Source organism: Nocardiopsis sp. KDC1DS13DA1 (genome assembly GCF_055632325.1).
Genome location: NZ_JBVMUY010000032.1, coordinates 1 through 57,671, shown reverse-complemented (window position 1 = coordinate 57,671; position 57,671 = coordinate 1). Strand labels below are relative to the sequence as shown.

At 72.4% G+C, this 57,671-nt stretch carries 47 protein-coding genes (1 of these 47 running past the window's edge); 41 read left to right on the top strand and 6 right to left on the bottom strand.

Annotated features, from left to right (window positions below):
* The 3 genes from coaBC to ACTVAJ_RS21290 form a co-directional block, all read left to right on the top strand.
* Positions 1–1,028, top strand: partial view of a bifunctional phosphopantothenoylcysteine decarboxylase/phosphopantothenate--cysteine ligase CoaBC gene (gene coaBC / locus ACTVAJ_RS21300; protein ID WP_470390027.1) — the 3' portion only. It extends 157 nt beyond the left edge of the window; 1,028 of the gene's 1,185 nt are visible here — the last part of the coding sequence; the start codon falls outside the window, past its left edge; the stop codon is at positions 1,026–1,028.
* A 189-nt stretch (positions 1,029–1,217) separates the two neighbouring features.
* Positions 1,218–2,411 (top strand): methionine adenosyltransferase, encoded by a 1,194-nt coding sequence (gene metK, locus ACTVAJ_RS21295; RefSeq protein WP_470390026.1) that lies wholly within the window; start codon positions 1,218–1,220, stop codon positions 2,409–2,411.
* A gap of 95 nt (positions 2,412–2,506) precedes the next feature.
* The gene (locus ACTVAJ_RS21290; protein ID WP_470389978.1) at positions 2,507–3,130 is read left to right on the top strand and encodes a hypothetical protein; all 624 of its coding nucleotides are present in this window, start codon (positions 2,507–2,509) and stop codon (positions 3,128–3,130) included.
* Positions 3,131–3,171: 41 nt separating this feature from the next.
* Here the strand turns inward: ACTVAJ_RS21290 and ACTVAJ_RS21285 are convergent, their stop codons facing one another.
* From ACTVAJ_RS21285 to ACTVAJ_RS21275, 3 genes are all read right to left on the bottom strand, one after another.
* Complete coding sequence (locus ACTVAJ_RS21285) at positions 3,172–4,689, bottom strand: sensor histidine kinase (RefSeq protein WP_470389977.1); 1,518 nt, start codon at positions 4,687–4,689, stop codon at positions 3,172–3,174.
* Positions 4,682–5,392: a response regulator transcription factor gene (locus ACTVAJ_RS21280; RefSeq protein ID WP_470389976.1), complete on the bottom strand. Its 711-nt coding sequence runs from the start codon at positions 5,390–5,392 to the stop codon at positions 4,682–4,684. The genes ACTVAJ_RS21285 and ACTVAJ_RS21280 overlap by 8 nt, the downstream gene beginning before the upstream one ends.
* A 130-nt stretch (positions 5,393–5,522) precedes the next feature.
* Entirely contained in the window at positions 5,523–6,755 is a 1,233-nt protein-coding gene (locus tag ACTVAJ_RS21275; RefSeq protein ID WP_470389975.1) for a DUF349 domain-containing protein, read from the bottom strand.
* A 505-nt stretch (positions 6,756–7,260) separates the two neighbouring features.
* Here ACTVAJ_RS21275 and ACTVAJ_RS21270 point away from each other — a divergent pair.
* Both ACTVAJ_RS21270 and aspS read left to right on the top strand, forming a co-directional pair.
* Entirely contained in the window at positions 7,261–7,941 is a 681-nt protein-coding gene (locus ACTVAJ_RS21270; RefSeq protein ID WP_470389974.1) for an MBL fold metallo-hydrolase, read from the top strand.
* A gap of 156 nt (positions 7,942–8,097) precedes the next feature.
* Positions 8,098–9,870, top strand: a complete 1,773-nt coding sequence (gene aspS / locus ACTVAJ_RS21265) for an aspartate--tRNA ligase (RefSeq protein ID WP_470389973.1) — start codon at positions 8,098–8,100, stop codon at positions 9,868–9,870.
* Between the two features lie 154 nt (positions 9,871–10,024).
* Here the strand turns inward: aspS and ACTVAJ_RS21260 are convergent, their stop codons facing one another.
* The gene (locus tag ACTVAJ_RS21260; RefSeq protein WP_470389972.1) at positions 10,025–10,165 is read right to left on the bottom strand and encodes a hypothetical protein; all 141 of its coding nucleotides are present in this window, start codon (positions 10,163–10,165) and stop codon (positions 10,025–10,027) included.
* Between the two features lie 601 nt (positions 10,166–10,766).
* On the opposite strand from ACTVAJ_RS21260, the gene ACTVAJ_RS21255 reads away from it, so the two are divergent.
* Complete coding sequence (locus tag ACTVAJ_RS21255; protein WP_470389971.1) at positions 10,767–12,794, top strand: SpoIIE family protein phosphatase; 2,028 nt, start codon at positions 10,767–10,769, stop codon at positions 12,792–12,794.
* Positions 12,795–12,817: 23 nt separating this feature from the next.
* On the top strand, positions 12,818–14,155 hold the full coding sequence (locus ACTVAJ_RS21250) for a replication-associated recombination protein A (RefSeq protein ID WP_470389970.1): 1,338 nt from the start codon (positions 12,818–12,820) through the stop codon (positions 14,153–14,155).
* On the opposite strand, the gene ACTVAJ_RS21245 is transcribed toward ACTVAJ_RS21250, so the two are convergent.
* On the bottom strand, positions 14,145–15,731 hold the full coding sequence (locus ACTVAJ_RS21245) for a serine/threonine-protein kinase (RefSeq protein ID WP_470389969.1): 1,587 nt from the start codon (positions 15,729–15,731) through the stop codon (positions 14,145–14,147). The two genes, ACTVAJ_RS21250 and ACTVAJ_RS21245, sit on opposite strands and share 11 nt — an antisense overlap.
* Positions 15,732–16,105: 374 nt before the next feature.
* Here ACTVAJ_RS21245 and ACTVAJ_RS21240 point away from each other — a divergent pair, with 374 nt between their 5' ends.
* The 33 genes from ACTVAJ_RS21240 to ACTVAJ_RS21080 all read left to right on the top strand — a co-directional run bounded on the left by ACTVAJ_RS21240 (position 16,106) and on the right by ACTVAJ_RS21080 (position 54,719).
* Entirely contained in the window at positions 16,106–16,498 is a 393-nt protein-coding gene (locus tag ACTVAJ_RS21240) for a DUF948 domain-containing protein (protein WP_470389968.1), read from the top strand.
* Entirely contained in the window at positions 16,495–16,776 is a 282-nt protein-coding gene (locus tag ACTVAJ_RS21235) for a hypothetical protein (RefSeq protein WP_470389967.1), read from the top strand. Before ACTVAJ_RS21240 ends, ACTVAJ_RS21235 begins: the two co-directional genes overlap by 4 nt.
* Positions 16,777–17,020: 244 nt before the next feature.
* Entirely contained in the window at positions 17,021–17,170 is a 150-nt protein-coding gene (locus tag ACTVAJ_RS21230) for a hypothetical protein (protein ID WP_470389966.1), read from the top strand.
* 257 nt (positions 17,171–17,427) lie between these two features.
* On the top strand, positions 17,428–20,100 hold the full coding sequence (alaS, locus tag ACTVAJ_RS21225) for an alanine--tRNA ligase (RefSeq protein WP_470389965.1): 2,673 nt from the start codon (positions 17,428–17,430) through the stop codon (positions 20,098–20,100).
* A 603-nt stretch (positions 20,101–20,703) separates the two neighbouring features.
* The gene (gene ruvX, locus ACTVAJ_RS21220) at positions 20,704–21,192 is read left to right on the top strand and encodes a Holliday junction resolvase RuvX (RefSeq protein WP_470389964.1); all 489 of its coding nucleotides are present in this window, start codon (positions 20,704–20,706) and stop codon (positions 21,190–21,192) included.
* Entirely contained in the window at positions 21,189–23,687 is a 2,499-nt protein-coding gene (mltG, locus tag ACTVAJ_RS21215; protein ID WP_470389963.1) for an endolytic transglycosylase MltG, read from the top strand. The genes ruvX and mltG overlap by 4 nt, the downstream gene beginning before the upstream one ends.
* Positions 23,688–23,702: 15 nt before the next feature.
* Positions 23,703–24,536, top strand: coding sequence for a shikimate dehydrogenase (locus tag ACTVAJ_RS21210; protein ID WP_470389962.1), 834 nt, complete (start codon positions 23,703–23,705; stop codon positions 24,534–24,536).
* 368 nt (positions 24,537–24,904) lie between these two features.
* Positions 24,905–25,489 carry a translation initiation factor IF-3 gene (gene infC / locus ACTVAJ_RS21205; protein WP_083924251.1) on the top strand — a complete coding sequence of 195 codons (585 nt, stop codon included), beginning with the start codon at positions 24,905–24,907 and terminating at the stop codon, positions 25,487–25,489.
* 189 nt (positions 25,490–25,678) lie between these two features.
* Positions 25,679–25,873 carry a 50S ribosomal protein L35 gene (gene rpmI, locus ACTVAJ_RS21200; protein ID WP_116244345.1) on the top strand — a complete coding sequence of 65 codons (195 nt, stop codon included), beginning with the start codon at positions 25,679–25,681 and terminating at the stop codon, positions 25,871–25,873.
* 158 nt (positions 25,874–26,031) lie between these two features.
* On the top strand, positions 26,032–26,403 hold the full coding sequence (gene rplT, locus ACTVAJ_RS21195; protein ID WP_470389961.1) for a 50S ribosomal protein L20: 372 nt from the start codon (positions 26,032–26,034) through the stop codon (positions 26,401–26,403).
* Between the two features lie 20 nt (positions 26,404–26,423).
* A complete protein-coding gene (locus ACTVAJ_RS21190; protein ID WP_470389960.1) occupies positions 26,424–27,281 on the top strand; it encodes a TrmH family RNA methyltransferase in 858 nt (285 codons plus the stop codon).
* A 494-nt stretch (positions 27,282–27,775) separates the two neighbouring features.
* Positions 27,776–29,017 carry a sensor histidine kinase gene (locus ACTVAJ_RS21185; RefSeq protein WP_470389959.1) on the top strand — a complete coding sequence of 414 codons (1,242 nt, stop codon included), beginning with the start codon at positions 27,776–27,778 and terminating at the stop codon, positions 29,015–29,017.
* A gap of 178 nt (positions 29,018–29,195) precedes the next feature.
* A complete protein-coding gene (gene pheS, locus ACTVAJ_RS21180) occupies positions 29,196–30,314 on the top strand; it encodes a phenylalanine--tRNA ligase subunit alpha (RefSeq protein ID WP_470389958.1) in 1,119 nt (372 codons plus the stop codon).
* Positions 30,314–32,803: a phenylalanine--tRNA ligase subunit beta gene (pheT, locus tag ACTVAJ_RS21175; protein WP_470389957.1), complete on the top strand. Its 2,490-nt coding sequence runs from the start codon at positions 30,314–30,316 to the stop codon at positions 32,801–32,803. Before pheS ends, pheT begins: the two co-directional genes overlap by 1 nt.
* A gap of 632 nt (positions 32,804–33,435) precedes the next feature.
* A complete protein-coding gene (locus ACTVAJ_RS21170; protein WP_470390025.1) occupies positions 33,436–34,662 on the top strand; it encodes an aminotransferase family protein in 1,227 nt (408 codons plus the stop codon).
* A gap of 250 nt (positions 34,663–34,912) precedes the next feature.
* The gene (locus ACTVAJ_RS21165; protein WP_470389956.1) at positions 34,913–35,404 is read left to right on the top strand and encodes a MarR family winged helix-turn-helix transcriptional regulator; all 492 of its coding nucleotides are present in this window, start codon (positions 34,913–34,915) and stop codon (positions 35,402–35,404) included.
* Between the two features lie 196 nt (positions 35,405–35,600).
* Positions 35,601–37,025, top strand: coding sequence for an NAD(P)/FAD-dependent oxidoreductase (locus ACTVAJ_RS21160; protein ID WP_470389955.1), 1,425 nt, complete (start codon positions 35,601–35,603; stop codon positions 37,023–37,025).
* A gap of 114 nt (positions 37,026–37,139) precedes the next feature.
* Entirely contained in the window at positions 37,140–38,168 is a 1,029-nt protein-coding gene (gene argC, locus ACTVAJ_RS21155; protein ID WP_470389954.1) for an N-acetyl-gamma-glutamyl-phosphate reductase, read from the top strand.
* A 15-nt stretch (positions 38,169–38,183) separates the two neighbouring features.
* Positions 38,184–38,984, top strand: a complete 801-nt coding sequence (locus ACTVAJ_RS21150; protein ID WP_470389953.1) for a bifunctional ornithine acetyltransferase/N-acetylglutamate synthase — start codon at positions 38,184–38,186, stop codon at positions 38,982–38,984.
* Positions 38,981–40,018, top strand: coding sequence for an acetylglutamate kinase (argB, locus tag ACTVAJ_RS21145; RefSeq protein WP_470389952.1), 1,038 nt, complete (start codon positions 38,981–38,983; stop codon positions 40,016–40,018). The genes ACTVAJ_RS21150 and argB overlap by 4 nt, the downstream gene beginning before the upstream one ends.
* Positions 40,015–41,226 (top strand): acetylornithine transaminase, encoded by a 1,212-nt coding sequence (locus ACTVAJ_RS21140; protein ID WP_470389951.1) that lies wholly within the window; start codon positions 40,015–40,017, stop codon positions 41,224–41,226. Before argB ends, ACTVAJ_RS21140 begins: the two co-directional genes overlap by 4 nt.
* Positions 41,223–42,170, top strand: coding sequence for an ornithine carbamoyltransferase (gene argF / locus ACTVAJ_RS21135; protein ID WP_470389950.1), 948 nt, complete (start codon positions 41,223–41,225; stop codon positions 42,168–42,170). The genes ACTVAJ_RS21140 and argF overlap by 4 nt, the downstream gene beginning before the upstream one ends.
* Entirely contained in the window at positions 42,167–42,697 is a 531-nt protein-coding gene (locus ACTVAJ_RS21130; RefSeq protein WP_470389949.1) for an arginine repressor, read from the top strand. The genes argF and ACTVAJ_RS21130 overlap by 4 nt, the downstream gene beginning before the upstream one ends.
* Positions 42,698–42,916: 219 nt before the next feature.
* Positions 42,917–44,389: an argininosuccinate lyase gene (gene argH, locus ACTVAJ_RS21125; RefSeq protein ID WP_470389948.1), complete on the top strand. Its 1,473-nt coding sequence runs from the start codon at positions 42,917–42,919 to the stop codon at positions 44,387–44,389.
* A gap of 297 nt (positions 44,390–44,686) precedes the next feature.
* Positions 44,687–47,185: a sensor histidine kinase gene (locus ACTVAJ_RS21120; protein ID WP_470389947.1), complete on the top strand. Its 2,499-nt coding sequence runs from the start codon at positions 44,687–44,689 to the stop codon at positions 47,183–47,185.
* A gap of 1 nt (position 47,186) precedes the next feature.
* Complete coding sequence (locus ACTVAJ_RS21115; protein ID WP_470389946.1) at positions 47,187–47,621, top strand: roadblock/LC7 domain-containing protein; 435 nt, start codon at positions 47,187–47,189, stop codon at positions 47,619–47,621.
* Positions 47,618–48,136, top strand: a complete 519-nt coding sequence (locus ACTVAJ_RS21110; protein WP_470389945.1) for a DUF742 domain-containing protein — start codon at positions 47,618–47,620, stop codon at positions 48,134–48,136. Before ACTVAJ_RS21115 ends, ACTVAJ_RS21110 begins: the two co-directional genes overlap by 4 nt.
* Complete coding sequence (locus ACTVAJ_RS21105) at positions 48,117–48,734, top strand: GTP-binding protein (protein WP_470389944.1); 618 nt, start codon at positions 48,117–48,119, stop codon at positions 48,732–48,734. Before ACTVAJ_RS21110 ends, ACTVAJ_RS21105 begins: the two co-directional genes overlap by 20 nt.
* 154 nt (positions 48,735–48,888) lie before the next feature.
* Entirely contained in the window at positions 48,889–49,806 is a 918-nt protein-coding gene (locus ACTVAJ_RS21100; RefSeq protein ID WP_470389943.1) for a sirohydrochlorin chelatase, read from the top strand.
* Positions 49,807–50,079: 273 nt separating this feature from the next.
* Positions 50,080–52,290, top strand: a complete 2,211-nt coding sequence (locus ACTVAJ_RS21095) for a sensor histidine kinase (protein ID WP_470389942.1) — start codon at positions 50,080–50,082, stop codon at positions 52,288–52,290.
* Positions 52,280–52,792: a DUF742 domain-containing protein gene (locus ACTVAJ_RS21090; protein ID WP_470389941.1), complete on the top strand. Its 513-nt coding sequence runs from the start codon at positions 52,280–52,282 to the stop codon at positions 52,790–52,792. Before ACTVAJ_RS21095 ends, ACTVAJ_RS21090 begins: the two co-directional genes overlap by 11 nt.
* 47 nt (positions 52,793–52,839) lie before the next feature.
* The gene (gene lhgO / locus ACTVAJ_RS21085; RefSeq protein WP_470389940.1) at positions 52,840–54,057 is read left to right on the top strand and encodes an L-2-hydroxyglutarate oxidase; all 1,218 of its coding nucleotides are present in this window, start codon (positions 52,840–52,842) and stop codon (positions 54,055–54,057) included.
* Between the two features lie 158 nt (positions 54,058–54,215).
* Complete coding sequence (locus tag ACTVAJ_RS21080) at positions 54,216–54,719, top strand: hypothetical protein (protein ID WP_470389939.1); 504 nt, start codon at positions 54,216–54,218, stop codon at positions 54,717–54,719.
* A gap of 82 nt (positions 54,720–54,801) precedes the next feature.
* Here the strand turns inward: ACTVAJ_RS21080 and ACTVAJ_RS21075 are convergent, their stop codons facing one another.
* Entirely contained in the window at positions 54,802–55,503 is a 702-nt protein-coding gene (locus tag ACTVAJ_RS21075; RefSeq protein ID WP_470389938.1) for an HNH endonuclease family protein, read from the bottom strand.
* Between the two features lie 311 nt (positions 55,504–55,814).
* On the opposite strand from ACTVAJ_RS21075, the gene tyrS reads away from it, so the two are divergent.
* On the top strand, positions 55,815–57,119 hold the full coding sequence (gene tyrS, locus ACTVAJ_RS21070) for a tyrosine--tRNA ligase (protein ID WP_470389937.1): 1,305 nt from the start codon (positions 55,815–55,817) through the stop codon (positions 57,117–57,119).
* Positions 57,120–57,671: the final 552 nt, after the last annotated feature.

Sequence of the window (57,671 nt, the reverse complement as noted above, 5' to 3'; positions counted from 1 at the left end):
TGGCGACCCACGTCTGGGACGGCGTGCACGAGGTGCCCCACGTGCGCATCGGCCAGTCCGCCGACCTCGTGTTCGTCGCCCCGGCCACCGCCAACATCCTGGCCAAGGCCGCCGCGGGGCTGGCCGACGACCTGTTGACCAACACGCTCCTGACCGCCCGGTGCCCGGTCGTGTTCGCCCCGGCGATGCACACGGAGATGTGGGAGCACCCCGCCACCCAGGCCAACGTGGCCACCCTCCGCGCGCGCGGCGCCATCGTGCTCGACCCGGCCGAGGGGCGCCTGACCGGGGCGGACACCGGCAGGGGGCGCCTGCCCGAACCCGCGGAACTGTTCGACGCGGCCCGGCGGGTCCTGCGTGGCGGTACCGCCGACCTCGCCGGCCGGCGCGTGGTGATCTCCGCCGGGGGCACCCGCGAGGCGATCGACCCGGTCCGCTTCATCGGCAACCACTCCTCGGGCAAGCAGGGGTACGCCCTGGCCCGGACCGCCGCCGCCCGGGGCGCGGAGGTGACGCTTGTCGCGGCCAACGTCGCGCTGCCCGACCCGGCCGGGGTCCGCGTCGTCCGGGTGGAGTCCGCGCGCGACCTGGCCGCGGCCATGGACGCCGAACGCGCCGAGGCCGACGTCCTGGTCATGGCCTCCGCGGTGGCCGACTTCCGCCCCGCCGCCAGCGTCGGGAGTAAGATCAAGAAGTCCGGTGCCGCACCCGCGCCCATCGAGCTCACCGAGAACCCCGACATCCTCGCCGGACTGGTCGCCTCCCGCACGGAGCACGGTACGGAGCAGACCATCGTGGGCTTCGCCGCCGAGACCGACGACGTGCTCGCCCACGGGCGCGCCAAGCTGGCGCGCAAGGGGTGCGACCTCCTCGTGGTCAACCAGGTCGGCGGCGGTCGCGCCTTCGGGACCGAGGACAACCAGGCGGTGATCCTCACCTCCGACGGCGCCGCGGTGGACGTGCCGTTCGGCCCCAAGGAGGACCTGGCCGACCGGGTCTGGGACCTCGTGGCCGGTCGCCTGCGGTAAATCACCATCGCCCGGGACTGGATTCCTACCTCCGAGTACGCCACACTTCCTTCGGGAACCCGTGATCTCCCGACCACGGGACTTCCGCCCTCGTCGGTCCCGTTACAGTGGAGCGACAACCAACCGCGCCGGTCGGCCCCGTGCCGTCGGCACATGTCAGCCAGCAGCCGCTGCAAGGAGTCAGGCAACGTGTCCCGCCGCCTTTTCACCTCCGAATCGGTCACCGAAGGCCATCCCGACAAGATGGCCGACCAGATCAGTGACTCGATCCTCGATGCGATGCTCGCCAACGACCCCACGAGCCGGGTCGCGGTCGAGACGCTGATCACCACCGGTCAGGTCCACATCGCGGGTGAGGTCACCACACAGACCTACGTCGACATCCCCGCCATCGTGCGCGAGCGGATCCTCCGGATCGGCTACGACTCGTCCGCCAAGGGGTTCGACGGCGACTCCTGCGGGGTCAACGTCTCCATCGACGCGCAGTCCCCGGACATCGCCCAGGGCGTCGACACCGCCTACGAGGCGCGCGTCGAGAACGAGGACGACGCCCTCAACCGGCAGGGCGCGGGTGACCAGGGCCTGATGTTCGGCTACGCGAACCGCGAGACCCCCGAACTCATGCCGCTGCCGATCAAGCTGGCGCACTCGCTCTCCGAGCGCCTGTCCGAGGTCCGCCGCAACGGCACGGTGCCCTACCTGCGCCCGGACGGCAAGACCCAGGTCACGGTCGAGTACGAGGGCCAGACCCCGGTCCGCCTGGACACCGTGGTCGTCTCCAGCCAGCACGCCGCCGACATCAACCTCGACGAGATGCTCGCCCCGGACGTGCGCGAGCACGTGATCGAGCCGGTCGTGTCCGCCTTCGGCCTGGACGCCGACGACTACCGCCTGCTGGTCAACCCCACCGGCCGCTTCGAGATCGGCGGCCCCATGGGTGACGCCGGTCTGACCGGCCGCAAGATCATCGTGGACACCTACGGCGGCTACGCCCGCCACGGCGGCGGCGCCTTCTCCGGCAAGGACCCGTCGAAGGTGGACCGCTCGGCCGCCTACGCCACGCGCTGGGTCGCCAAGAACATCGTCGCCGCCGAGCTCGCCGAGCGCGCCGAGGTCCAGGTCGCCTACGCCATCGGCAAGGCGCACCCGGTCGGTGTGTTCATCGAGACCTTCGGCACCGAGAAGGTCGCCCCGGAGCTGATCGAGAAGGCGGTCAAGGAGGTCTTCGACCTGCGGCCCGCCGCCATCGTGCGCGACCTCGACCTGCTGCGCCCGATCTACGCCAAGACCGCCGCCTACGGCCACTTCGGCCGCGAGCTGCCCGACTTCACGTGGGAGCGGACCGACCGCGCCGCCGCGCTGCGGTTGGCTGTCGGCGCCTAGGCACTGATCGGCGGATCCCCTCCCGACCTGGAAATATCACCCACTGCCACATACTATGTGCGCGTAGTGATGATGGTCGTCGGAGGGGGTCCGCCATGTCCGTGTTCACGGCGCTGTCAGCCGGAGGACTCTCCGCCCTGCTGATGGCGCCCGTTCCGGGAGCCGACACACTCCATGTCGTGGTGGAGGCCGCGGTCGGGAGGGAGTCCCTGCGCGAGGGCGACCGGGTCGACCTCACCATCCGGGTCCGCAACTCCGGCGGCGACCGCCTTCCCGAGGCCCAGGTGGTGCAGTTCGTGCCGCCGAGCATGACGATCACCTCCGCCTCGTCCGAGGCCGCGGTCGAGGACGGGCGGATCGTCTGGACCGGGACCCTGGAGCCCGGTGAGCGCGCGGTGCTGACCGCCGTCGGCGAGGTCACCGGGGTTCCGGACGGGAGTCGGTCGGTCACCACCGTGTGCGTGCGCCCCGCCCCCGACGCCACGCTGGCGTCGTGCTCCGCGGCGGACCACATCATCCGAGGTCCGGTCGTCACACCGTGGGTCATCGGCGGCTCCGCCCTGGCCGCGCTGCTGGCGGCGGGCGCGGTCGGACTCCGCCGACTCCTGCGGCGACCCGGGCCCGCCGGGACGCACGAGCCCGCGCAGACCGGTGCGGAGCCGGAGCGGCCCGCCGAGCCGGCTCCCACGAACGTCTACCACCTGGACTCACGCCGCTGACCGGGGGTGGGACGGCGCACGGCCGGTACGGGCCGCACCCGTCAGCCGAGCGGTAGCAACACACGGAACAGCGTGCCCTCCCCGGGCGCACCGAACACCTCCACGACCCCGTCGTGCGCCGTCACGACGGCCGCCGCGATCGACAGTCCCAGCCCCGTACCGCCGGTGTGGCGGGACCGGCCCTCGTCCGCTCGGAAGAACCGGTCGAACAACCGTTCCCGATCCTCCGCGCGGATCCCCGGCCCCTCGTCACGCACGCACACGGCGACCACGCCGTGTACCTGCGGCGGCAGCGTGCCCACACGGACCGCGTCCGCCGACGGCGCCCACCGGTCCGCGTCCTCCAGTACCTCCACCCACACCCGTACCGGAGTCCCGGGCGGCGTGTGCACCTGGGCGTTGCCGACCAGGTTGTCCAGCACCTGCCGCAGACGCGACCGGTCGCCGACCACCCGTACCCCGGGCAGCGGCCCCAGGGCCACCCGTTCCCGGGCGCCCCCCTCCCGGGCCCGGGCCGCGGCCACACTCTCACGCACGAGTGCGGCCAGGTCCACGTCCTCGGCGGCCACCTCCGGGTGCTCGTCGTGGCGGGCCAGCAGGACGAGGCCGTCCACCAACGTCCCCATGCGCTCCGCCTCGGACTCCACACGCCGCATCCAGTCGTCCACCACCGGGTCGGCCTCGATCCGGCCGCGCCGCCGCCCCAGCCTGAACAGCTCGGCGAACCCCCGGATCGACGCCAGGGGGGTGCGCAACTCGTGCGAGGCGTCGGCGACGAACCGCCGCATCCGCTCCGCCGTCGCCTCCCGCTCACGCAGCGCCTCCGACAGCCGCGCCAGCATCGTGTTCAGCGCGGCGCCCAGCCGCGCGGTCTCCGACGCCCGTCCGATCCGCCCCTCCCGGCCGTCCTCCGGGACGCGCGCCCCGAAGTCCCCGCCCGCGATGGCGTCGGCCGCCCGCTGCATCCGCGCCAGCGGACGCAACTGCACGCGGACGGTCGCCACCGTGCCCGCCGCCAGCGCGGCCAGCACCACGGCACCCGCGCCGACCTGCACCCAGGCCAGCAGCCTCAGCGTCGTGTCCACACCGGCCAGCGACTGCGCGACCACCACCGTCGAGCCGTCCGGAGTCCCGCGCGCCAGGGCCCGCCAGTCGGCCCCGCCCTCGGTGTCCGCCAGGACGAACGCGCCGTCCCGCAGCTCCCGCAGATCCCGCGCGTCCAGTCCCGAGACGTCGGGCCCCGAAGTGTCCCCGTCGGTCGCCCCCAGGTTCCACAGCAGTCCACCATCGGCATCGAACCGTAGTTCCCGCAGGTCGGAGGGGAGGACCGGCGGTTCGCCGCGGCGCACACCCGGCGGGGGCTCCCCGCGGTCGACCGACGGACCGGCCATCAGTGCCAGCCGCTCGTCCACCTCCACCAGCAGCGAATGACGCAACAGCAGCGAACCCGCCACCCCGAACACCGCCATCGCCACCGTGGTCAGCACGATCACCGACAACACCAACCGCCCCCACAGGCTCGCGGGCGGCAGCCGGAGCGCGCGTCGGGGCTCAGCCACGGTCCCTGCTCCTCCGCAGGCTGTACCCCACACCCCAGACGGTGTGGATCAGCGGTGGCCCGTCCACGTCCACCTTGCGCCGCAGGTAGCTGATGTAGGTCTCCACGACCCGGCTGTCGTCGCCGTCCTGGCCCCACACCCGCCGCAGGATCTGCGGCCTGGTCAGTACGCGCCCCGCGTTGGCCATGAGGTACCGCAGCAGCTCGAACTCGGTGGGGGACAGCCGGATCGCCCGCCCGGACCGGCGCGCCTCGTAGGCGTCCTCGTCCAGTTCCAGGTCCTCGTACCGCAGCACGGGCCCCTCGTCGGACCGTTCCACCGCCCCCACCCGCCGCAGGATCGCGCGGATCCGGAGGACGACCTCCTCCACGCTGAACGGTTTGGTCACGTAGTCGTCGGCCCCGGCGCGCAGACCCGCCACACGGTCGGTGACCGAGTCCCGCGCGGTCAGGAACAGCACGGGCAGGTCCGGGTGGTCCGTACGCAGGTCGGCGGCGAGTGCGAAGCCGTCCCGGTCCGGAAGCATGACGTCCACGACCGCCAACGCCGGCCCGTGCTCCCGTGCGCGCGCCCGCGCGCCCGCGGCGTCCCCGGCCCGGACCACCGTGAAGCCGTCCAGTTCCAGGGAGGCGGCGAGGAGTTCGCGGATGTTCGGTTCGTCGTCCACGACCAGGATGGCCGGCGGCGGTGTGGGGTCGGGCATGGGGACCTCGGAGCGAGTCGGCGGATACGGGCCCTGGGCGAGGACCCGTGCTCCCCCCATTCTCACCAACACGGGCGGGCCGCGTCCCCCCTGTGCGGGGGACACGGCCCGCCCGTGCCCGGGGAAGCGGTCAGCTCAGCTCACTGAGCGCCTTCTCCGCCTCGGCCAGCCAGGAGCGCCGCGCCTGCAGCGCGTCCTCGTGCTCCCGGATCCGCCGGGCGTCGCCGCGCTCGCGCGCCTTCTCCAGCTTCGTCTCCAGGTCGCTGATCGCGGTCGACAGCTGGTCGACCGTGGCGCGGGCGCGGGCGCGGGCCTCGGGGCTGGTCCGCTCCCACTCGGCCTCCTCGGCGCGGCGCACCCCGTCCTCGATCTGGCGGAAGGCTCCCTCCAGCTGGTCGCGCACGTCACGCGGCAGCTCTCCGGCCTCCTCCCACGCCTCCTGGAAGTCGCGCAGGCGGGCGCGGGCCCGGCGCGGGTCGGAGATCGCGGTGATCTCGTCCCTGGCCTCCGTCAGGATCCGCTCCTTGGCCTCGGCGTTGACGCGCAGCTCGGCGTCACGCTCGGCGAAGACCGCGTTGCGCGCGTCGAAGAACCTGTCCTGCGCCGCCTTGAACCGCGCCCACAGCCGGTCCTCGCTGGCCCGGTCGGCGCGCCCGCTGTTCTTCCACTGCTGCATCAGGTCGCGGTAGGCGCGGGCCGTGGGCCCCCAGTCCTGCGAGTCCGACAGGGACTCGGCCTCGGCGACGATCCGCTCCTTGACGGCGCGGACCTCCTCGCGCTGCTGGTCGAGGTTGGCGAAGTAGGCCTTGCGCCGCTTGGAGAAGGAGTTGCGCGCCGCCGACATGCGCTTCCACAGCGCCTGCTCGGTCGGGCGGTCGGCGCGGGGGGCCTTCTTCCACTCCTCGATGAGCTGGAGCATCCGCTCACCGCCGGACTTCCAGTGCGTCGTCTCCACCGCGACCCGCTCGGCCTCGGCGACGATCCGCTCCTTGGTCTCGCGGGCGTGACCGCGCGCCTGCTCCTGCGCGTGCTTCTGCTCGACCTTGCGCTCCTCGGCGCGCCCGGAGAGCGCGTCCAGACGCCGGGTGAGGGCGTCCAGGTCGCCGACCGCGTGCGCCTCACTGACCTGGGTGCGCAGCTTGTCGATGCTGGACATCGCCGACGACGCGGACAGGTCGGTGCTGCGGAGCCGCTTCTCCAACAGCTCCACCTGGGTGACCAGCGCGTCGTACTTCTGGCGGAAGAAGGCCAGGGCCTCCTCCGGGGCCCCCGCCTGCCACGATCCGACGACCCGCTCGCCTTCGCTCGTACGCACGTAGACCGTGCCGTCGTCGTCTACGCGGCCCCAAGGGTCCGTGGTCACCGTGTCCTCCTGCTGTCATGAGCCCGGCCGTAGGCGGGTTCGGGTCGTCGCGGCGTCCCGCGCCGGTTCGTGACGGGTACCACCGTGCTCAGCACGATATCCGTACGATTGGGCGGGCATCGACGCGCCGTGATTCACTCTTGCGCAGATCATCGTGTCTGCGGCGGCGCCCTCGTGCGTCTGGCCGGGCCGGGGACCCGCCGTGGAGAGGCGCTGGTCGGCGGACGCGGCGCACACGGCACCGGTGACCAATATGGCATTACCACGCGGTTTGGCAAAGAGGCCCGACGCGTGCGGTGATCGAATGGTGATCAAAGCCGCGCACCCCCTCACACCCCGGTTCGCCGCCCTCCGCGCGTCGGTAGGATCGGTCTGTACTCGTAGGGTACGTCCGCCCGGTCAGCAGGAACGGGCGGGACGCGTGGCCGGGGCGCTGCTTTCGCGGGCCCCGGACCAGCCACCCCCGAACCCGGCAACCGCAACCGACCGAGGACAGGACGACGCCGTGCTCATCGCCGCACTCGCCACCGGGCCCCTCGCCGCGAACTGCTACGTGCTCGCTCCGGCTCCGGGTGGTGACTGCGTCCTCGTCGATCCGGGGCAGAACGCCACCGAGCAGGTGGGCAAGGCCCTGGCCGAGCACGGCCTGACCCCGACCGCCGTCCTGCTCACCCACGGTCACTTCGACCACGTGTGGTCGGCCGCCGAACTCGCCGACCGGGCGGGTCTGCCGGTCCACCTGCACGCCGCCGACCGGCGTCTGCTCACCGAGCCCGCCGCGGGCGTCGACCCCGGCTTCGCCGCGCAGCTGTCCGCGCTGCTCGGCCCGGGCCCCTTCGCCGAACCCGAGAACCTCGCGGAGGTCGGCGGCGGTGACACCCTCACCCTCGCCGGGCTGGAGTTCACCGTCGAGCACACCCCGGGCCACACACCGGGGTCGGTCGTCTACCACCTGCCCGCCGACACCGGACACCCCCCGGTCATGCTCGCCGGGGACCTGGTCTTCGCCGGTTCCATCGGCCGGACCGACTTCCCGGGCGGCGATCCGGCGGCGATGAACGCCAGCCTGGCCTCGGCCGTCCTGTCGCGCGCCGACGACACCCAGATCCTGCCCGGCCACGGCCCGGCCACGACCGTCGGACGCGAGCGCGCCACCAACCCCTACCTGCGTGCCCTGACCGGCTGACCGCACCGGCCCCGGCCGCCTCCGAACGGGCGGCTCCGCCGGACCGTTGACGGTAGGATTCCAGATGTCAAGGGGCGTGCCGTGCCTCCAGCCGGGACCGCCTCAGGGAGACCCGGCGTCCTCGCCCAGCCGTGTAGTTAGTGGACTTGGTAGCTCATGCATCGTTACAGGACTCATTCGTGTGGTCAGCTCCGCAAGGAGCACGTCGGGCAGCAGGTGCGCCTTTCGGGCTGGGTGCACAACCGCCGTGACCTCGGCGGTCTGCTCTTCGTCGACCTGCGCGACCACTACGGTGTCACGCAGCTCATGGCGCGCCCCGAGTCCCCGGTGTTCGATCAGCTCAGCCGCATCTCCAAGGAGTCGGTGATCCGGGTCACCGGTCAGGTCGCGGCGCGCAGCGGCGAGAACGTCAACCCCGGCCTCCCCACGGGTGAGATCGAGATCGAGGCCACGGAGATGGAGGTGCTCGGCACGACCGAGGAACTCCCCCTCACCGTCTTCCCCGAGGACAACACCTCCGAGGAGCGCCGCCTCTCCTACCGTTTCCTCGACCTGCGCCGTGAGCGGATGCACCGCAACATCATGCTCCGCTCCCAGGTGATCGCGTCGATCCGGCAGAAGATGACGGACCTGGGCTTCAACGAGTTCCAGACCCCCATCCTGACCAGCTCCAGCCCCGAGGGCGCGCGCGACTTCCTGGTGCCGTCCCGGCTCCACCCCGGTCGGTTCTTCGCGCTGCCCCAGGCGCCGCAGCAGTTCAAGCAGCTCCTGATGGTCTCCGGGTTCGACCGGTACTTCCAGATCGCGCCCTGCTTCCGTGACGAGGACAGCCGCGCGGACCGCTCGCCCGGTGAGTTCTACCAGCTCGACGTCGAGATGAGCTTCGTGGAGCAGGAGGACGTCTTCGAGGTCATCGAGAAGGTGATGACCGACGTCTTCCGGGAGTTCTCCGACGGCTGGGAGATCACCTCCCCCTACCCCCGCATCGCCTACCGGGACGCCCTGGAGTGGTACGGGACGGACAAGCCCGACCTGCGCGTGCCGATGAAGATGCTCGACGTCACCGCGCTGTTCGACAAGACCGAATTCCGTGCCTTCGCGGGCAAGAAGGTGCGCGCCCTCGCCGTTCCGCAGGTCGGCGACAAGCCGAGGAAGTTCTTCGACGGCATCGGTGACTTCGCGGTCGAGCAGGGCGCCAAGGGCCTGGCCTGGCTCAAGGTCGGCGAGAACGGCGAACTCACCGGTCCCATCGCCAAGTTCGTCACGCAGATCAGCGACGAGCTCCTGTCGGTCCTGGGAGCCGGGCCCGGCTACGGCCTGTTCTTCTGCGCGAGCGAGGACGAGGCGGAGATCAACCGCATCATGGCCCCGGTCCGCGTCGAGGCGGGCAGGCGCGCGGACCTCTTCGAGGAGAGGGCCTACCGCTTCTGCTGGATCGTCGACTTCCCGATGTTCGAGATCAACGAGCAGGGCGACGTCGCGTTCAGCCACAACCCCTTCTCCATGCCGCAGGGCGGTATGGAGGCCCTGAACACCCAGGACCCGCTGGACATCCTCGCGTGGCAGTACGACATCGTCTGCAACGGTGTCGAGCTCTCCTCCGGGGCGATCCGGAACCACTCGCCCGAGATCATGTACAGGGCCTTCGACATCGCCGGATACGACAAGGACGCTGTCGAGGCCGAGTTCGGCGGCATGCTCAGGGCCCTGAAGTTCGGTGCCCCGCCGCACGGCGGCATCGCGCCCGGCGTCGACCGGATCGTCATGCTCCTCGCGGACGAGCCCAACATCCGCGAGACCATCGCCTTCCCGCTGAACCAGAACGCCCAGGACCTGATGATGGGCGCGCCCTCCGCGGTCTCCGGCCAGCAGCTGCACGACGTGCACATCCGCACGGTCCTGCCCCCGGACCACCAGAAGAAGCGGTGAGGGCCGGGCCCGGCCCGAGCCCGCGGCGGTGATCACCGGGAGGGGGCGGCGGTCGCCGGGGCGGCGATGACGGCAACCGGGGGCGGCGCGCGACGTGCGTGCCGCCCCCGCCGTGTTCGCGGGCGCCGGGCGTCGCGCCGCGGGTACCGGTGCCTCAGCGCTTCATCGCTCCGCAGTGCTGGCAGCAGATGTTCTCGTCGTCGGGGTTGCTGTGATTGCAGAGTCGACAGGTCCAGTTCCAGGTGGTGCCGTGGCCGGCCAGATCCACGACGGCGGCCTCGCGTACCAGGTACATGAATGCGTCCTTGGGGCTTCGGCGAGTTTTCGAACCTGACATGTTCGGTGCCCGGATTCGCACGGCTTTGAACCTGCCGTATTCGGTCACTCAGTGATATTCGGGGATTGTCGGGAGTGATCCGAGCGCGGGAATTCTGGCCGAACTCGGCCTCGCCCGCCCGCGGCAGGCCGTCCCGGATGCGCCGGAGCGCGTCATCCCCTACGGTTGTGGGCGAATCACCCTTTCCGAACCGCGGTTCGCACGTGTCCTGGAGTGAGCACGGTGAAACGGTGGGCGCGCCCGCTTTCGCGGTCGGATCGGTGGCCGAGTGCATTCTGCGCCAATGAGTCACACGAGCGTAACGATCTGAGTCCTGAGGTCGGTCAAAGTCCCACCTCAAGCGGGGTCGCCAGCTCGCCCCTGTTCCCAGCCAACCGTGGCGCGCCGTGCCTGCCCAGGTCACACGGGTGGTGCGGGGGCCGACCGGTGGTCACGGCCGTCGGTCCCCCAGCTGAGGAGCCCGGTCCCGGACACTAGAATGAGCCGAATCGGAACGTTCCGGGGGTACCGCGTCCGGGCGCGGGTGTGACGTCCGAGACGACATGAGGATGAGTCATACGTGAACGGAAAACGCGCCTCAGGCGATGGCTCCGAGTACGCGCTCGCGGGGGCGTTCTCCCACGCCCCCGAGCCCATGGTGCTCACCCGGGGAGACGGCGCGATCCTGCACGCCAACCGGGCCTTCGTCGACCTGGTCGGGCTCGACGCCGCGGAGCTCGCCGGGCGCGCCTGGTACGACCTCCTCGACGGTGCCGACGCCACCCGGGGCGCGCGGGTCCACGCACGGGCCCTCGACGGGCACTGGGTCGAGCGGATCCACATGCGACTGGCCCACGGTTCCTCGCACTCCCACCTGGTCGAGGCCGACCTGCGTCCGGTTCCCTCCGCCAACGGTGACGAACCCGAACCCCGGATGGTCGTGCTCCTGCACGTCCTCTCCGCCAACGACGCGGACCTGCGCGTGGTCGGCGAGCTGCGCACGGACAACTCCGACTCGGTGCTCTGGAGTCTGGACCTGGGCACCGGGCGCCTGCGCGAACTGTTCGGCCCCACTCCCCTCGGCGACCTCCTCGCGGGCGGGGAGCGCCAGCTCGAACACATCCTGGAGCGCGTGCACCCCGACGACGTCGCCCGGGTGCGCGACGCCATGTCGGCGGCCTTCGGCGGACGCGACTACGAGCAAAGGTTCCGTGTCTTCGACCGCCTCGGTGACGAGCGCTCCCTCCACGTGCGGGCACGGTACGTCCCCGGCCGCCCCGACCGCCTCGTCGGCATCGTGGACGACGTCACCGAACACGTCCAGTTGGTCCGCCGCCTGGCGGACCGCCGCCGCACCGAGGCCGAGCACGGCCGCCTGGTCACCGAGCTGTCGTCCAAGCTGGTGTCGGCCACCACCGTCGACAACGTCATGGACCTGCTCAGCGAGGAGTTCCTGCCGATCTTCGGCGGGATCAACGCCGCCGCCCTCTACGTCGAGGACGGCCTGCTGCGCACCTCGCCCGGGGCCCGCACGCGCGGTGGCAACATCGAACAACTCGACGGCCGCCGGGCCGACGACACCGACTTCCCCATGGGCGCCGTGATCCAGGACCGCCAGCCGCGTTTCTTCGAGAGCCGTGCCGAGATCATCAGCCGTTTCCCGGCCGCGGTCGAACTCATGCGCAACGTCAGCGGTCAGGCCTGGGCGACCGTGCCGATCTTCGGTGACGGCAAGGTCGCCCTGGGCGTGTGGCAGATGACCTGGGACCGGCCCCACCACGCCAGCCGCGACGAGCGCGCCCTCATGCTCACCTTCGCCGGCCTGGCCGGTCAGGCGTTGCAGCGGATCAAGGCCCAGCAGGCGGAGCTCGAACTCGCCGACGCCGTCCAGCGCCGCATGCTGCCGCGCCAGGTCGCGAGCTTCCCCGACATGGCCATCGCCACCAAGTACCTGCCCTCCCGCGCGGACTGGCGCATCTGCGGAGACTTCTACGACGTCATCGAGCTTCCCGACAACCGTGTCGGACTGCTCGTCGGCGACGTGCAGGGCCACGGTGTCGAGGCGGCCGCCGCCATGGGGCAGATCCGCGTGGCCTTTCGCGCCTACGCCACCAACCAGTCCGACCCCGGCGTGGTCCTGGGCGAGACCAACCGCCTGCTCACCGAGACCGGCGAGATCGTCTTCGCCACGTGCGGCTACCTGGTCCTGGACCGGGAGACGGGGGTCATGCAGGCCGCGTGGGCGGGGCAGCCGCCCGTCATCTTGGCCTCCAAGGGCGGCTACGAGCTCTGGGAGCCCGAGACCGGGCCGCCGTTGGGCGTCCTTCCCGACACCGAGTACGCCGTCACCACGCGCGCCCTCCCGCCCGGCGGCACACTCCTGCTCTGCTCGGACGGGCTCGTGGAGAGCTCGGAACTGCCCATGAACGAGGGGCTCGCCCTGGTCGGGGAGGCCCTGGCCGAACACGGTGAGGACCCTGAGACGGCCGCGCACATCCTGGCGGAGATGGCGCCGGCCGGCCGCGGCGACGACATCGCCCTGCTCGTCACCCGTATGACCGACGGGGCGGGCACCGGGACCGACGGGTCGGAGCGACCGGTGTCCTGATCCGGGTGCCCTACCCTGGGTGGGTGTCCGAAACACTGTTCGACGACGCCGGGGCCGAGGCCGCCCGGGGACAGGAACCACTCGCCGTGCGCATGCGGCCCCGCACCCTGGACGAGGTCGTGGGCCAACGCCACCTCCTGGGTGGGGGCAGCCCGCTGCGCCGACTGGTCGAGGACGACGCGCCCATGTCCGTGTTCCTGTGGGGACCGCCCGGGACCGGCAAGACCACCCTGGCCACCGTGGTCAGCCACGTCACCAAGCGCCGCTTCGTGGAGCTGTCGGCGGTCAGCGCCGGTGTGAGGGACGTGCGCACCGTCGTCGACGAGGCCCGGCGGCGGCTGGGTATGCACGGCACCCGCACGCTCCTGTTCGTCGACGAGGTGCACCGTTTCAACAAGACCCAGCAGGACGCCCTCCTGCCGGCCGTGGAGAACCGCTGGGTGAGCTTCATCGGCGCCACCACGGAGAACCCCTTCTTCTCCGTGGTCAGCCCTCTGCTGTCCCGTTCCCTGCTGCTGTCGCTGGAGTCACTGGACGACACCGACGTGCGCGTGCTGCTCGACCGGGCGCTGGCCGAGGAACGCGGGCTGGACGGCCGCTACGCGCTGGCCGAGGACGCCGTCGAGCACCTGGTCCGTCTGGCCGGGGGCGACGGCCGCAGATCCCTCACCTACCTGGAGGCCGCGGCGCTCGTCTCCGGTCCGCCCGGGGCCGAACCCAGGACCATCACCGCCGACCACGTGGAGCGCGCCGTCGACCGGCACGCGGTCCGCTACGACCGCTCCGGCGACCAGCACTACGACGTCGTCAGCGCGTTCATCAAGAGCATGCGCGGCAGCGACCCCGACGCGGCCCTGCACTACCTGGCGCGGATGATCGAGGCGGGGGAGGACCCCCGGTTCATCGCGCGGCGCCTCGTCGTGCACGCCAGCGAGGACGTGGGTATGGCCGACCCGACCGCCCTGCAGACCGCGGTGGCCGCGGCGCAGGCGGTCGAACTGGTCGGCCTGCCCGAGGCGCGGATCAACCTCGCCCAGGCGGTCATCCACATCAGTCTGGCGCCCAAGTCCAACGCGGTGATCACCGCCATCGGGGAGGCGATCGGCGACGTACGCGCGGGCCACGCGGGACCGGTCCCCGCCCACCTGCGCGACGGTCACTACAAGGGCGCCGCCGAGCTCGGCCACGGCGAGGGCTACCGCTACGCCCACGACTACCCGGGCGGCGTCGCGCCCCAGCGGTACGCCCCGGACGGCCTGGCCGACCGGGAGTACTACCGGCCCACCGGCCACGGCGCGGAACGCCGCTTCGGCGAGGTCCTGCGGCGGATCAAGGACGTGCTCCGCGGCGTCAGTCCGTGAACAGCTCCGTGACCGCGACGACCTCCCGCGGTCCGTCGTCCCCGCCGCCCTCGGCGAAGGTGATCTCGACGATCATCACGGGCCCCCACGACAGGTAGTCGATGAAGTCGGAGCCGGTCAGCTCCCAGGTGCCCCGTCCGTCCATGTCGATGAACAGGTGGTCGGGGGCGGCGCAGAACTTCGCGCACAGCACCGCGGCGTCCTCACGGATGACCGCCTCCCGGGGGTCGCCCGCCACGTCCCACTGCCCGGCCCACTCGTCGTGGGTCGGCACGCCCTGGCCGCGCACGGGTTCGTCCTCGCGGTCGACGGGGGTGAACACCCACGGCCCCTCCACCGGGTTCTCCTGCTCGGCGGGGTCGAACCGGGCCACCAGGGTCAGGGGCTCCTCCTCCTCGCTGGGTGAGGGCGAGGGTTCCCCGGCCACCTCCGCGACCAGTGCCTCCTCGGGCTCGTCGGCGGTGAGCAGGCCGGTGAGGATCCACCCGCCGCCGCCGATCATCCCGAGGGCCAGTGCCACGGTCCCGGACAGGAACAGGGCCCGGCGCGGCCGGTGGCGGGACAGGCGGCCCTCCAGGCGCACCACCTCGGGCACGCGTGCGGGCGGTTCGAGGGCCTCCCACTCGTGTTCCAGCCGCCGCAGGAGTTCGGCGCGGTCCGGAGTGGGGCGTTCCTCCGCCTCACCGCCCTCCTCCGCGTCCTCGACCGCCTCGGCCGCCGCGAGTTCGGCCGCCCACACGGCCAGGACCGCGTCGACCGCCTCCGCCACGGTGGGACGGCGGTCCGGATCCGGGGCCAGGGCCCGGGACACGATCGGCCGCAGGCCCGCGTGCAGGTCACCGAGGTCGAAACCCCCGGCCGCGGCGCGTTCGACGATCTCCTCCGGCTCGCGGGAGCCGAAGGGGAGCCGCCCGGTTCCCGCGAAGGCCACGAGGGCGCCCCAGGAGAACACGTCCGCGGCGGGGGTGGCGGGGCCGCCCCGGGCCCGCTCCGGGCTCGTCCAACTGGCCGCGGTGCCGCGCAGGCGCTCCGGCGAGGCCGTCACGGCGCACTCCATCACACGCGGTCCCTCCGGCCCCACCACGATGTCGCTGGGGCGCAGTGAACCGTGGGAGACACCGCGCGCGTGCAGCGCGGACAGGGCCTCGGCCAGACCGGTGGCCAGGGCGATCAGCTTGCCGCTGCCGAGTCCGCCGCGCCTGGTGACGTAGTGCGACAGGCGCTGTCCGCCGACGTAGGGCATGGCCAGCCACGGGGGGTTGGCGTCGGAGTCGAAGGCCAGGGGAGCGACCACGCGCGTCGGGTCGGCGCCCGAGAGCGCGCGCAGGCGCCGGTCGAGGGCGGGGTAGACCTCGGGCTCGTCCAGTTCGGGGCAGACCAGGGTCTTCACGGCGACCAGGCGGTCACCGGGGGACGGCGAGGTCGTGTCGACGGCGGCGTAGACGGTGCCGGTGGCTCCCTGGCCGAGTCGGCCCAGGACCAGATAGGGGCCGATCCGCTCGGGGTCGGCGGGGTACAGGGGGGACAGGTCCGCGGGTACCAGTACGGAGATCTCTCGGGGAGGACGAGCGCTCATGGTGGTCCTGTCGGTGCTTCCAACGCGAAGAAGGTGGAGTGTCCGGACTTCATGGGGAAGATCCCACTCCGTAGTCATTCTCCCGGACAAGCGGGCGACCGTCGATCCCTCCCGGCGCCCACCAGCGGATTGGTGATGCACCCGTGACCGTTTCGTCCCGGAGCTCGCCGCTGCGCCCTCCAGCGGACGGAGGCCGGACGCGATAGGGTCAGCCGAAACCGGCGAGCCCCCACCCACCGGGGGCCGCCCGGCCACGGTTCCGGCGGCCCGACCCGGCGCAGTCGACGCCCGCATCCGGGAGCCAACCCCGACGCCCCCGCGCGAGGGGCCGTTCACACCCTCGAAGTCATCCTCTATCTGCTCACGGAGCCCGCATGCTTACCGGAGGAGAGGTCGCCGCGCTCGTCGCCGCGGTGGTCTGGGCGGTGCTGGCCACGTTCATGTGCGTGGCGCTCGTCAAACTCATCAAGCTCATCAACGCGGCCACGGCGGTCGTCTCGGACCTGGGGGACCGGACCCCGCCCCTGCTGGAGGACGTCGCCTCCACGGTGGAGCGGACCAACACCTCGCTCGAACGCGTCGAGGAGATCACCGCCAACGTCCAGGCCACCTCCGAGGACGTGTCCACGATGACGGCGCTGACCCGCTCGGTGGTCACCGGGCCGCTGGTGCGCGTCGCGTCGTTCACCTACGCGGTGCGCAGGGTCATGGGCCAGCGCCGCGCCCTGGCCGTCGTGCGCTCCCGCAGGCGGAAGGAGAACCGGTGATCGGCAGGCTGTTCTACCTCGCGGCCGGGGCCGCCCTGGGCGGGTACGTCGTGCACCGGGTGAACCGCGCGCGTCGCGCGCTCAGCCCCGGTGGCCTCGTCGACCGGGTCGAGGGCCAGGTCACCGAGTACAAGGGGGCCCTGCGGGAACTCAACGAGGACCTGGCGGAGGAGGTCCGGGAACGGGAGGCCGAACTCCTGGAGCGCTACGCGCCCAGGAGGGGGCGTGCGGCGCTGCCCGCCCCGGAGGGCGCACCGGAGAGCCTGACCGGCCGGTGACGGGGTCGCGCGCGGTGTGCGCCGCGCGCGACCAGGACGTGTCGTGCTCCGGGGGGACCCTCTGTACGGTTTGCGCGGCACAAGCAGACGGACACCGCAGAGAGGACCTCCGTGCACCCCTCCCAGCAGCCCCCCGTCGGCTACGGTCAGCCCGCGCGGTTCCCCGCCCCCCGCCCCTCCTCCGGCCCCGACGCACCGGGACCCCGACGCGCTGCCCGGGGCGGGTGTCACCGTCCGCGTCCCCATGTTCATCGGCGGTGTGCCCGGCATCCTGATCGCCCTCCTGGTGGGGGTCGTCATGGGCGAATACCTGTCGGCCGTCCCCCTGGCCTTCGCCGGACTCATGATCGGACTGATGTTCACCCCCAGAGTGCGCGCGTTCTACCGGCTCTGACCCGACGGCCGGTGGACCCCGCCGGGGACCCGCGCGGTGGCCAGCAACGATAGCCTTGGAGCAACACCCGAAGCCTTGGAACAACGAGGCTGCCGCCGTTGTCGTCATCAGCACGGGCCCCGGCGGCCACCGAAAAGCACGCGCGGGTGCGGTGCGGTCCCCTCTACGATGGGCCGGTCACCGGATCACGCGTCACGACGGTCCCCAGGGACCCCCACGTCGCCACGGGCGGCGCAGGCGAGCACAGGAGGGCATCAATGGAGACGGCAGAGATCGCGCGCCGCTTCCTCAGTTTCTTCGAGAAGAACGGACACACCGTCGTGCCCTCGGCAAGCCTGATCGCCGAGGACCCGACCCTGCTGCTGGTGCCCGCAGGCATGGTCCCGTTCAAGCCCTACTTCCTGGGCCAGCGCACGCCCCGGTACTCCACCGCCACCAGCGTCCAGAAGTGCATCCGGACCAAGGACATCGAGGAGGTCGGCAAGACCTCCCGGCACGCGACCTTCTTCCAGATGCTCGGCAACTTCTCCTTCGGCGACTACTTCAAGGAGAGGGCCATCCCGCTCGCCTGGGAGCTGGTCACCACGCCCGTCGAGGACGGCGGCTTCGGGATCGACCCGGAGAAGCTGTGGGTGACCGTCTACCTGGACGACGACGAGGCCGCCGAGATCTGGCGGGACAAGGTCGGCGTCCGCCCCGAGCGCATCCAGCGCATGGGCATGGAGGAGAACTACTGGTCCATGGGTGTCCCCGGACCCTGCGGCCCCTGCTCGGAGATCTTCTACGACCGCGGCCCCGAGTACGGCGCCGAGGGCGGGCCCGCGGCGGACGAGAACCGCTACATCGAGATCTGGAACCTCGTCTTCATGCAGTACGAGCGGGGTGAGGGCGGTGACAAGACCGGCTTCCCGATCCTCGGCGAACTGCCCAAGAAGAACATCGACACCGGTCTGGGTCTCGAACGGCTCGCGGCGGTCCTCCAGGGCGTCGACAACATCTACGAGACCGACATCATCGGCCGCGTCCTGCACCGCGCCGCGGAGCTCACCGGTACCCGCTACGGCGCGGACCACGACAGCGACGTCATGCTCCGCGTGGTCGCCGACCACGTGCGCAGCGCCGTCATGCTCGTCGGCGACGGCGTCAAGCCCGGCAACGAGAAGGCCGGTTACGTCCTGCGCCGCATCCTGCGCCGCTCCATCCGCAACCTGCGCCTGCTCTCCGGCGAGAGCGACACCCTCTTCCTGCACGAGCTGACCGACGTCAGCATCGACGCGATGAAGGACATCTACCCCGACCTGCTGGACAAGGCGGAGGTCATCCACGGCGTCATCGACACCGAGGAGCGCAACTTCGCCGACACCCTGCGCGCGGGCACCGCCCTGTTCGGCCGGGCGGCCGAGCGCACCCGCGCGGCGGGTGGGACCGTCTTCTCCGGCTCCGACGCCTTCCAGCTGCACGACACCTACGGCTTCCCCATCGACCTCACCCTGGAGATGGCGGCCGAGCAGGGGCTGAGCGTCGACGAGGGCCAGTTCCGCGAGCTCATGCAGCGCCAGCGCGACACGGCCAAGGCCGACGCGCGCGCCAAGAAGCTCGGCAACGCCGACATCTCCCTCTACGCGCAGCTGCACGAGAACGCCGGTGACACCGACTTCCTCGGCTACACCGACGCCGAGAGCGAGTCACTGGTGCGCGGCATCGTGGTCGACGGCGAGGGCGTGCCCGTGGCGCGCGCCGGACAGAAGGTCGAGATCGTCCTCGACCGCACGCCGTTCTACGCCGAGAGCGGCGGTCAGCTCGCCGACACCGGCACGCTCACCGTCGACGGCCGCGGCGTGGTGGACGTCGAGGACGTCCAGAAGCCCCTGCCGGGCCTGTTCGTCCACCGCGGCACCGTGCGCTCGGGCGAGGTCGTTCTGGACGACTCCGTGCACGCGGCCATCGACACCGGCCGCCGCCACGCGATCGAGCGCTCCCACTCGGCGACCCACCTCATCCACTCCGCCCTGCGCAACGCCCTCGGCCCCTCGGCGGGCCAGGCCGGTTCGGAGAACCGCCCGGGTCACCTGCGCTTCGACTTCACCGCCGACAATCCGCTCGGCGGCGAGCGCCTGGCGAGCGTCGAGGAGGAGGTCAACCACGTCCTCTCCGGCGACATCGACGTCCAGACCCAGGAGAGGAGCCTGGACGAGGCGCTGAAGATGGGCGCCCTGGCCATGTTCGGCGAGAAGTACGGCGACCGCGTCCGCGTGGTCGAGATGAGCGACTACTCCGTCGAGCTGTGCGGCGGCACCCACGTGGGCTCCACCGGCAAGCTGGGCATCGTCAAGCTGCTCGGAGAGTCCTCCGTGGGCTCGGGCGTGCGCCGTGTCGAAGCCGCGGTCGGCGTCGACGCCTTCCGCCGCCTGACGAAGGAGTCGGCCCTGGTCGGCCAGCTCTCCGAGCAGCTCAAGACACCGCGCGAGGAGCTGCCCGAGCGGATCGAGGCCATGGTCTCCCGTCTGCGCGCTGCGGAGAAGGAGATCGAGCGGCTCCGCGCCTCCCAGGTGCTCCAGGCGGCGGGCTCCATCGCCGACGGCGCGCGCCGCCACGGTTCCGCGCTGGTGGTCGCCACCCCGGCGCCCGACGGTGCGAGCGCCGACGACCTGCGCAAGCTCGTCCTGGACGTGCGCGGCCGGCTCGGTGAGGACGAACCCGTCGTCGTCGCCATGACGTCGGTTCCCAAGGACCGCCCGGTCGTGGTGATCGCGGCGAACAAGGCGGCGCAGAAGGCCGGTATCAAGGCGGGCGAGCTGGTCGGCGTCGCGGCGCGTGCGCTCGGCGGCGGCGGTGGCGGCAAGCCGGACATCGCCCAGGGCGGCGGCAGCGACCCGGGCAGGGTCGACGAGGCGCTGCGTGCGGTCGAGGCGCGTGTGGCCGCCTCCTGAGGGCTGAGCCCCAGGCAGCCCCAGGGGGTTTCCGTTCGGGCGCCGGCAGGGTTGCGCACGACGAGGCGAGCCGCCTAGCGAGGAACGAGCGACAGGCGCCGCCGAGGAGGAAGAATCCCTGCCTTGTGGGCGCCTGAACACGGGCCAAAGCGAAGCGGAGGCCCAAAGAACACACGACACGCCAGGTGGGTGCGGAGCAGGTTCCGTGCCCACCTTCGCTTTCCCGCCCCACCAGGGCGTGTCGGAGCACCACGGTACGTAGCGTTACACCTCCGCAGAAAGCGCCCTGCCCGGACATCCCACGTGGGTGGCTTACACTCGGACGGGACGCGCGAGCCCCCGATCCGCCGCCCGCGTGGGCGGGACCGTGCTCCTCGATCCACGGGGAGCTGTCGATCAGTCACCACCTGCGAGGCTGCGCACTGTCACCGAATCGGGCATACTGTGGCGCGTCACAGCCGATCACGCGGCTGTCCACGCGGCGATTCCCGCGATCCAGCTGACGAACAGGACCACCGTGTTGAGGATTCCCCAGCCGCGGTGCCGCGCCGTCCACGGCACGGCCCGCCCGTACGCTGTCCCCGGTCCGGGGGAGACACGTCCTTGAGACACGGTGTACGCCTGGCGATCGACCCCGGTAACGCCCGTATCGGGGTCGCGGCGAGCGATCCGAGCGGCGTACTCGCCAGCCCGGTGGAGACCGTCCGACGCGGTAGGGGCGACATCCACCGCATCGTCCAGCTGGTCGTGGAGCGCGAGGCACGCGAGGTCGTCGTGGGCTATCCCGCGTCACTGTCCGGCGAGGAGGGGCCCGCGGCCCGGTCCGCGCGCGAGTTCGCGACCGCCCTCGCCCGGACGCTCCACCCCGTTCCCGTACGTCTGGTCGACGAGCGCCTCACCACGGTGACGGCCCAGGCGCAGCTGCTCTCGGGAGCCACCTTCGCCAAGAAGGGCGCCAAGGGTGGCAGGGCACGTCGGTCGGTGATCGACCAGGCGGCCGCCACCGTGCTCCTCCAGAGCACTTTGGACCAGGAACGGTCAACAGGCCACCCCCCGGGCGAGATCGTCCGCTCCAGCCAGGGAGAATCATGAACGACAGGGATGCCCACCCCGACGATCCCTCTCGTGGACGCGTCGACCGCGGTTACGACTACGATCCGCTGACCGACCCCATCCCCAGCCAGCCGAGGCCGCGCGGACGTCGCGCCCGCCCCGAACCGGACCCCCGGAGCGAGCAGTTCGACGCCGACGGCCGCCCGCAGCCGCGCCGCGCCGCGGGAGACCCCCGAACGCAGGGTGACCGCCGCGTTCCCGGAGATCCCCGTACGCCCGAGGACCCCCTGGGCCCCGGCGCCCCGCCCCCCGGCCGCCGCCGCAGGCCGGGTCCCCCCGCCGAACCGCCGCGCCGCGGCGGGGCCGCCGACGCCCTGCGCGGCGGACGTGCCGCGCGCTCCGCCACCGGTCGCCCCCAGGGGCCGGACGCGGGCCGTGCCCAGCCTCCCGCCGATCCCCATCCCCAGCAGCCCGGTGCCGCCGCGCCCCGTCGGGGAGCCGCCGACCCCACCCAGGACGCCCTCGCGGCCCTCGCCGACCTCGGTGGTCAGACCGCCCCGGCGACCCCCTCCTCCCCGGCCGAGGAGCCGCCCCGGCGCGGACGCCGCCGAGCGGCCGAGCCCCCCCAGGACGAGCCCGAGGCCCCGTCGCCGCTGTGGGGCGAGGACGACGGCCCCATGCCCTCCTTCCTCGCGGACGAGCCCGAGGAGGAGCGCCGCCCCCGGCGCGGCCGCCGCAAACGTGAGGCACCCGCCCAACCCCCGGCCGCGCGGCGCGGACGCCGCCGAGCGGCCGAGCCCCCCCAGGAGGAGCCCGAGGCCCCCGCCGAGTCCTTCGACGCGCCCGCCACGGGTCCCACTCCGGTGGTCGACGAACCCCGGGGCGGCCGTCGCAGGCGTGCCCGCCAGGAGGAACCGGACACGCCCCCGACGGCCGAGGAGCCCTCCGGCCGACGCCGCCGACGCCGTGCCTCCCGCGGCGCGGCCCCCGACCCCGCGGTCGAGGAGACCGGCTTCCTCGCCGACGTCCCGGCCGACACCGCGGCCCTGGCCGCGCTCGGCTCCCGGCCCGAGGCCCCGTCCGACCCCGGCCACGGGTACGACGAGGACCGCGCGGGGGGGTTCGCCGACGACTCCGCGCCCTACGAGGACTACGACGGGTACGACGACACCGTCGAGGCCGGGGAGGAACCGCCCGCCGACGAGGAGCCCGCGGGCCGGCGGGGGCGCCGCCGCCGCGGCCGTGGTGACGAGGAGCCCGCGGGCCGCCGGCGCCGCCGCGGCGGCAGGCGTGCCGCCGCGGCCGCCGATCCCGTCGAGGACCAGTTCGACGAACCGGTGGACGCGGGCGAGGACGACGGGTACGACGGGTACGAGGAACCCAACCTCAACGACATCGCCGAGGCCTACGGCGGCAGCCGACGCAAGCGCAAGCAGCTCAAGCAGGCGCAGAAGAACAAACGCGCGGGCGGCGCCAAGGCCCGCAAACGCCGGGGCAGGAGGATGACGGCCGCGGCCGCCGTCGTGCTCGTCATCGTCGTCGGCGCGGGGGGCTACGGTGCGTTCCGCTACCTCATGCCCGCCGACTACAGCGGTGAGGGTACGGGCGAGGTCGTTTTCGTCATCGAGAACGGCCAGTCCGGCGCCGCGGTCGGCGAGGCCCTGGTCGATGCCGGTGTGGTCGCCAGTGTCCGCGCCTTCACCGCCGCCCTCAGCGACGCCGAGGACGAGGGCGGGCTGGAGCCCGGAACCTACTCCCTGGCCGAGAACATGAGCGGCGAGAGCGCGGTGGCCGCTCTGCTCGACGACGCCAACCGCCTCGGCGGACGGGTGACCGTTCCGGAGGGGCTGCGGGCGCGGGCGGTCGAGGACGGTGACGGCGTCCTCCAGACCCTCTCGGAGCAGCTGGCCATCCCGGTGGCCGACCTTGAGGAGGCCTACGGCAACGCCGACCTGGGGCTCCCCGAGTACGCGACCCAGGGCCCCGAGGGGTACCTGTTCCCCGAGACCTACCGGTTCGACCCCGGCGCCGACCCGGGCGGGGTACTGCGCACCATGGTCACGGAGTTCCGTCGGGTCGCCCAGGAGATCGACCTGGAGCAGCGCGCCGAGGACCTGGGGTACGACGCCAACGAGGTCATGGCGATCGCCTCCATCGTCCAGGCGGAGAGCGGCCGTGAGGAGGACATGGCCAACATCTCGGCGGTCGTGCACAACCGCCTGAACCAGGGCATGCCGCTGCAGATGGACAGCACCTGCTTCTACGCGCTCGGCACGCACGGCCTCGCGCTCACCGAGGAGGAGCAGATCGCCTGCGAGAACGACCCCGGGGAATACGGCACCTACGGCAGGGCCGGTCTGCCCGCCGGCCCGTTCGTGGCTCCCGGGCAGTCCGCGATCGAGGCCGCGTTGGAACCGGCCGACGTGGACTACCTCTACTTCGCGCTCATCAACCCCGAGACCGGTGAGACCGGCTTCTCCCGGACCCTGGACGAGCACAACCAGATGGTGGCCGAGTACAGCGACAGCTGGTAGGGAAGGGAGGCGCCCGTGCGTGCCGCGGTCCTGGGCTCGCCGGTGGCCCACTCGCTCTCACCGGTCCTGCACACCGCCGCCTACGCGGCGATGGGCCTGGACGACTGGTCCTACGGCCTGTACGAGTGCGACGAGGAGGGGCTGGCGCCCTTCCTCAAGGAGCTCGACCGGACGTGGGCCGGTCTGTCGCTGACGATGCCGCTCAAACGCCGCGCCCTGGAGTTGGCCGACAGCGTCAGCGACCTGGCCCTCCGGGTGGGCGGGGCCAACACCCTCGTCCGGGGGGAGGGCGGGTGGCGGGCCGACAACACCGACGTCGAGGGCGTCTCCGCGGCCCTCACCGAGGCCGGGATCGAGGCGCCGCGCACGGCGGTCGTCCTCGGTGCGGGAGCCACGGCGGCCTCAGCGCTCGCCGCGCTGCGCGGACTGGGCCTCACCTCGGCCGTCACGGTCCTGGCCCGCGACACGTCCCGTACGGGCGAGGTCACCGCCGCGGCGGAGCGGCTCGGGCACCCCGTGCGGATCGCGCCGCTCTCCGAGATCGACGCCCACCTGGACGTGGACCTGGTCGTGTCGTCCCTGCCCTCGGGGGCCGCGGACCGCCACGCCGACCTCCTGGCCGCCTCGCGCGCCGACCTGTTCGACGTCGTCTACGCGCCGTGGCCCACCGCGGCCGGGCGCGCGGTGTCCGAGCGCGGCGGTCGCGTGGTCGGCGGGTTCCCGATGCTCCTGCACCAGGCGGTCGCCCAGGTCCGGTTGATGACCGGGGCCGCCGACGTGCCCGTCGCGGCCATGCGCGCCGCGGGGGAGGCGGAACTGGCCCGCCGCGCGGACGCCGACGCCACGTGACCGAGCACCCCGGGGCGGTGCTAGAGTGGTTCGGTATCGACTTGGTCCGGTGTGCACGCACACCGGAACCGCAAGCGGAGAGTGATCCTCCCACCTACCGGGCCCCGCCCGTGTGGGTTCCGGTTCGATGAACGGTCATCCGTGCCGTGCTCGCCAGGGACTCCTGATCCCTTGGCGCACGCGCGTGCCCGTCGTCGGGAACATCGGTCGGATCGCCCCGCTTGCACACGCTGGCGGGGTTTTCGCTTTTGGAGGACCCCGACGCGGCCGGGAGGCCCGACCGGTTCGGGTGCCTCGGTCGAACAGGCCGTCCTCCGCCTGGCGGACGGCCGGTCCCAGGTAATCCGAGAAAGCTAGGGAGGGGTCTCATCAGCGCCGAGCCCCGCATCAATGACCGCATCCGGGTGCCCGAGGTCCGTCTTGTCGGACCCAACGGTGAGCAGGTCGGTATCGTCTCCGTGCAGGACGCGCTGCGTCTGGCCCAGGAGTCCGACCTCGACCTCGTCGAGGTCGCACCGACCGCCCGCCCGCCGGTCGCCAAGCTGATGGACTACGGCAAGTTCAAGTACGAGTCCGCGGTGAAGGCGCGCGAGTCGCGCAAGAACCAGTCGAACACGATCATCAAGGAGATCAAGCTCCGCCCGAAGATCGATCCGCACGACTACGAGACCAAGAAGGGTCACGTCGTCCGGTTCCTCAAGAGCGGGGACAAGGTCAAGGTGACGATCATGTTCCGCGGGCGCGAGCAGTCCCGGCCCGAACTCGGCCGCCGGCTGCTGGCGCGGCTGGCCGAGGACGTCCAGGATCTTGGCACGGTCGAGTCCCAGCCCAAGCAGGACGGCCGCAACATGGTCATGGTGATCGGTCCGCACAAGCGGCGGTCCGAGCACAAGGCCGAGGCCCGTGCAGCGGCGGGGGACAGGACCCGCCGCCAGCAGCGCGAACAGGCGTAGCGGCGTCAGGGGAAGTCCCCCACCGCCCGGTCGCCGTGCGAACGGAAGCCGGGTGGTGGGGCGGGCTGTGCGCGAACGGCCCGGACGTGTCGGTCGAACGGCGCGCCGGGGGCCCGCCATAGCAGCGGAAGAACCGCGTCACCAGCCCACCGCTGGTGGTGCGCCGACGGAGTAGGAGACGACGGCGACATGCCGAAGAACAAGTCCCACAGCGGAGCCAAGGACCGTTTCAAGGTCACCGGTTCCGGCAAGATCATGCGCCGCCGTGCCAACAAGAACCACATCCTTGAGCACAAGACCTCCAAGCGCAAGCGCAAGCTGGGCAACGAGGCGGTGCTTGCTCCCGCCGACACCAAGAGCATCAAGAAGCTCCTCGGTAAGTAGGCCGGACCCTTCTCCTCCCGTTCGGGAGTGCCCACGCGCCCGGCGCGGTGACGGCACCCGGAGGAGAACAACCTGAAGCGATCACGGCCGCCGGGCTCGCCTGAGCCGGGCCGCCTCCGTGCGCCGTGCGCGCCGGAAGAGACAACGAGGGAGTCACAGTGGCACGCGTGAAGCGGGCTCTCAACGCCAAGAAGAAGCGCAAGGTCGTCCTCGACCGCGCCAGTGGTTACCGCGGTCAGCGCTCGCGCCTGTACCGCAAGGCCAAGGAGCAGATGCTCCACTCGATGACCTACTCCTACCGGGACCGCAAGGACCGCAAGGGGCAGTTCCGTCGTCTGTGGATCCAGCGCATCAACGCCGCCTCCCGCGCCAACGGCCTCACCTACAACCGCCTCATGCAGGGCCTGAAGCTGGCCGGCGTCGAGGTCGACCGCCGCATGCTGGCCGAGCTGGCCGTCAACGACGAGGCCGCGTTCGCCGCCCTGGTGGAGAAGGCCAAGCAGGCCCTTCCCGCCTCCGCCGCGGCCTGACGCCCTCGGGAGACGACGCGATGGCGAGCCACGAGTTCACGAGTATCCGTTCACCCAGGATCAAGGGGGTTCGGCGGCTCGCCAAGCGCACCTTCCGCCAGCGTGAGCGTCGCTTCCTGGCGGAGGGGCCGCAGGCGGTACGGGAGGCCCTGGCCGCCGCGGCCGACGGCGGTCGGTCCCCACAGGGGGCCGGCGCCGGGGTGGTCGAGGTCTTCGCCACGGCGGAGGCCATGCAACGCCACCTCACCCTGGTGGACGCCGCCCGAGCGGCGGGCGTCCCCACCCACCAGGTCAGTCTCGACGTGATGTCGGAGCTGGCCCAGACCGTGACCCCCCAGGGGATCATCGCGGTCTGCGAGTTCGTCGACGTGCCCCTCGACCGGGTCGGCGACGTCCGCCTGGCGGTCGTGCTCTCCCACGTGCGCGACCCCGGCAACGCGGGCACCGTCCTGCGGACCGCCGACGCGGCGGGGGCCGACGTCGTGATCTTCACCGACGCCTCCGTCGACCCCTACAACGGCAAGTGCGTACGCGCCTCCGCCGGGAGCCTGTTCCACCTGCCGGTGGTCGTCGGCGTCCCGGTCGCCCGGGCCGTGGAGTACCTGCGCGAACGCGGCGCCGCGGTGTGGGCCGCCGACGGCGGCGGCCCCCGGGACCTGCACGAGGTCGCCGACGGCGGCGACCTCGACGGCCGCGTCGGCTGGGTCTTCGGCAACGAGGCCTGGGGGTTGCCGGAGGAGACGGTGCGCCTCACCGACGGAGCCGTCAGCGTTCCGATCTACGGCGGGGCCGAAAGCCTGAATCTGGCCACAGCCGCCGCGGTGTGCCTCTACACCACCGCCCGCCAGCAGCGGCGCTCCCCTGACGGGCGCGCCTGACCCGGACCCGTCCCACCGGGCCGGAGGCGGTCTCACGCTCCGTGGCCCCGGCGCCGGGCCGGACGCCGGTCACCCTCCGTCGGCCGTGTGTTCCGCCCGAAACGCACATCCTCGGGCGGCTGGTACCGATAGGGTCGTCCTCGGGTCACGGAGGCGCATGCGGATTCCGCGTAGGCGGCCGCGTGCCCACCCGCGTCACGGGTGGGCGGTGGGATGGACCGTCGTCGCCGGGCAGGCTTGACGACACCGTGTGAGCACGCGTCGCGCCGTCCGGACGGAGGATCCCCCGTCCGGAGGGGAGGGGCGCTCGGGGAGTGCTTGTACGCTCGTCTACCGCCGGACGTCCCGATCCCGGTCCACAAGGCGTACCAGGTCGGAGTGCAGGGTAGACAACCTGCGGTGGTGCCCGTGGACGTGGGGCGGACGCCACCGGTCAGCGGTCCTCGGCCCGGCGCACGTACGGTCGTGGATCTTCAAGGGGAGCGGGGAGAGGCGTGGGCAGCGGCCGGCAGGCGGATCAACCGGCGGAGGACTCAGGCGGTGGGACCGGGCACGCCACGGAGGGCCCCGGCCGGGCAGTCGAACCAGCTACCGACATTCCCCATGAATCGGAGAATACGCGCGATTCGGACGTTCGTTTCGTGCGCGCCCCGGGTGCTGACGAGACCGCCCTCTGGGACGTCGACGGGGCCTTCGGCGGACCCGGTGGTGCCCCCCTGCACGCCGACGACCTCCCCGACGGAGTGGTGCTCGCCGACGCGCGCGGCCGCATCGTCCTGTTCAACGCCCAGGCGTCCCACCTGACCGGTATACCGGCCCGCGCCGCCCTCGGCCGCGACTTCCGCGAGGCCCTCGCACTCGTCGGTCCCGACGGACACGACTGGTGGGAGGCCAGCGACCCCTACGGCGGTGACCGCGAGCGTGTCCGGCAGGCCGAGCGCGCCCTCTACCTGCCCGACGACCGTGAGATCCTCGTCGCCGCCCGCTACGTGCGGGCCCGTCCCGGCGGCGACCTCGTCCGCCTGGTCGTCACCCTCAGGGACGCCGCCACCAGCGCCGACCGCAGCCGCGCCGACCTCGTCTCGGAGGTCGCCCACGAACTCCGGTCCCCCCTGACCAGCGTCAAGGGGTTCACCTCCACCCTGCTGACCAAGTGGGAACGGCTCACCGACAAGCAGAAGCTGTTCATGCTGGAGACGGTCAACGCCGACGCCGACCGCGTCACACGCCTCATCCACGACCTCCTCGACGTCTCCCGGATCGAGTCCGGACGCCTGGAGGTACGCCGCCAGGTCGTCGATCTCCCCGAGGCCGTGCGCCGCGTCGTCGCCGGGCGTGTGGCCGCGGGGGAGGCGGAGGACCGCTTCCGTGTCGAGACCCGCGGCGAACTCCCGCAGATGTGGCTCGACTCCGACAAGATCGGCCAGATCCTGTCGAACCTGGTGGAAAACGGGGTGCGGCACGGCGCTGGTACTGTCAGTATCGTGATCGAGCCGTGTGAGGGAGGAACAGCGGTGTCGGTGCGCGACGAGGGCCAGGGCATTGCGCCCGAGACCATTCCGCGCGTCTTCCGCCAGTTCTGGCGCAGCAAGCACCGGAGCGGGACCGGCCTCGGGCTGTTCATCGTCAAGGGCCTCGTCGAGGCCCACGGCGGCACGATCACCGTCGGGCGCGCCCCCAGCGGCGGCGCCGAGTTCCGATTTACCATGCCCGCCGGGACCCCCGAGTTCGTCTGAGTCCTCAGACCTTCGGCCCCGGTGGGCGTTCCAGCGTGCCCGGGCCGCGGCGGTGGACCCGTCACCCGGGCCGCCCGCAACCCGCCTGTGCTCGTCCTGTCGGCTTCGTCCGCCCCTGAGGGCGGACCGTGACTGCCGCCCGCCCCCGTCGCGGGGTCCGGCGGCGAGGCAACCAACCATGTCTGCACCGAACAATTCCTTCGACCCCGTCGAGGTGACCCCGCTGCACCCCGACGAGGTCGCCCGCATGCGTGAGGAGGCTCTGGCCGCCATCGAGGCCGCCGGAGACCTCGCCGAACTCAAGGAGGTCCGTCTCGCGCACGCCTCCGACCGTTCCCCGCTGGCACTGGCCAACCGGGAGATCGGCGCGCTGCCCCCGGCCGCCAAGGCCGACGCGGGCAAGCGCGTCGGCGGCGCCCGCCGCGACGTCGGCCAGGCGCTCAAGGCCCGCCAGACGGTCCTGGAGGCCGAGCGCGACGAGCGCGTCCTGGTCGAGGAGCGGGTCGACGTCACCCTGCCCTGGGACCGCGCGCCGCGCGGGGCCCGGCACCCGCTGACCACCGTCGCCGAGCGGATGGCCGACATCTTCGTCGGCATGGGCTTCGAGGTCGCCGAGGGGCCGGAGATCGAGGCGGAGTGGTTCAACTTCGACGCCCTCAACTTCCTGCCCGACCACCCGGCCCGCACCATGCAGGACACGTTCTTCGTCGAGAGCCCCGACGGAGGCGAGACCGGCCTGGTCATGCGCACCCACACCTCCCCGGTCCAGGTGCGCGCCCTGCTCTCGCGCGAGCTGCCGGTCTACGTGGTGGCGCCCGGCAAGACCTTCCGCACCGACGAGCTCGACGCCACGCACAGCCCGGTCTTCCACCAGCTGGAGGGCCTGGTCGTGGACAGGGGCATCACCCTGGCCCACCTGCGCGGTGCCATCGACGCCTTCGTGCACGGCATGTTCGGCGAGGGACTGCGGACCCGGTTCCGCGCCTCCTACTTCCCCTTCACCGAGCCGTCCGCCGAGGTGGACATGGAGTGCTTCGCGTGCCGCGGCGCGTCCGTGGGAGACCCCGAGGCCCCGTGCCGCACCTGCTCCAGCGAGGGCTGGATCGAGATCGGCGGCTGCGGTGTGGTCAACCCGCGCGTGCTCACCGCCGCCGGGGTGGACCCCGAGGTCTACAGCGGGTGGGCCTTCGGCCTGGGAATCGAACGGACACTGATGTTCGCGCACGGGGTGCGCGACATGCACGACATGGTCGAGGGCGACGTTCGCTTCACCTCGGCGTTCGGGAGTGAGAACTGATGCGCGTCCCCATGACCTGGCTGCGGGAGTACGTCGACCTGCCGTCCGACGTCACCGCCCGCGACCTCGCCGCCAAGCTGACCCTGGCCGGACTGGAGGTCGAGACCGTCGACGAACTCGGCTCCGACCTCAGCGGCCCGATCGTCTTCGGCCGCGTGCTGGAGATCGAGGAGCTCACCGGCTTCAAGAAGCCCATCCGCTTCTGCCGGGTGGACGTCGGACAGGCCAACGGCACCGGTGAACCGCAGGAGATCGTCTGCGGCGCCCGCAACTTCGTCCAGGGCGACCTCGTCGTGGTGTCCCTGCCCGGGGCGGAGCTGCCCGGCGGCTTCCGCATCGGCGCCCGCAAGACCTACGGCCGCATGTCGGCGGGCATGATCTGCTCCACCCCCGAACTCGGGCTGTGGGAGGACCCCGACGGCATCATCGTCCTGCCCGAGGGCTTCGGGGAGGTCGGCACGGACGCCATCGGTCCGCTCGGCCTGCGCGAGGACGTCCTCGACATCGCCGTCACCCCGGACCGCGGCTACGCCCTGTCCATGCGCGGTGTGGCCCGCGACGCCGCCGCCCTGTACGGGGTGGACTTTCGCGACCCCGCCGCCGTCGAGGTCACCGCTCCCACCGGGGAGGGCCACCCGGCCGAGGTCGACCCGAAGGTGTGCGACCGCTACGTCCTGCGCGGCGCCACCGGTTTCGACCCGCAGGCGCCCACCCCCGTGTGGATGCGCCGACGGCTGCACCAGAGCGGTGTGCGTCCGATCTCCCTCGCGGTCGACGTCACCAACTACGTGATGCTCGAACTCGGCCAGCCGCTGCACGCCTGGGACCGAGGCCGGATCAGGGGCGCGCTGGCCGTGCGCCCCGCGGCGCAGGGGGAGAAGCTGGAGACCCTGGACCACGTCCAGCGCGCCCTGGACCCCGACGACATCGTCATCGCCGACCCGACCGGGCCGGTCAACATCGCGGGCGTCATGGGCGGGCTGTCCACGGAGATCTCCCTGACCACCACCGAGGTCCTGGTGGAGGCCGCGCACTTCGAGGCGATGCACATCGCCCGTACCTCGCGCCGCCACCAGCTGTCCTCGGAGTCCTCGCGGCGCTTCGAGCGCGGCATCGACTCCGCCGTGCAGCCGGTCGCCGCCACCCGCGCGGTCGAACTCCTCGCCGAGCTGGGCGGCGCCACCGTCGAGGGCGCCTACACCCACGTCGACCAGGCCGCGCCCCGCGAGCCGATCCGGATCAGCGCCGCCCACGCGGGGGCCGTCGCCGGAGTCGACTACGCCGCGCACGCCACGGAGCGGTGGCTGAGCCTCGTGGGCTGCGCGGTCGAGGCCGACGGCGACACCCTGGCGGTCACCCCGCCCACCTGGCGGCCCGACCTGACCGACCCCAACGACCTGGCCGAGGAGGTCATCCGGTTCGAGGGCTACGAGAACATCCCCTCGATCCCGCCGCGGGCCCCCTCCGGGCGCGGGCTGACCACCAGCCAGCGGCTGCGCCGCGCGGTCGGGCGGACCCTGGCCGCCACCGGGTACAACGAGGTGCTCAGCTACCCCTTCGTGGGTGAGCGCGACCTCGCCGGGCTCCAGCTGGAGGACGACGACGCCCGCAGGCTGAGCCTGCGCCTGGCCAACCCCCTCAACGACGAGGAACCGCTGCTGCGCACCACGCTGCTCCCGGGCCTGTTCAAGGCCCTGGCCCGCAACGTGGGCCGCGGCTTCCCCGACGTCGCGCTCTTCGAGATGGGCCTGGTCTACCGCCCCCGGCCCGGATCGACCCGCGCGCCGCTGCTGCCCGTCGACCGGGGGCCCAGCGCCGAGGAGCTCCGCCAGATCGACGCCGCCCTGCCCGAGCAGCCGCGCCGGGTCGGTGCGGTCCTGTCGGGCGACGCCGAGCGCGCGGGCTGGTGGGGGCAGGGCCGGTCGGCCTCCTGGGCCGACGCGATCCAGGCGGCGCGGGACGTCGCCCGGGTCGCCGGGGTCGGCTTGGAGGTCGAGGCGGACCAGCACGCCCCCTGGCACCCCGGCCGCTGCGCCGCGCTCTACGTGCGGGTGGACGGTGGGCGCGTGCTCGTGGGCCACGCCGGTGAGCTGCACCCGCGTACGGTCAAGGCGTTCTCCCTGCCCGAGCGCACCGCCGCCGTCGAGGTCGACCTCGACCGCATCGAGCGGGCCCGTGCCGAGACCATCGCGCCCGAGGTGTCCACCTACCCGGTGGCCACGCAGGACGTCGCCCTCGTCGTGGACGAGGCGGTCCCGGCCGGAGCGGTCAGCGACGCCCTGGCCACGGGCGCGGGCGCCCTGTTGGAGAGCGTCCGCCTGTTCGACGTCTACACGGGTGAGCAGGTCGGGGAGGGACGCAAGTCGGTCGCCTTCACCCTGCGGTTCCGTGCCGACGACCGCACGCTGACCGCCGAGGAGACCACCGCCGCGCGCGACGCCGCGGTCGCCGAGGCGGCCGAGCGTACGGGGGCGACCCCGCGCGCGTAGGCAGTGTCCTCTGTGGTCCTCCGCTTCGCTGAGGACCGTGTCCGGACGCCGCCGGGGATTCCTCATCCTCGACGGCGCCTGACGCCCGTTCCTCGCTGGCGGCTTGTCTCGTCGTGCACAACCCTGGCGGCGTCCGAACGACACCCCTGGGGCCATCGCTCCAGGAGACAGGCGACGGGCCCGAAGCGGACACGGCGGGGCCGGTCTCCCGAGAGGGGAAGACCGGCCCCGCCGCCGTCATGTCACGGGGATGCCGCACACGTGAACCCGGCAACCCGGGCGTGGTGAAACCATCGTTGCCCAGAGGCCGTATCTGAACTGATTTTCGCCCCGTTTTTCCTGCGTAGAGCGGGTTTTGGTGATGGTTGCTCAGGGTAGCCCGCATGAAGTTTGGGTTTCGGGGCATGAAGGATCGTTTTGGCTCTTGCTCACCGGCGGGTGGAGAACTTAGCCTGCAAGCACCTGACACACTCTGGGCGCCCAAGTGTGGGTCGGTTCAACCTGAGTTTTCCGCTGCGCTCACGCGCATGACTCGGCTCGGAGGTCGCCATATGACCGAAACGGTTGTCTCGTCCGCGCTCATCCCCAAGGAACACAGGGAACCCAGCCGCCTCTGGCACACCTTCTGCGACATGAACACCGTGGCCGCTGGCCCGGAGTTCGTCGTGGAGCGCGCGGAGGGTGTGTGGCTCTGGGACGCGTCCGGCGACCGGTACCTGGACGGCACGTCCAGCCTCTGGTACTGCAACGTCGGGCACGGCCGCACCGAGATCGCGGACGCGGTCCACCGACAGATCAGCACCCTGGAGGCCTACACCGTCTACGGGGACTTCACCAACCGGCCCGCCCGGGACCTGAGCGAACGACTGGCAGCCCACGCGCCGGTCGACGACCCGAAGGTCATCCTGACCTGCGGGGGAGGCGAGTCGATCGACACCGCCGCCAAGCTGGCCCGCCGTTACTGGGGGGTTCTCGGGCAGCCGCAGCGCACCCACCTGATCAGCCGCACCGGCGGCTACCACGGGCTGCACGGCTTCGGGACCAGCATCATCGGGATGGAGCGCTTCCGCACCGGCTACGGGCCGCTCGTCGAGGACACCTCCGTGGTCACGCACGACTCCGCGGCCGCGCTGGAGGCCGAGATCCTGCGCGTGGGTCCGGACCGGGTGGCGGCCTTCTTCGCCGAGCCGGTCATCGGCGCCGGAGGCGTGTTCGCGCCGCCGGAGGGTTACTTCGCCGAGGTGGCGAGCGTCTGTCGCAGGTACGGCGTGCTGTTCGTCGTCGACAGCGTCATCTGCGGCTTCGGCCGGATGGGTAACTGGTTCGGCATCGAGCGCTTCGGCGTCAGCCCGGACATGATCGTGTTCGCCAAGGGCGTCTCCAGCGGGTACCTGCCCCTCGGCGGGGTGGTGGTCAGCGGACGGATCGCCGATCCCTTCTGGAACGAGCCGGGCAACCCGTTCATGCACGGCACCACCTACGCCGGGCACCCCGCCTGCTGTGCCGCCGCCATGGCCAACCTGGACATCCTGGAACGCGAGGACCTGTTCACGGTCTCACTGGAGGTCGAGCGCCACCTCGACAGCGCGTTGCGCGGCCTGGCCGACCACCCGCTGGTCGCCGAGGTCCGTTCGGGTGTGGGTGTCATGGGTGCCGTGGAACTCACGGAGGAGGCGCTCACCGGTCGGGGGATCACCACGGCGGAGGTGTTCGCCGAGGCGCGCTCCCGCGGTGTCATCCTGCGGCCGGTGCCCCGGGCGCTGCTCGTCTCACCGCCTCTCGTCATCACGTGGGAGCAGATCGACCACCTGGTCTCCACTCTCACGGCCGCGCTGGACGCGGTGGCCGCGAGGCACTGAACGATCGTGTCCCTGCCGTTCTCCGGGGCACGGCAGGGACACGATCGAGGACGACCCCTCCCGGCGTCCCCCTCCGCGCCCGGTGCGCCTCCTTCCGGAACGTCCGATCCGATCCGTATCGTCACGCCTCGGGTGAGGTGGCGATGGTGCGTTGGCCCGGATCTCAGCCATCGAGTAATATTTTCTGGGAAGATATTTCTTGAGGGTGAGAAGCGTGAGCCTCCACCCTCGGACGACGGGGGAGCGGGACATGGCGACACGGACGGCCGGCGGCCCGGCCGGTGCGAGCGCAGGAGCGCCCAGCGACGACGATCTCATCACCGCCTGGGGGCTGCTCCACGAGGCGATGAACGCCCTCCAGCCCAAACTGCTGGGCGGTGTGACGCCGGACGGCAGGGATATGGCGGGGCCCTGGTTCGAGGTCCTCATCCGCCTCCAGCGCACACCCGGACACCGGTTGCCGATGAGCCGGCTCGCGCGTGAGGTGAGTCTGAGCACCGGCGGTTTCACCAAGCTCGCCGACCGGCTGGAGCGCGAGGGGTACCTGGAACGGGCGGCCTGCGACTCCGACCGCAGGGTCGTGTACGCGACCCTCACCGACGCCGGTCTGGCCTTCATCGACCAGGTGCGCGTCAAGCACGTCGAACGCCTCCGCGAGCACGTCCTGGAACCGCTCGGCGCCGACGGAGTTCGACAACTGGCCTTCCTGGCGCGTACTCTCCGTGACAGCGCATGCCACTGACGGTCCTTCCGGTTCGGACGCTGCGTAGTCGTTTCCCTCTGGCGTTCCCGCTCTGATCCGCCCGAACGTGTCGAAAACATCCCACGGGCCGCCGTTCCCGTGTAGGTTGGCGGGAGTTCTGGGGTTCCACGCGGGGTGCGCCGTGGGCGATGAGGTTCCGGGGGGAATGATGAGACTTTTCACCACAGCCGCGCAGATGAGGCCGATTCCCCGATCCTCGCGCTTCTGTAACGGCGCCGTCTCGTTCTGGTTCCGCGAGTCCGGACTGCCCGAGCGCAGGGCGGCCCTGCCCGGCGACGCGGACTACGACGTCTGTGTCGTCGGCGCAGGTTACACCGGGCTGTGGACCGCCTACTACCTCAAGAAGGCCCAGCCGGACCTGCGTGTCGCGATCGTCGAGCGCGAGTTCGCCGGCTTCGGAGCCTCCGGGCGTAACGGAGGGTGGCTGTCGGCGGAGTTCGCCGGTTCCCGCGAACGTTACGCGCAGTCACACGGCAAGTCCGCCATGATCGCCCTGCAGCGCGCGATGATGGCCACCGTCGACGAGGTCGCCTCCGTCACCGAGGCCGAGGGGATCGAGGCCGACATCGTCAAGGGCGGTATGCGTCTGGTCGCCACCAACGCCGCCCAGCGCGAGCGCCTGGTCGAGGAGATCGAGTACCTCCAGGAGTGGGGTTACTGGCCCGACGACGTCCACCTGCTGGAGCCCGAGCACGAGCCCCGGCTGGCCGTCCAGGGCGCCGTCGCCTCCGCCTACTCCCCGCACGCCGCCCGCGTCCAGCCCGCCAAACTGGTCACCGGCCTGGCCCGCGTGGTCGAGTCCCTGGGCGTGGACATCTTCGAGGGCACCTCGGTGGAGGAGATCCGCCCCCGCCGCGACACCGGCCGTCCCGCCGCCGTCACCGACCACGGCACCGTGTACGCGGACCATGTCATCCGCGCCACCGAGGGGTTCACCTCGACCCTGCGCGGCCAGCGCCGCGAGTGGCTGCCGATGAACTCCTCGATGATCGCCACCGAGCCGATCGCCCCCGCCCTGTGGGAGAAGATCGGCTGGAACGGGCGCGAGGTCCTGGGCGACACCGCGCACTCCTACGTCTACGCCCAGCGCACCGCCGACGACCGCATCGCCATCGGCGGCCGGGGCGTGCCCTACCGGTTCGGCTCCGCCCAGGACCGCGAAGGGGCCACCCAACCGCAGGCGATCGCCGAGCTCTGGCGCGCCCTCACGCGCATGTTCCCCGACGTGGCCGACGTGCCGGTCGAGCACGCCTGGTCCGGGGTGCTGGGCGTGCCGCGCGACTGGTGCCCGACCGTGCACCTGGACCCCGAGAGCGGCCTCGGCTGGGCGGGCGGCTACGTGGGCAGCGGCGTGGCCACCAGCAACCTCGCCGGGCGGACCCTGCGCGACCTCGTCCTCGGCCGGAACACCGACCTGACCCGCCTGCCGTGGGTGGGCCACCAGGTTCGCGGTTGGGAGCCCGAACCCCTGCGCTGGGTGGGTACGCAGGTCATCTACGGTCTGTACCGCACGGCCGACCGCCGTGAGTCCCGCACCCCCGAGGAGCGCGCCCACACCTCCCGGTTCGCCGGACTGGCCACCCGTATCGCCGGTCGCTGAACCCCGGATCCAGGCAGGGCCCCGGCCGTTCCAGCCGGGGCCCTGCCGTGTATGGTTGCATAAACTTGCAGAGGCGTGCATGATAGTTCAGTCAGCTTCGAATGGGGGAGCACCATGGGATACACCGCCGCGATCGCCGGAGCCAGCGGATACGCGGGAGGCGAACTGCTGCGCCTGCTGCTCGGCCACCCGGAGATCGAGATCGGTGCCCTGACCGCCGGAGGCAACGCCGGATCCCCCCTCATCGAGCACCAGCCGCACCTGCGTCCGCTCGCCGACCGCGTCCTGGCCCCCACCACGGTGGAGGAACTGCGCGGCCACGACGTCGTCTACCTCGCCCTGCCGCACGGCCAGTCGGCCGACATCGCCCAGCGGCTGGGCGACGACGTCCTGGTCGTCGACTGCGGCGCCGACTTCCGGCTGAACGACGCCGCCGCCTGGGAGCGTTTCTACGGCACACCGCACGCGGGTACCTGGCCCTACGGTCTCCCGGAACTGCCCGGGCAGCGGGAACGGCTCTCCGGAGCCCGGCGGGTGGCCGTGCCCGGCTGCCACGTCACCGTCGCCACCCTCGCCCTCTTCCCCGGTCTGGCGGAACAGCTCGTCGAGCCCGACCTCACCGTGGTCGCCGTCACCGGCACCTCGGGCGCGGGCAAGGCACCCAAGCCGCACCTCGTCGGCAGCGAGATCATGGGCGCCCTGAGCCCCTACGGTGTCGGCGGCGCCCACCGCCACAACCCCGAGATCGTCCAGAACCTGACCTCCGTGACCGGCGAACCCGTCCGCCTGTCCTTCACCCCGGTGCTCGCGCCCCTGCCGCGCGGCATCCTCGCCACCTGCACCGCCCCCCTGCGGCCCGGGGTGACCGCCGCGCAGGTCCGCGCGGCCTACGAGACCAGCTACGCCGACGAGCCCTTCACCACCCTCCTGCCCGAGGGCACCTGGCCCAGCACCGCCATGACCCTCGCGGCCAACACCACGCTCGTCCAGGTGACCGTGGACCCCGACGCGAACCGCATGGTCGCGGTCGCCGCCCTGGACAACCTCACCAAGGGCACCGCGGGCGGCGCCGTCCAGAGCACCAACCTCGCCCTCGGCCTCCCCGAGACCACCGGCCTGCCGCTCACCGCGGTCGCCCCCTAACCAGGAAGGCACACCGTGAGTGTCACCGCACCCCGGGGCTTCCGCGCCGCGGGAGTCGCCGCGGGCCTGTCCGCCAGCGGAGCCCGGGACGTCGCCGTCGTCGTCAACGACGGTCCCTCCCGCGCGGCCGGAGCAGTGTTCACCGGCGGAGCCGACCGCGCCGCGCCGGTCCTGTGGTCCGCGCAGGTCGCCGCGGGCGGGCGCGTGCGCGCCGTCGTCCTCAACTCCGACGGCGCCAACGCGGGCACCGGCCCCCTCGGCTTCCAGGACGTGCACGCCGTCGCCGAACACGCCGCCGACGCCCTGTCCGACTCCGCGGCCGAGATCGTGGTGTACTCCAGCGGCCCCGCCGAGGTGCGTCCGCCGCTGGACGCCCTGCGCGACGGCGTCACCGCCGCGGTCGGCGAGGTGAGCCGCGGCGGTGGGCTGGCCGCCGCCGACGCGATCCGCACCACCGACACCGTCGCCAAGATCGTCTTCCGGCGCGGCGACGGTTACACCGTCGGAGCGATGGCCAAGGGCCCCGACCCCTCCGTGTCCACCGTCCAGTGCGTCCTCACCACCGACGCGGACCTGACCGCCGACCAGTGCCGCGAACTGCTGGCCCCGGCCATGGCGAAGTGCTTCGCCCCCTTGACCGCCACCAACGACGCCGCGCTGCTCATGGCCAGCGGCGCCAGCGGCGTCCGCCCCGACCGGGACGCCTTCGCCGCGCTGCTCGCCGAGGTCTGCGCGGACCTGGCCGCCCAGGTCGGCACCGACACCGGCACCGAGAGCACCGACGTCCCCACCACCGACCACGGAACACCCACATGATCTCCCGCCCACCCCACCAGCGACCGAACCCCGGCGCCGAGCGCCCCGCCACCGGAGAGCCCATGGACGACCAGGCGCGTGCCATCGACAAGGCCGCCAACCTCATCGAGGCGCTGCCGTGGCTCTCCCGCTTCCACGGCCGCACCGTCGTGGTCAAGTACGGCGGCAACGCCATGGTCAGCGAGGAGCTGCGGGTCCGCTTCGCCGAGTCGATCGTGTTCCTGCACTACGCCGGTCTGCGCCCTGTCGTCGTCCACGGCGGCGGACCCCAGATCAGCGCCGAACTCGACCGGGCGGGTGTGGAGTCCACCTTCACCGCCGGGCTGCGCGTGACCACCGACGAGGCCATGAACATCGTGCGCATGGTCCTCACCGGCCAGGTCAACCGCGAGATCGTCGGCCTCGTCAACCAGCACGGCCCCTTCGCCGTCGGCCTGTCCGGGGAGGACGCCAACCTCCTCACGGCCGAGCGCAAGACCGTCACCGTCGACGGTGAGCCCGTGGACATCGGCCGCGTCGGCGAGGTGACCGCGGTCGACCCCGGCGCCGTCGCCGCACTCATCGCCGACGGCCGCATCCCCGTGGTCTCCAGCGTCGCCCGCGCCGACGACGGGGGCGTCTACAACGTCAACGCCGACACCGCGGCCTCCGCCCTGGCCGTCGCCCTGGGCGCCAGCAAGCTCATCATGCTCACCGACGTCGAGGGCCTGTTCGCCGACTACCCCGACAACACCGAGCTGATCAGCCGCCTCAACGTCGACGAGCTGCGTTCGCTCCTGCCGACCCTGTCGTCGGGCATGCTGCCCAAGATGGAGGCCTGCCTGCACGCGGTCGAGGGCGGTGTGCCCCAGGCGCACATCATCGACGGCCGGGTCCCGCACTCGCTCCTGCTGGAGGTCTTCACCGACCAGGGCGTGGGCACCATGGTCGCCGACGAGGAACTCGAAGCCGCCCTGCTCGCCGGGAACGGCCACCACCCGCGCCCCTGGCGCCCCACCGACACCACCATCCACAGCACAGGAGGCACGAAGTGACCAGCGGCGCCGACCTGCGCGAGCGGTTCTCCGCCGCGCTCATGCCCAACTACGGTGTTCCCCCCATCGCCCTCACCCTCGGCCGCGGCTGCGAGGTCTACGACGCCGACGGGCGCCAGTACCTCGACCTCATCGCCGGGATCGCGGTCTCCAGCCTCGGCCACGGCCACCCGGCCCTCGTCAAGGCCGTGGCCCACCAGGCGGCCACGCTCGCCCACACGAGCAACCTGTTCGTCCACGAGCGCGAGGTCGAGCTCGCCGAACGGCTCGTCGCCCTCCTCGGCGGCGACGCCAAGGTCTTCTTCGCCAACTCCGGCACCGAGGCCAACGAGGCGGCCCTCAAACTCGTCAAGCGCGCGGCGGGCCCGGGCCGTCACTACTTCGTGGCCGCCACCCGGGGTTTCCACGGCCGCACCTCCGGCGCCCTCGCCCTGACCGGCAAGGACTCCATCCGCGAGCCCTTCGGCCCCTACGGCATGGACGTGCGCTTCGTCCCCCACGGCGACATCGACGCCCTCACCGAGGCCGTCGACCCGGGGTGCGTCGCCGTGTTCACCGAACCCACCCAGGGCGAGGCCGGGGTCGTTCCAGCGCCCGAGGGCTACCTCTCGGGCGTGCGCGCGGTGTGCGACGAGACCGGTGCCGCCTTCGTCCTCGACGAGATCCAGAGCGGCATCGGCCGCACCGGCCGGTGGTTCGCCCACCAGGAGGCGGGGGTGCGCCCCGACGTGCTCACCCTGGCCAAGGGGCTGGGCGGAGGGCTGCCCATCGGCGCCTGTGTCGGTTTCGGTGACTACGCCGACGCCTTCCACAAGGGCGACCACGGCTCCACGTTCGGCGGCAACCCCGTGGCGTGCGCCGCCGCCCTGGCTGTCCTCGACACCGTCGAGAGCGAGGGCCTGCTCGCCCACACCGCCGTCATGGGCGACCTGCTCGCCGAGCAGCTCGACGCGATCGACCACCCGCTCCTGGAGGGACAGCGCGGCAGCGGACTCTGGCGGGCCCTCAGCCTGACCGCTCCCGTCGCCGCCCACGTCCAGGACCAGGCCGCCGTCCGCGGGTTCCTCGTCAACGCCGTGGGCCCCGAGACCATCCGCCTCGCCCCGCCCCTCGTCATCACGCCCGAGCAGATCGGCGTCTTCATCGAGGCGCTGCCGACCGTCCTCGACGCCGCCGAGGCCGCCGCCACCAAGGAGAACCAGTCATGAACCGGCACTTCCTGCGCGACGACGACCTCTCCCCGGCCGAACAGGCCCGGGTGCTCGACCTCGCCGACGCCATGAAGAAGGACCGCTTCGGCCACCGCCCGCTCGCCGGGCCGCGCACCGTCGCGCTCCTCTTCGACAAGCCCTCCACCCGGACCCGGCTGTCCTTCAGCGTCGGTGTCGCCGACCTCGGCGGCACACCGCTGGTCGTGGACACCGCCACCACCCAGATGGGCCGCGGCGAACCCCTGGCGGACACCGCCCGCGTCCTGGAGCGCCAGGTGGCCGCCGTCGTCTGGCGGACCTTCGCCCAGGCCGACCTCGAGGCCCTCGCCCGGTCCAGCTCGGTTCCCGTGGTCAACTCCCTCACGGACGGGTTCCACCCCTGCCAGATCCTCGCCGACCTCCAGACCGTCCGCGAACACAAGGGCACCCTGGCCGGCCGCACCCTCGCCTACCTCGGCGACGGCGCCAACAACATGTCCCACTCCTACCTGCTGGGCGGCGCCACAGCCGGTCTCCACGTACGGGTCGGAGCGCCCGAGGGCTACCACCCCGACCCCGCCGTCCTCGCCCGCGCCGCCGAGATCGCCGAGGGCACGGGCGGTTCGGTCACCGTCACCACCGACCCCCGCGAGGCGGCCGACGGCGCCGACGTCCTGGCCACCGACACCTGGGTCTCCATGGGCCAGGAGGACGAGGCGGGTGACCGTGAGGCTCCCTTCCGCCCCTACATCGTCGACACCGGCCTCCTGTCCGTCGCGCACCCCGAGGCGATCGTCCTGCACTGCCTGCCCGCCTACCGCGGCAAGGAGATCGCCGCCGAGGTCATCGACGGCCCCCAGAGCGTGGTGTGGGACGAGGCGGAGAACCGCCTCCACGCCCAGAAGGCCCTCCTCGCCTTCCTCCTGGAGCCCGGTACGGGTACGGGGGGCGAGCGCCGATGACCAACGACGGCGGTACGGCGCCGATGACCAAGGCGGCCCGGCACGCCCGGATCACCGACGTCCTCACCCGCGAGGACGTCCGGTCCCAGGGTGATCTGGCCAAGCGCCTGGCCGCGGCGGGGGTCCAGGTCACCCAGGCCACCCTCTCCCGGGACCTGGACGAACTCGGCGCGGTCAAGCTCCGCACCGCCGACGGCCACCTGGCCTACGTGCTGCCGGGTGAGGGCGGCGAGCGCCTGCAACGCACCCGCCCCGACACGCTCGACCTGTCGGAGGCCTCCGGCGCCCGCCTGACCCGGCTGGCCGAGGACCTGCTGGTGTCGGCCGAGGCCTCCGCCAACATGGTCATCGTCCGCACCCCGCCCGGGGCCGCCCAGTTCCTGGCCTCGGCGATCGACCACACCGACTTCCACGCCATCCTGGGCACCATCGCCGGGGACGACACCATCCTGGTGATCTCGCGCGACCCCCAGGGGGGCGAGGATCTGGCGGAGGCGCTCCTGCGCCTGGCCGACAGACGGCCCTGAGCCGTGCCTGCCTCGAGCCTCCGCTTCGCCTCGGCCCGTGTCCGGGTGCCCGGAAGGCCGGGGATCCCGCATCCTCGGCGGAGCCTGCCGCTCGTCACCCGCCCGCGGCTCGCCCCGTTCCGCGCAACCCGCACGCCGCCTCCCCGGGTCGACCACCCCGGGAAGTAGCGGGGGCCCACCCCCGCACGTCCACGTCCACGTCCACCGAAGGAGACCACCATGGCCGATCAGCCCGGCACCGAGACGCCAGGCACCGGCCAGCCCGAGTCCCTGCGCCTGTGGGGCGGCCGCTTCGAGGGCGGCCCCGACCAGGCGCTGGCCCGGCTCTCGCTGAGCACCCACTTCGACTGGCGGCTCGCCCGTCACGACATCGCCGGCTCCCGTGCCCACGCCCGCGCGCTGCACCGGGCCGGGCTGCTCACCGCCGACGAACTCGACCGGATGATCGAGGGACTGGACCGGCTGGAGGCCGACGTGGCCTCGGGCGCGTTCACCCCCGTCTTCGAGGACGAGGACGTGCACACCGCCCTGGAGCGCGGTTTCATCGAGCGGGTCGGACCCGAGCTGGGCGGCCGGCTGCGGGCCGGACGCTCCCGCAACGACCAGATCGCCACCCTCGTGCGCATGTACCTGCGCGAGGAGGCCCGCTCCCTCGCCGGTGAACTCCTGGCGCTGGTCCGTGCGCTGGCGGACCAGGCGGGGGCGCACCCCGACGCCGCCATGCCCGGCCGTACCCACCTGCAGCACGCCCAGCCCGTGCTCCTCGGCCACCAGCTGATGGCGCACGCCTGGCCGCTGCTGCGCGACGTCGAGCGCCTGCGCGACTGGGACCGCCGGGCCGCCGTGTCCGCCTACGGGTCGGGCGCGCTGGCCGGGTCGTCCCTGGGGCTGGACCCGGAGGCGGTCGGCGCCGAGCTGGGTTTCCCCGCCTCGGTGGAGAACTCGATCGACGGGACCGCCGCCCGCGACGTCGTGGCCGAGTTCGCGTTCGTCACGGCCATGGTCGGCGTGGACCTGTCCCGCCTGTCGGAGGAGGTCATCCTGTGGGCGACCAAGGAGTTCTCCTTCGTCACCCTGGACGACGCCTTCTCCACCGGCTCCTCGATCATGCCGCAGAAGAAGAACCCGGACGTCGCGGAACTGGCCCGGGGCAAGGCGGGGCGCCTGGTCGGTGACCTCACCGGCCTGCTCACCACCCTCAAGGGGCTCCCGCTCGCCTACAACAGGGACCTCCAGGAGGACAAGGAGCCGGTCTTCGACGCGGTCGACAACCTCCACCTGCTGCTGCCCGCGATGACCGGCATGGTCGCCACGCTCACCTTCCACACCGACCGGATGGCCGAACTGGCGCCCCAGGGCTTCTCCCTGGCCACGGACATCGCCGAGTGGCTCGTCCGCGAGCGCGTGCCCTTCCGCGAGGCGCACGAGATCGCCGGTGCCTGCGTGCGCGTGTGCGAGGAACGCGGGATCGACCTGCCCGACCTGACCGACGACGACTTCGCGGCCGTCTCCGGGCACCTGACGCCGAAGGTGCGCGAGGTCCTCACCGTCCAGGGCTCCCTCGACTCCCGCTCCGGCAGGGGCGGTACGGCGCCGGTCCGCGTCGCCGAGCAGCTGGAGCGCCTGCGCGCCGGGGTCGCCGAGCACCGGGACGGTTGGCTCGCCGCCCCGCTCACCGCCGAGGCCCGATAACCGGAAGCCGGATCGACGACGGGCACGTCCGCGGACCGCGGACGTGCCCGTCGTCGATCCGGCCCCACCAGGGCCCCGTCCATTTCCCCGTTCCCCCGGCACCCGGCCGCCGAGTGCGGTAGCGTCCTGAATCTGCGGGCACCAAACGTGGCCTTGCCTGTACTCCCCGCGCACAGCGGGATCGCGCGTGCCCCACGGGTTCGACCCGCCACGCGACGACCCCCGGGCGGCCGGTCCGGCCGGGTGCGGAGGGGCCACGCCGACCGGGGCTCGCGACCAGTCGGTGGGAGGAGTGCGATGGGACAGCCGGGTACCACCGGTCACGGCATCAGAGCACAGCTCAACAGGATGGTGCTGATCCCCAGTATCACGTTCCTGGCCCTGTTCGTCGTCCTGAGCACGGCCACGCTGGCCCAGGCGGTCTCCCTCCGCGCCGCCGTCAACGACGGACGCGACGGCATCGAACTCGCCGACGCGCTCGTCCGGCTCCAGGAGGAGCGCCGGCTCAGCGTCGCGTACCTGTCGGCCCCCGGGCCCGAGACGCGCCGTCCCCTCGCCGACGCCGCCGACTCCACGGACGCCGCCCTCGACCGCGTGCGGGATCTGCGCGGCAGCCTGGGCGCACGCGACGAGCCGGGCGTGTCGGACCTGACCGACGCGTTCTTCACCGCGCTGGACGAGGTCGAGCAGACACGTGCCGACAACCTCGCCGGGCCCGGGGGGCGCCAGGACACGATCACGAGCTACACCACCGCCGTCCACCGGGGCATCCGGCTCTACGCCAGCATCGCGCGCGCCCTCGGTGACGGCCCGGCCTCCGCCGAGGCCTTCGCCGCCACCGACCTCATGTGGGCCCTGGAGAGCTTCAGCCACGCCGACGCCCTCGTCAGCGCGGTCATCGCCGGGGACCGCCTCACCCGCGAGGACCAGCTGCGCGTCGCCGAGCTCACCGCCGACGCCCGCCACCGGGTGACCACCAGCGGCCCCGGAGGAGTCTCCCGCGACAGCGAGGCCCCCAGCGCGGGAGCCCTCGCCCGGAGCGACGCCTGGCGCGAGGCCCTCGACATCGCCGACATCCTCACGCGCCACGAACCCGCACCCACCCTCGACCCGTTGACCGGTGAACAGATCCGTGACACCACTCCGCCCGCCGGGGCCGACGGATGGCGCGCGGCGGCCGACCGCGTCACCGACGACCTCGGAGCCGTCATCGACACCCGGACCGGATCCGTCGTGGTCGCCGGTGAGGACGCCAGCTCCTGGATGCTCAGCCTCGCCCTGGGCGGCGGCATCATCTCCCTGTTCGCCGGCACGGTGGCCTACGGCGTGGCCGCCCGCTCCGCCAGCCGGCTCACCTACCGGCTCGCCAAGCTGCGCTCCGACACCCTCGGCACCGCGCGTTCCGACCTGCCCCGCATCGTGCGCCGGCTGGAGGCGGGCGACACCGTCGACCTCGACACCGAGATGAAGCAGCTCGACCACGGTGACGACGAGGTCGGCCAGGTCGCGGACGCCTTCAACATCGCCCAGCGCACCGCCGTCGGCGCCGCGGTCAGACAGGCGGACCTCCGGGCGGGCGTCAACCGGGTCTTCCTCGGTATCGCCCACCGCAACCAGTCACTCGTGCAGCGCCAGATCCAGCTCCTGGACCGGGTCGAACGCGAGGAGGAGGACCCCGACCTGCTGGAGAGCCTCTTCCAGCTCGACCACCTGGCCACCCGCGGCCGCCGCCACGCCGAGAACCTCATCATCCTGGGCGGGGCGCAGCCCGGTCGGCGCTGGCGCCACCCCATCCCCCTCGTGGACATCCTGCGCGGCGCCGTCTCCGAGACGGAGGAGTACGCGCGGGTCCGCGTGACGTCAGTGCCCGAACTGTCGCTGGCAGGTACCGCCGTGGCCGACGTCATCCACCTGCTGGCCGAACTGGTCGAGAACGCCACCGCCTACTCCCCGCCGCACACCGAGGTCACCATCGCCACCGAGACCGTGCCCAAGGGGGTCGCCGTCGAGGTCGAGGACCGCGGGCTCGGCATGACCGAGGACGCGCTGGCCAAGGCCAACACCACCCTCAGCGAGGCACCCGAGTTCGACGTCATGGGCCCGGGCACCGACGCCCGGCTGGGTCTGTTCGTCGTCGCCCGCCTCGCCCACAAGCACGGCGTCGGGGTGCAACTGCGCTCGTCGCCCTACGGGGGTACGCGCGCCGTCGTGCTCATTCCGTCGGCGCTCATCACGTCCGGCGCGGGCGGGAGCGGCGAGCGGCCCCGGATCGGCGGCGTCGCGCGGGTGGGGGCGCACTCCGCGCCCGAACGGCCGGACCAGGGACGGGCGCGCGACCTCCTCGCCGCCGCGGGCGGCCCCTCCGGACGCCAGCGCCCCCTGCTGCGTCCGGTGCCCCCGCACTCCGACGGGGGCACCCGGATGGACCGCGCCCCGCGCGGCACCGGTTCGCCCGTGCTCCGCCAGGTCCCCGACCTGGCGGTTCCGGGCACCGGTACCGCCGGCCCCGGAGAGGGGGCGGACCGAGGGACCGCCCGCGTGGGGGCCGGCCCCGACCGTCCCGGGCTGCCCAGGCGCAGGCGCCAGGCCAGTCTCGCACCACAGCTCAGGGAGGACCCCGGCATGGAACCCTCGCCGGGTTCGGCGGGTCGGAGCCCGGAGCAGGCACGCCGGATGATGAACGCCTTCAGCGCGGGTACCCGCCGGGGGCGGGCCGAGGACGTCGACGGGAGCGAACACGGAAGTGACGGTCAGGTCGGTGCAGACGCCGACGATCACACGGGAGAGAGCGACTGAGATGGTGGGCAAGAGCAAGGCCGCGGACAACCTGGACTGGTTGTTGGACGATCTGGTGGATCGCGTGGTCGGCGCCGACCACGCGATCGTACTGTCGGCCGACGGGCTGTCCCTGGGGCGATCCCGCGCGTTGGCCGCCGAGGACGCCGAGCACCTGTCGGCGCTCGCGTCGGCGTTCCAGAGCCTGGCGCGGGGGACCGGACGGCACTTCGGCGGGGGAGAGGTCCGCCAGACCGTGGTCGAGATGGAGCACTCCTACCTCTTCGTCACCGCGGCGGGGTCGGGGGCCTGCCTGGCGGTGCTGGCCAGCGAGGACGCGGACGTCGGGCTGGTCGCCTACGAGATGAACCTTCGGGTCAAGCGGGTGGGGCAGTTCCTCACGGCCGCGCCCCGTCGGTCCGCCGGACTCAGTGCCATGGGAGGGACGGGCTCGTGAACACATCGGGGGAACAACGGGGCACCGCTCTCTCCGGGCTCGTATCCGCGGAGGGGGCGGGTACCGGAGCCTCGGGTGCGGAACCGGGCAACGGCCGGTCCGAGCCCTGGTACCGGGGGAGGACCCATCCGACCTCCGAGGGGCCCTCACCGGGCGTCCTGGCGGGTGATGCCCCAGGGGGTTCCCTGGTCCGCCCCTACACGATGACGCGGGGACGTACGCGCCCCAGCGGCCACGGGCCTCGGTTGGACATGATCACCATCGTGGTCGCCGTCCGAGGCCGGGGCGAGCGATCCCTGGAGCCCGAGCAGCGGGACATCCTGCGACTGTGCCGGCGGCCGATCTCGGTGGCGGAGATCTCGGCGCGGCTCGACATTCCCATGACCGTGGTGAAGGTGCTCCTGGGCGACCTCGTCGCCGGGGGGGACGTTCGCACCCGGGCCTCCGTGCCCGTGACCCAGCTTCCCGAGAAGAAAGTACTTCAGGCGGTACTCGATGGCATCCGCAGACTCTGAGACCCGGCCGGGGGCGAGGGAACCGACCCGCCAGGAGCCGATCCCGCAGGCAGTCAAGATCATCGTCGCCGGGGGGTTCGGCGCGGGCAAGACCACCCTGGTCGGCTCCGTCAGCGAGATCGCCCCGCTGAGTACCGAGGAGGTCATGACCGAGGCCAGTTTCGGCGTGGACGACACCGGGGGCGTGGAGAACAAGACCACGACCACGGTCGCCCTGGACTTCGGCCGGATCACCATCAACCAGGACATCGTTCTGTACCTGTTCGGGACACCCGGCCAGGACCGGTTCTGGTTCATGTGGGACGAGCTGTCCGAGGGGGCCCTGGGTGCCGTGGTGCTCGCCGACACCCGCAGGCTCGACACCTGCTTCCACGCCGTCGACTTCTTCGAGCGGCGTGGGGTGCCGTTCGTCGTGGCGGTCAACCGGTTCGACGGCGCCGACGACTACCGGGTGGAGGAGGTGCGCGAGGCGCTGGACGTCACCGAGGGCGTTCCGGTCCTGATGGCCGACGCACGGGTACGCGAGTCGTGCAAGGAGGTCCTCGTCGAGCTCATCACGCACGTCCTCAGGGTCCGGAGTCCGGCTCTGAGCGGATGAGGTCCGCCGCCCCGGTGCCGGGGCGGCGGGTGGGTCCGGTATACGTTCGGGACACACACCCTCGAATGCGGTGTTGAACGCTACAATGTCGCGGCAGTGACCTTGGCCGCGATCTGCCCTGATCGCCCCATCCGCCTCTTATCTGAATCCTGGTATGCGAAACTCAGACCGACTTCCTCCACGCGAACTCCCCAAGCGTCGTTCCGGTCGGCACCGCAACCCGTTGTCCTTCGACAACTGGTTCGGTACCCCCGCGCTCGTCATGGCGGTCCCGGGAACGGCCGAACAGGCCAGGGACGCCGACGGCGGGTCGATCGGTGCCCGGATGGCCGATCTGGTACGCGCCTACCGCCCTGAGGTCACGATCCGATTCGGGCACACCGAGGGCGACGAGCAGACGCTCACCGAAGCGCTCACCGACCTGGAGAAGGGGGAGGAGCGGCCGCTGACCGCCATCGTGGTCCCCCTGGTCACCGCGCCGCACGAGGCCGTGTCCGCGGCGATCTCCGCGGCGGTGGACGCCTCGGGCGCGGACGTACGCGTCACCGAGGGGCTCGGCCCCCACCCGATGCTGGCCGAGGTCCTGCACCTGCGACTGGCCGAGTCCGGGTTCGTCCGGGCCGACCGCATGCGCCTGATCAGCGTGGTGGCGCGGGACACGACGATGGCCGACGGCGTCGTCGTGGGAGCGGTCGGCGGCGAGGGCGCGGTGGGCGCGGCCGGGGTGAGCGCCGTCCTGCTCGCCGCCCGTCTGGGGCTGACCGTCCTGCCCGCCGACCTGGACAGCGCGGCGTCGGTGGAGCAGACCGTCGGCCAGCTCCGCCAGGGCGGATGTCAGCGTCCGGTGATCGCCCCGAGCGCGCTGGGACCCGAGCTGCCCCGCGCGGAGCTGGAGGCGCTGGCCGAGCGCTTCGGCGCGAGACTGGGCACGCCGCTGGGTGCGGACAGCCTCCTGGGCAAGATCGCCGCCCTGCGCTACGCCGAGGTCCTCAACTCGCTCGGGGTCGAGCAGCCGCCGACCGTCGACGAGCTTCCCGCGCCGGTGGGCTCCCGACACCGCCCGGAGTCCTGAACCGGGGCACGACACGCCGAGTCCCAGGGGAGGACACGCCGGGGCCATCCGTTCCACGGGTGGCCCTTTCGCGTGTCTGGCGGTGTGACCTGCGAGTTTGGCGCGAACACGGGTGACGTAGCACACCAGGGGAGGACACCCCCCGTCTCAAAGGATAACTATTCGTGATTGTTTGACAGCGTAGGGCAATGAAACTCCGATAGCCTCACAACGACCGCACTCCGCCGCAGCGTCCGCCGAGGAGCACGGCGGATCCACAGGCTGGAGGGGGCCATGCGTAGAACCCGCGACCGCGCGCCCACGATCCGCGCGCAGCTCACCCGTATCGTGCTGATCCCGAGCCTGTGCTTCCTGGCGCTCTGGCTCGTCGTGGCCGCCGTGGGCACGGTCCAGGCGGTCCGGCTGATGGGCGCGGTCGCCCAGGCGAGGGAGGGGGCCCGCGCCTACTCCGCGGCCGCCAACGAACTGCGGGCCGAGCGGCGCCTGACCGTCGTCCACCTCGGCCTCGGTGAGCGGGAGGCGGCCGACGACGCGCTGCGTGCCGAACTCGACGAGCAGCGTGAGCGCACCGACGAGTCCCTGACCAGAGCGGTCACCGTGGCGGCCGACGCACCGTCCGGCGGGGACGGGGTCGAACGCGGCACCGCCGCGGTGGAGGAGGCGCCCACCGAGGTGGCGGAGCTGCGCACGGACGTCGACGAGGGAAGGGCAGGCCGCGGGGAGGCCCTGATCCGCTACGGCGACGTCCTCGACGGCGTCCAGGACGCCACGGCCGCGCTCCTGCACGCCACCGACGGAGGCGAGAACCTGACCGACGCCGTCCTCACCCAGGAGCTGCTCGGCGCACGCGCCGCCTACGCCCGGGCGGACGCGCTCCTGGCGGGTGTCATCGCCGCAGGGGAGATGAGCTACGAGGAGACCGCCCACTTCACCTACCTCACCGCCTCCTACCGCGACGCCCTGGAGACCGCCGAACCCGACCTGCACCCCACCGTGAGGGAACGCTACGAGGAGATGCTCTCCCAGGACGCCTGGACGCGGACCGAGAGGGCCAGCCGCCGTGTGGTCACCCGTCCCCCGGTCGCCGAGGCCGCCACCGGGGAGGGCGGGCAGGCCGCCGGTGAGGAAACCCCCGTATGGAACACCCGGATCGACGTCACCGCCGCCGAGTGGGACGGCTCCTCGGCCGCCGCCGCCCTGGTGCTGGACGGACTGACCCGGGCCCAGGTCGAACGCACCGTCGACCTGGCCTGGAGTACCGCGTTGCTGCGGGTCTCCCTCGGGGTGGCCGCGGGTGCGGCCACCCTCGGCGCGGGCGTCGCCGCGATCGCCGTCGTCGGCCGTTCGTCGCGTCGGCTCACCGACCGGCTGGCCCGGCTGCGGGAGCAGATCCTGGACCGCGACGAGGACCTGCCCGCCATCCTCGACCGGGCCCAGAGGGGGCAGCGGGTCGACGTCCACGAGGAGCTGCCCCTGCTGGACGAGTGCGGGGACGACGAGATCGGCCAGGTCGCCGAGGCTTTGGACAGCGCCCAGGTCGCCGCGGTGCAGGCGGCGGTCCGCCAGGCGGAGATCCGGCGCGGCGCCAACCGGGCCTTCCTCGGCGTCGCGTTCCGGAACCAGACGCTGGTCCAGCGGGAACTGCGGCTGCTGGACGAGATCGAGTACCACGAGCAGGACCCGGAGGCACTGCGCCGCCTGTTCCGACTGGACCATCTGGCCACGCGGGCGCGCCGCTACGCCGACAACCTCATCATCCTGGGCGGCGGCCAGTCGGCCCGTCGGTGGCGACAGCCGCGTCCGCTCGTGGACGTGCTGCGCGCGGCCATCGCCGAGACGGAGGACTTCGAACGGGTGCGCCTGACCTCGGCACCGCGGGCGCTCCTCCAGGGGCAGGCGGTCGAGGACGTCGTTCACCTACTGGCGGAACTGGTGGAGAACGCGACCCAGTTCTCCCCGGCGGGAACCCCGGTGGACGTCGGCTGCGCGCCCGTGGCGGACGGTCTGACGGTCGAGGTCGAGGACCGGGGCCTGGGCATGTCCGAGCACGGGTACGCGGCCGCCGAGCGGACCCTCAACCAGCCTCCGGAGTTCGACGTGATGGCCCTGCCCGACGACCCCCGCCTCGGGCTGTTCGTCGTGGCCCGGCTCGCCGGACGGCACGGGGCCCGTGTCTGGCTGCGTCCGTCCCCCTACGGAGGGACGCGGGCGACCGTGCTCATCCCGGACACCCTGCTCGAACCGTTGGAGAACACGGCGACGGTCAGGGACACCCCGCCGTCGGGTGTTCCGACGGGCGGCCGGACACCCGATCCGACACGGCACCCCGTGGACGGGGGAGGGGCGCCCGTGACCCACACCGGGTACGGCGGGCCCCCGGTCACCGCTCCGCCCGGCGGCATCCCTCCCCACCTCACCCACCCCGGCGGGCCCCAGGCCGTCGTCCCGCCCCACACGCCGCACGGGGGTCCCGGTGAGTCCTGAGGGGCCGGCGGCCGGCACCGCGAACGCCCGCCTGCGCCCGTCCGCCCCCGACCACGGGGCGGCCCCGGTCCCGGAGGTCGCCGTCCCGGGCGCACCGGAGACCGGAGCCCCCGGCGGAGCGCGGCCCGGACCGGACGGCTTCGGAGGCGGGAGGGAGAGGTTCCTGCGCCCGTTCGCCGTCGACGCGGGCGATCCCGGAGCCGTGGGGCTGCGCGGTGCCGCGCACGGGTGCGGGATGGACCTGCTCGGCCACGTCGTCGCCGCTCGCACACCCGGGCGGCGGGAGTGGCTGCGGCCCGAGCGCGGCGCCATCCTGGAGCACGCCCGGTACGCGCGGACGCTGGTCGAACTGGCGGTGGAGGTGCGGCTTCCGGTCGGTCAGGTCCGGGCGATCGCCGCCGACATGGTGGACGACGGGTCGCTCCAGCTCTGCGGCCCCTCCCGGCCGCTGGCCCACCAGGACATCCTGCACGCGGTCCTCGTGGGTCTCAGGTCGCTCTGACCGACCCTGCCCGGAGCGCCGGCGCACGGTGTTGCTAGCGTTCCGCCATGCGCAGCACCGAACACGTCGGCGTCGTCGGCGCCGGAATCGTCGGACTGGCCCTGGCCCGGCGGCTCTCCCTCCAACGACCGGGCGTCCGCGTCACGGTCCTGGAGAAGGAGGACCGGGTCGCCGCGCACCAGACCGGCCACAACAGCGGCGTCGTCCACGCCGGTCTGTACTACCGGCCGGGATCGCTCAAGGCCACCCTGTGCCGACGCGGGGTCGGACTGCTCAGGGAGTACTGCGCGGAGCACGGGCTGCCCTACCGGGAGGTCGGCAAGCTCCTCGTCGCGGTCGACGCCGAGGACACGGCGCGGCTGGCGGACATAGAGCGGCGGGCGAAGGACAACGGGGTCCCCGGCGTGGTCCGTCTCGGCCCCCGCGGCCTGCGCGACGTCGAGCCCCATGCCGTGGGTGTGGCGGCCCTGCACTCGCCCACCACGGCGATCACCGACTTCGTCGCCGTCGCCGAACAGCTCGCCGACGACGTACGCCGCTCCGGCGGGCGGGTGCTCCTGCACACCCCCGTCATCGACATGCGCCAGGGCCACGACGGGGTCGAGGTCCTCACCGGAACCCCCGAGGGCGAACGGCGCATCCACCGTTTCGACCGCCTCGTGGTCTGCGGCGGTCTGTACGGCGACGAACTCGCACGGATGGCGGGGGCGACCGCCGACCCCAGGGTCGTGCCGTTCCGCGGCCACTACCACGAACTCGCCCCCGAGCGCCGCCACCTCGTGCGGGGGCTGGTCTACCCGGTCCCCGACCCCCGCTACCCGTTCCTCGGGGTGCACCTGACCCGACACGTCCACGGTGAGGTCATGGCCGGTCCCAACGCCATCCTCGCGACGGCGCGCGAGGGCTACCGGGCCCGTGACCTGGACTCGCGCGAACTCGCGCGGACGCTCGCCTGGCCCGGATTCTGGAAGCTGGCCCGCCGCCACTGGACGATGGGCGCGCGGGAGGCCCTCGTGTCCTCCTCGCGCGCGGTGTTCGCCCGCCAGGCGCGTCGGCTCGTACCCGAGATCAGGGCCGCCGACCTGCGTCCCGCCGAGTCCGGCGTCCGGGCGCAGGCACTCGGCCGGGACGGCGCCCTGCTCGACGACTTCCGCGTCGACACCCACGGGCGGGTGGTGTGCGTGCGCAACGCGCCCTCGCCGGCGGCCACGTCCTCGCTGGCGATCGCCGAGTTCCTCGCGGACCACCACGTCCCCGAACGCTGAGCGAGGTCGCCCCGGCGGGTGCCGGGGGTGTCCGGGGGGCGTGTCGGAGCGGAGTTATCCACAGGTTCGGGCGCACCCTGGTGGGGGATCCGGAACGCTTCGACCATGGATGGGGACGGGGAATCGGGAGGGACCCGGGACCACCGTCGGAGGTTCCCATGGCCATGGTTGGACGGCTCGTGGCGGCACTCGCCGCCCTGATCGCACTCGTACTCACGGCGGCACCGGCCGCCGCCGACCCTGGAGGAGACGTGGACGGCTTCACCGTCGGGTACCTGCCCGCGCAGGTCGACGAGCGGACGTCGGTCGACGAGTTCGACTACGAGTGGGGTGACGTGTCCTTCTCCACCCGCGTGTGGGAGAGGGCCCTGGAGGGCGGAGGCGCCAGGGTCGTCCTCCAGGTCCTCGTGATGCGCGGGGACCGGCTCTCGGACCTGGACGCGGTCAGCGTGTTCCTGGCCGAGTACCACGAGCGCTCCCCGGACGGTTGGGAGCTCGACGAGTTCGACAACAGGGGGGTTCGGGCCCTGCACGGTGAGACCGAGGCCTTCTGGTCCCCCGAGCCCGGGGTCGCGGTGGAGGTCCGGGACACCTTCGGTCTCCTCGGCCAGGATGAGCTGTTGGCGACGGCGCGCGGGATCAGCCAGCGTCCGCTCGGCTGACGTCGCGGTGCGGCCGGGCCCGTCCGTCACACCGGAGGGACGGGCCCGGGCCGGTCACGGGCCGACGGTTCGCCTCACAGGCTCAGCAGTCGGCGAGCACCTCGCGCAGCGCCTCCTCCTCGTCCGGGTCCACGGTCAGCTCCCACGCGTGCTTGACCTCGATCCAGGACACCGCGTAGTCGCAGTGGAAGGAGTCCAGCGGGGGCAGCCAGTCCGCCGGGTCCTCGTCACTCTTGGACCGGTTGCTGGACGCGCTGACGGCCCACAGTTGGGGGGAGGTGTCGAGGTCGTTGGCGAAGCGTTCGCGCTCCTCGGTCGTCCACTCGCTCGCGCCCGAACGCCAGGCCTCCTTGAGCGGGACCATGTGGTCGATGTCGAGGTCACCGGCCTCGGTGAAGGTCTCTCCGTCGTAGACGCTGTACCAGGTTCCCGACACCGATCGGCACTCGTCGTCGGTCTCCACGTCCTCCCCGTCCCGGTTCAGGACCGTCTCCCGGGTGTTGCAGGGGCTCTCGACGGTGCTCCAGTGGGGGAAGAGCGACCGGTCGTAGCCGGGCGGATCGTTCTCCTCCTCCACACGCAGCTCCTCCAGCTGCCGGAGCGCCCCGTCCACGTCGGGGGATCCGTCCGTCGGCGCTTCGTCGGTTCCGTCGGCGGTGGGCCCGCCGGTGTCCGCCGGGGTCGAGTCCTGGGGCGAGAGGTCGATCAGCCCCAACTGGTACAGCACGAGCGCCGCGACGACGACGAGGGCACCGGCGGCACCGGTGAGGATCTTCTGGGACATGGGGGAACTCCAACGCGGTCCGGTCCCCCGGACACGGGGCGGTCCGGGGCGCTCCACCAGCTTGACGTACGGCGGTGCCGGGGAGGAACACGACCTCGGGGTGAGTCCGCGGTCACCTCGGTCGGGCGGGCGAGCGGGCCCCGGTCGGGATTCTTCCCGGTGGTGCCGGGCGTTGTGGGTGGCGGACGGTCACTCCGGCGGGCCCGATAGCGTGGAGCACGAGGCAAATCCGGGTGACGGTCCGCAACGACCCGGCCTACACTTCCAGGCAGATCGGGACCGGGGCCCGCACCAGCGACAGAGAGACGACAGTGACCGACATCATCGACGAACTCCAGTGGCGCGGCCTGATCGCGCAGACGACCGACCTTGACGCACTCCGCAAGGCGCTCGCCGATGGTCCGATCACCCTGTATTGCGGGTTCGACCCGACAGCGGGCAGTCTGCACGTCGGTCACCTCACCCAGCTTTTCACGCTGGCCCGCTTCCAGCAGGCCGGTCACCGTCCGATCGCGCTGGTCGGCGGCGGTACGGGGCTCATCGGTGACCCCAAGCCCACCGCCGAGCGGCAGATGAACTCGGTCGAGACCGTGCGCGGCTGGGTCGACAAGCTGAGGTCGCAGTTGTCGGCCTCCCTCCGGTTCACCCCCGACGGCGGGCGGCCCGAGGCCACCGACGCGATCCTGGCCGACAACTCCGACTGGCTGGGCGAGATCAACGCGATCGAGCTGCTGCGCGACGTCGGCAAGCACTTCAGCATCAACCAGATGCTCGCGCGGGAGACCGTCCGCAGCCGTCTCGACGGCGAGGGGATGAGCTACACCGAGTTCAGCTACGTGCTGCTCCAGTCCTACGACTACGTCCAGCTCTACCGGCGGTACGGGTGCACCCTCCAGACCGGCGGCTCGGACCAGTGGGGCAACATCACCTCCGGACTGGACCTGATCCGCAGGATGGACGGCAACGAGCCGCACGGGCAGGCGCACGCCCTGACCACCAACCTGCTCACCAAGGCCGACGGCACCAAGTTCGGCAAGACCGAGTCGGGCAGTGTCTGGCTCGACCCCGAGATGACGTCGCCGTACGCCTTCTACCAGTTCTGGTTCAACGCCGACGACCGTGACGTCGTCCGGTACCTCAAGGTGTTCAGCTTCCTCAGCCGGAGCGAGATCGAGGACCTGGAGCGTCAGACCGAGGAGCGGCCGCAGGCCCGTGCCGCCCAGCGCGCTCTGGCGCAGGAGCTCACCACGCTCGTGCACGGTGCGGAGGAGTGCCGCAAGGCCATCGACGCGAGCCTGGCCCTGTTCGGCCGTGCCGACCTGGCGGAGCTGGACGCGCGCACGCTGGACGCCGCGTTGGCCGAGGTGCCCAAGGCCGAGGTCTCGGGGCCGGTCGGGGAACTGCCGACCGTCGCCGAGCTGTTCGCGCAGAGCGGCCTGACCAACAGCAAGTCCGCGGCCCGCCGCGCCATCCAGGAGGGCGGTGCGTACGTGAACAACGTCAAGGTCACGGACGTCGAGGCCCGGATCGGCGCGTCCGACGTCCTCCAGGGGCGGTTCGTCGTGCTGCGCAAGGGCAAGCGCAACGTCGGCGGGGTCGTCCTCACCGACGTGTGATCGCCACCGCCCTCACGGTGGTCGGGGCCGGCGTCCTTCGGGCGTCGGCCCCGTGTGTGCGCACGTGTGGTTCGCGTGCCTCCGGGGAGCGTCGGCGATTCTCGACCGGACGAGGGTTTCGATGGGGAATGTCCCGGGCAGGTAGCGGGTTGACAGTGACAGAGCCGACGCGGTCACCTCGGTCCCGGTGTGTGGACCGAACGCGTCAGGGGCCTGAAGATGCCGCCCGGACAGGGGCGACAGGGCCCCGGATCCACGGGTTCCCACCCGGTCCGGGGTCTGATTTGACGTCCAGAGGTCACCTCCCTATACTCGAAAGAGTCGCTGCGGGACGGCGGGCGGCCCCCAGGGGTCGACTCGGGACCGGGTCGCAGTCCACGTCTTCCTCTCGCCAACATGGTTCGAGCATCCACTCGGACCCGGTAGGCTCGGGGAGTCGCTTTCCAGATCGGTGCACACCGATGCGGATAAGTGGCAGTAAGAATGACAAAGCGGGTGCTTTACCCCGTTCGGTTGATCCGAAACCGCCGATTTGGCGGGACACGGAACACC

Coding starts and splice junctions, on each gene's coding strand:
- ACTVAJ_RS21290 (WP_470389978.1), top strand. CDS start 2,507: ATGTCCGTGTTCACGGCGCTGTCAGCCGGAGGACTCTCCGCCCTGCTG.
- ACTVAJ_RS21280 (WP_470389976.1), bottom strand. CDS start 5,392: ATGCCCGACCCCACACCGCCGCCGGCCATCCTGGTCGTGGACGACGAA.
- aspS (WP_470389973.1), top strand. CDS start 8,098: ATGCATCGTTACAGGACTCATTCGTGTGGTCAGCTCCGCAAGGAGCAC.
- ACTVAJ_RS21260 (WP_470389972.1), bottom strand. CDS start 10,165: ATGTACCTGGTACGCGAGGCCGCCGTCGTGGATCTGGCCGGCCACGGC.
- ACTVAJ_RS21245 (WP_470389969.1), bottom strand. CDS start 15,731: ATGAGCGCTCGTCCTCCCCGAGAGATCTCCGTACTGGTACCCGCGGAC.
- ACTVAJ_RS21240 (WP_470389968.1), top strand. CDS start 16,106: ATGCTTACCGGAGGAGAGGTCGCCGCGCTCGTCGCCGCGGTGGTCTGG.
- ACTVAJ_RS21230 (WP_470389966.1), top strand. CDS start 17,021: ATGTTCATCGGCGGTGTGCCCGGCATCCTGATCGCCCTCCTGGTGGGG.
- alaS (WP_470389965.1), top strand. CDS start 17,428: ATGGAGACGGCAGAGATCGCGCGCCGCTTCCTCAGTTTCTTCGAGAAG.
- mltG (WP_470389963.1), top strand. CDS start 21,189: ATGAACGACAGGGATGCCCACCCCGACGATCCCTCTCGTGGACGCGTC.
- rpmI (WP_116244345.1), top strand. CDS start 25,679: ATGCCGAAGAACAAGTCCCACAGCGGAGCCAAGGACCGTTTCAAGGTC.
- ACTVAJ_RS21190 (WP_470389960.1), top strand. CDS start 26,424: ATGGCGAGCCACGAGTTCACGAGTATCCGTTCACCCAGGATCAAGGGG.
- pheS (WP_470389958.1), top strand. CDS start 29,196: ATGTCTGCACCGAACAATTCCTTCGACCCCGTCGAGGTGACCCCGCTG.
- pheT (WP_470389957.1), top strand. CDS start 30,314: ATGCGCGTCCCCATGACCTGGCTGCGGGAGTACGTCGACCTGCCGTCC.
- ACTVAJ_RS21170 (WP_470390025.1), top strand. CDS start 33,436: ATGAACACCGTGGCCGCTGGCCCGGAGTTCGTCGTGGAGCGCGCGGAG.
- ACTVAJ_RS21165 (WP_470389956.1), top strand. CDS start 34,913: ATGGCGACACGGACGGCCGGCGGCCCGGCCGGTGCGAGCGCAGGAGCG.
- ACTVAJ_RS21160 (WP_470389955.1), top strand. CDS start 35,601: ATGAGGCCGATTCCCCGATCCTCGCGCTTCTGTAACGGCGCCGTCTCG.
- argC (WP_470389954.1), top strand. CDS start 37,140: ATGGGATACACCGCCGCGATCGCCGGAGCCAGCGGATACGCGGGAGGC.
- argB (WP_470389952.1), top strand. CDS start 38,981: ATGATCTCCCGCCCACCCCACCAGCGACCGAACCCCGGCGCCGAGCGC.
- argF (WP_470389950.1), top strand. CDS start 41,223: ATGAACCGGCACTTCCTGCGCGACGACGACCTCTCCCCGGCCGAACAG.
- ACTVAJ_RS21130 (WP_470389949.1), top strand. CDS start 42,167: ATGACCAACGACGGCGGTACGGCGCCGATGACCAAGGCGGCCCGGCAC.
- argH (WP_470389948.1), top strand. CDS start 42,917: ATGGCCGATCAGCCCGGCACCGAGACGCCAGGCACCGGCCAGCCCGAG.
- ACTVAJ_RS21120 (WP_470389947.1), top strand. CDS start 44,687: ATGGGACAGCCGGGTACCACCGGTCACGGCATCAGAGCACAGCTCAAC.
- ACTVAJ_RS21115 (WP_470389946.1), top strand. CDS start 47,187: ATGGTGGGCAAGAGCAAGGCCGCGGACAACCTGGACTGGTTGTTGGAC.
- ACTVAJ_RS21105 (WP_470389944.1), top strand. CDS start 48,117: ATGGCATCCGCAGACTCTGAGACCCGGCCGGGGGCGAGGGAACCGACC.
- ACTVAJ_RS21100 (WP_470389943.1), top strand. CDS start 48,889: ATGCGAAACTCAGACCGACTTCCTCCACGCGAACTCCCCAAGCGTCGT.
- ACTVAJ_RS21095 (WP_470389942.1), top strand. CDS start 50,080: ATGCGTAGAACCCGCGACCGCGCGCCCACGATCCGCGCGCAGCTCACC.
- lhgO (WP_470389940.1), top strand. CDS start 52,840: ATGCGCAGCACCGAACACGTCGGCGTCGTCGGCGCCGGAATCGTCGGA.
- ACTVAJ_RS21080 (WP_470389939.1), top strand. CDS start 54,216: ATGGCCATGGTTGGACGGCTCGTGGCGGCACTCGCCGCCCTGATCGCA.
- ACTVAJ_RS21075 (WP_470389938.1), bottom strand. CDS start 55,503: ATGTCCCAGAAGATCCTCACCGGTGCCGCCGGTGCCCTCGTCGTCGTC.